Here is a 57,671-nt window from a genome sequence, read left to right as displayed (position 1 = left end):
ACGAGCGTGCCAGCTCTTCTCATATTCAGTATCAAACATTGCGTGAACATTTTCGCCACAGCGACGTGCTGTTCCGTTTTCAGCGGCTGATGTCGATGCAGGGCCAGGCGTGCCAGCAACTGTCACGCTGTATTTTGTTGCGTCAGCCTTATCAACATGATCCGCATTTTGAGCGCGCTTTTACGCATATTGATGCTGCGCTGGAGCGGATGCGCGATAACGGCGCACCCGCCGATTTACTCAAAACACTGGGATTTTTGCTGAACAATTTACGCGCCATTGATGCCCAACTGGCAACAATTGAATCAGAACAGGCCCAGGCACTACCCCATAATAATGACGAAAATGAGCTCGCTGATGACAGCCCGCACGGGTTGAGTGATATCTGGCTGCGTCTTAGCCGTCACTTCACGCCGGAATCCGCCCTCTTCCGTCATGCGGTAAGAATGTCGCTGGTGTTGTGCTTCGGCTACGCCATCATTCAGATAACCGGAATGCATCACGGGTATTGGATCTTGCTGACAAGTTTGTTTGTCTGCCAGCCAAACTATAACGCCACGCGCCACCGCCTGAAGTTAAGGATTATTGGTACGCTGGTAGGTATCGCCATTGGCATTCCTGTGCTGTGGTTTGTGCCATCACTGGAAGGGCAGCTGGTGCTGCTGGTTATTACCGGCGTGCTCTTTTTTGCCTTCCGTAACGTGCAATACGCTCATGCAACGATGTTCATCACACTTTTGGTGCTACTGTGTTTTAACTTACTGGGTGAAGGTTTTGAAGTAGCGTTACCTCGCGTAATCGATACGCTGATTGGTTGTGCCATTGCGTGGGCGGCAGTGAGCTACATCTGGCCTGACTGGCAGTTTCGCAATCTGCCGCGCATGCTCGAACGCGCCACAGAGGCCAACTGTCGGTATCTCGATGCCATACTGGAGCAATACCATCAGGGGCGTGATAACCGTCTGGCGTATCGTATTGCCCGCCGCGATGCACACAACCGTGATGCTGAGCTGGCGTCGGTGGTATCAAATATGTCCAGCGAGCCGAACGTTACCCCGCAAATTCGCGAAGCCGCGTTTCGGTTGCTGTGCCTTAACCATACGTTTACCAGCTATATCTCAGCCCTCGGTGCTCACCGGGAGCAGTTAACTAATCCTGAAATTCTGGCGTTTCTTGATGACGCAGTTTGCTATGTTGATGACGCGTTACATCATCAACCTGCTGATGAAGAACGCGTCAATGAGGCATTAGCTAGCCTGAAACAGCGGATGCAGCAACTTGAACCACGGGCAGACAGCAAAGAACCTCTGGTCGTACAACAAGTTGGATTATTGATTGCATTACTGCCTGAGATTGGTCGTCTGCAACGCCAGATTACTCAAGTTCCGCAGGAAACTCCTGTTTCGGCGTAAGAGAGTCAGCCCATTCTGCAAGCTCCTGGCGGCATGCCACCGGGAGCGCAGCTTCATGAATGCCGATAATGGCACCTTCAAGCATAAACAGAATCTTTTCTGTCACCAGACTGTTTTGCTGCCGCAGTCGCAACCAACACATTTTTGCCCCAAGTATACGTAACGCCCGTACATCCTTAATCCCCACCTCCCCGAGAATCGCTTCCAGATGAAAAGACATATTGGGCAAATCTTTCAGTCTTTCCCGGGTATTGCGCGTGCTTTTCTCTTTCAGCGCTGCATCGAGAGAATATTTCGACAGACGCACCAGCTTCAGTTGATTTCGCCATAGACTTTCATCAACCCGATAGTAATTGAGGGTAACGGATCGGCCACACTTTTTATATGTCAGCCAGACAGGCGGATGTTTTACACAGTACTGTGCACTTTGCTCACAAGCCCGAAGATACAACTCACCATCAGAAACCATCGCAAACACCGTGTCGTCAACGGTCAGGCTGTAACTGCCAAACAATGATCGGTATTCAATTGTGCCCAACGTTGCCAGGTATTCTTGTGATTTATAGATCCGCTTATAGGAGAGGCTTTTCATAAAATTCCTTTTAAAATCATAACATAAAAGAATGATTCACATTAACGGATCCGTTAACTACGAAAATAGGCAACTTATTCTTAAGGGGCAAGATTAATTTATGTTTTCCCGTCACCAACGACAAAATTTGCGAGGCTCTTTCCGAAAATAGGGTTGATCTTTGTTGTCACTGGATGTACTGTACATCCATACAGTAACTCACAGGGGCTGGATTGATTATGTACACTTCAGGCTATGCACATCGTTCTTCGTCGTTCTCATCCGCAGCAAGTAAAATTGCGCGTGTCTCTACGGAAAACACTACAGCCGGGCTTATCAGTGAAGTTGTCTATCGCGAAGATCAGCCCATGATGACGCAACTTCTACTGTTGCCATTGTTACAGCAACTCGGTCAGCAATCGCGCTGGCAACTCTGGTTAACACCGCAACAAAAACTGAGTCGGGAATGGGTTCAGGCATCTGGGCTACCCTTAACGAAAGTAATGCAGATTAGCCAGCTCTCCCCTTGCCACACTGTGGAGTCAATGGTTCGCGCTTTACGCACGGGCAATTACAGTGTGGTGATCGGTTGGTTGGCAGATGATTTGACTGAAGAAGAGCATGCTGAACTTGTTGATGCGGCAAATGAAGGTAACGCTATGGGGTTTATTATGCGTCCGGTAAGCGCATCCTCTCACGCCACGAGACAACTTTCCGGGCTAAAAATTCACTCTAATTTGTATCATTAAGTAAATTTAGGATTAATCCTGGAACTTTTTTTGTCGCCCAGCCAATGCTTTCAGTCGTGACTAATTTTCCTTGCGGAGGCTTGTCTGAAGCGGTTTCCGCGATTCTCTTCTGTAAATTGTCGCTGACAAAAAAGATTAAACATACCTTATACAAGACTTTTTTTTCATATGCCTGACGGAGTTCACACTTGTAAGTTTTCAACTACGTTGTAGACTTTACATCGCCAGGGGTGCTCGGCATAAGCCGAAGATATCGGTAGAGTTAATATTGAGCAGATCCCCCGGTGAAGGATTTAACCGTGTTATCTCGTTGGAGATATTCATGGCGTATTTTGGATGATAACGAGGCGCAAAAAATGAAAAAGACAGCTATCGCGATTGCAGTGGCACTGGCTGGTTTCGCTACCGTAGCGCAGGCCGCTCCGAAAGATAACACCTGGTACACTGGTGCTAAACTGGGCTGGTCCCAGTACCATGACACTGGTTTCATCAACAACAATGGCCCGACCCATGAAAACCAACTGGGCGCTGGTGCTTTTGGTGGTTACCAGGTTAACCCGTATGTTGGCTTTGAAATGGGTTACGACTGGTTAGGTCGTATGCCGTACAAAGGCAGCGTTGAAAACGGTGCATACAAAGCTCAGGGCGTTCAACTGACCGCTAAACTGGGTTACCCAATCACTGACGACCTAGACATCTACACTCGTCTGGGTGGTATGGTATGGCGTGCAGACACTAAATCCAACGTTTATGGTAAAAACCACGACACCGGCGTTTCTCCGGTCTTCGCTGGCGGTGTTGAGTACGCGATCACTCCTGAAATCGCTACCCGTCTGGAATACCAGTGGACCAACAACATCGGTGACGCACACACCATCGGCACTCGTCCGGACAACGGCATGCTGAGCCTGGGTGTTTCCTACCGTTTCGGTCAGGGCGAAGCAGCTCCAGTAGTTGCTCCGGCTCCAGCTCCGGCACCGGAAGTACAGACCAAGCACTTCACTCTGAAGTCTGACGTTCTGTTCAACTTCAACAAAGCAACCCTGAAACCGGAAGGTCAGGCTGCTCTGGATCAGCTGTACAGCCAGCTGAGCAACCTGGATCCGAAAGACGGTTCCGTAGTTGTTCTGGGTTACACCGACCGCATCGGTTCTGACGCTTACAACCAGGGTCTGTCCGAGCGCCGTGCTCAGTCTGTTGTTGATTACCTGATCTCCAAAGGTATCCCGGCAGACAAGATCTCCGCACGTGGTATGGGCGAATCCAACCCGGTTACTGGCAACACCTGTGACAACGTGAAACAGCGTGCTGCACTGATCGACTGCCTGGCTCCGGATCGTCGCGTAGAGATCGAAGTTAAAGGTATCAAAGACGTTGTAACTCAGCCGCAGGCTTAAGTTCTCGTCTGGTAGAAAAACCCCGCTGCTGCGGGGTTTTTTTTGCCTTTAGTAAATTGAACTGACTTTCGTCAGTTATTCCTTACCCAGCAATGCCTGCAGATCCTGCTTCAGAGAAGACATTTTATTCGCGTATTTCTCTTTGTTTTCCGCATCTTCAATCAGCTGAACAATCGTTTCAGAAAGCGTTTTACCGCGACGCTGCGCAAGACCAGCCAGACGTTGCCAGACAATAAATTCCAGATCGATCGATTTTTTGCGCGTATGCTGGTGTTCCGCATTAAAATGGCGCTTTCGTCTTGCCCGAATGGTTTGCTTCATGCGATTGACCAGTTCCGGATTCATATGCTTGTCAATCCAGCCATTTACCAGCACGGGTTCATTTTCCAGCGAGAGCAACACATCGACGGCTTCCTGGGCGGCACTGGCTTCTATGTAACGGGTGATTAACTCCCCTTCGCGATGCTTCTTAACCAGATACTTCCATTTCCAACCGCTTTCAAGATTTTCAAGTTGTTGATATTTCATAGCGATCTCAATGTTACCGTGTAACTCTTTACAGAATATCAGCTTTTTAGGCCAGTGAAGAAAAGAATCTCCATCCTGTGAGCTTTAACGCCCATGCCAGGAGTATTGTCGGTGCTTTCTACGTGTGCTGTAGTGCCGGTTACGGTATAATCGCGGCTTTGACAACAGACTAAAAAACATCAACTTTGACCATTACGAAACTTGCATGGCGTGACCTGGTTCCTGATACCGATAGCTATCAGGAAATATTTGCTCAGCCACATTTGATTGACGAAAACGATCCTTTATTCAGTGATACTCAACCGCGGCTGCAATTTGCGCTGGAGCAGTTGCTGCATACGCGAGCATCCTCCTCTTTTATGCTGGCGAAGGCCCCGGAAGAGTCTGAGTATCTGAATCTTATTGCCAATGCCGCGCGTACGCTACAAAGCGATGCAGGCCAACTGGTGGGCGGTCACTATGAGGTTTCCGGCCACTCCATCCGCTTACGTCACGCAGTGAGTGCAGATGATAATTTTGCGACTTTAACGCAAGTTGTCGCTGCCGACTGGGTAGAAGCGGAGCAACTCTTTGGCTGCCTGCGCCAGTTTAATGGCGACATTACCCTGCAGCCTGGTCTGGTGCATCAGGCAAATGGCGGTATTCTCATCATCTCTTTGCGTACACTGCTGGCGCAACCTCTGCTGTGGATGCGGCTGAAAAATATCGTTAACCGCGAGCGTTTTGACTGGGTTGCGTTTGATGAGTCGCGCCCTCTCCCCGTCTCTGTGCCTTCGATGCCATTGAAGCTGAAAGTCATTCTGGTAGGCGAACGCGAATCATTGGCTGATTTCCAGGAGATGGAGCCAGAGCTTTCAGAGCAGGCTATTTATAGCGAATTTGAAGATACTCTGCAGATTGTCGATGCGGAGTCAGTAACCCAGTGGTGTCGCTGGGTGACATTTACCGCCAGACATAATCACTTACCTGCACCGGGAGCGGATGCCTGGCCGATACTTATCCGCGAAGCAGCACGCTACACCGGTGAACAAGAAACACTTCCGCTTAGCCCGCAGTGGATCCTCCGCCAGTGTAAAGAGGTCGCCTCCCTGTGTGATGGCGACACCTTCTCCGGCGAGCAGCTAAACTTAATGCTGCAGCAGCGTGAATGGCGCGAAGGTTTCCTCGCTGAACGTATGCAGGATGAGATCCTTCAGGAGCAAATCCTGATTGAAACCGAAGGCGAACGCATCGGGCAAATTAACGCCCTTTCGGTCATTGAATTTCCGGGTCATCCACGCGCTTTTGGCGAACCTTCTCGCATTAGCTGCGTTGTGCATATTGGCGATGGTGAATTCACCGACATCGAACGCAAAGCGGAGCTTGGCGGCAATATCCATGCGAAAGGGATGATGATCATGCAAGCGTTCCTGATGTCGGAACTACAGCTTGAGCAACAGATCCCCTTCTCAGCATCGCTGACATTTGAGCAGTCATACAGTGAAGTTGATGGAGATAGTGCCTCGATGGCTGAACTCTGCGCCCTGATAAGCGCCCTCGCCGATGTGCCGGTGAATCAGAGTATCGCTATCACAGGTTCAGTCGATCAGTTCGGTCGCGCCCAGCCGGTCGGTGGTTTAAATGAGAAAATCGAAGGCTTCTTTGCTATTTGCCAGCAACGTGAGTTAACCGGGAAACAAGGTGTCATTATCCCCACAGCTAACGTTCGCCATTTAAGTCTTCACAGTGAACTGGTGAAAGCGGTAGAAGAAGGCAAATTCACCATCTGGGCAGTAGACGATGTGACTGACGCACTGCCGTTATTATTAAATCTGGTGTGGGATGGCGAAGGCCAAACGACGCTGATGCAAACCATCCAGGAACGTATCGCGCAAGCATCGCAACAGGAAGGACGTCACCGTTTTCCATGGCCATTACGTTGGCTGAACTGGTTTATTCCGAACTGATCGGACTTGTTCAGCGTACACGTGTTAGCTATCCTGCGTGCTTCAATAAAATAAGGCTTACAGAGAACATGGTAGATAAACGCGAATCCTATACAAAAGAAGACCTTCTTGCCTCTGGTCGCGGTGAACTGTTTGGCGCTAAAGGCCCGCAATTGCCAGCACCGAACATGCTGATGATGGACCGTGTGGTCAAAATGACCGAAACGGGTGGTAAATTCGACAAAGGGTATGTTGAAGCAGAACTGGATATCAATCCGGATCTGTGGTTCTTCGGATGCCACTTTATTGGCGATCCGGTTATGCCGGGATGCCTGGGCCTGGACGCAATGTGGCAGCTGGTAGGGTTCTACCTCGGCTGGCTGGGCGGCGAAGGTAAAGGCCGCGCGCTGGGCGTTGGCGAAGTGAAATTCACTGGTCAGGTACTGCCGACAGCGAAAAAAGTGACCTACCGTATTCACTTTAAACGCATTGTTAACCGTCGTCTGATTATGGGCCTGGCGGATGGCGAAGTGCTGGTTGATGGTCGTCTGATCTATACCGCCAGCGACCTGAAAGTCGGTCTGTTCCAGGATACGTCTGCCTTCTGATTATAATCAGACAGAGTATCAAAAGGCGAAACCTCCGCAATGCGGAGGTTTCTTTTTAAAGAGACAGAATCAGGCCATTACTACCCTGTCCGCCATGGCTTCTCGCCAGCCTCCCAGCCATTGTGACCTTTGATTCAGCGTCTGATAGGGACACATTTCTTTTGAGTGTCCGGCGATGCCGGCCTGATAACCACGTTGATGTGCCCGTTCCAGGCGATCTCGTTTTTGTCTCTTCATGCCTCGTTTCCCTCATACTGGTTTCTGGTGGAAAAGAAAACAGTGATTACTAAATGTGCAATCACAGTTAAGCAATACCGCGAATCATAACTGCCGTCAATGCGCAAAATTCACGCCACTGTCATATTTGTGAGCTACACGGGCATGTCGGTTGTACAAAAAATGTGAAGAGGAACAAATTTTTCCGCACGTTAGAGACAAAAAAACCGCCTCAGGCAACATACCGGAGACGGTTATATTTACAAATCTTTATAATTAAGGTAGACGCTTTATCTCTTGTGCAATAGAAGCGGCTTCCTGACTCCAGACACCGGCCAGCACTTTAACCATCTCATCGTAACCATCCTGAGTTTGCACTCCTTCCAGACGGAACGGACGTTTGATCAGTTGTCCCTGGTGGTTCAACAGCCACTCACCACTGACAATGACCTTGCCATCATAGCGACCGTTAAACTCCGTTACGGTAACATTGAGCGTGTCCTGGGCGCTTCCCAGAGGCTGGGAGGCAACCACCCAGCCGGGCAGTTGCGTACTCAGGTTGGCAACCAGGGTGTTGCGCAACTGTTGATCCAACGGGCTGGCCCACAAGTTGTTGTTGGCAATCACATACTTCACATCACTGGTTTGATAAACCACACCATTCCCCGCCAGATAGTCAGGAACAGTGACCTGCTCTACCCATAACAGACGATTGCCCTGGCTGGCGGTACTTTGTGTACCGCTCTGCACCACAGGTAACTGGTAATAGTTTTTATTAATTTCGCCGGAGCTGCATCCGGCCAGCCACAGTGCTGCAATCGTCACTAGCCACTTTTTCATTGTTTCGCCCTCTTCGGCTCTGGATCTTTTTTGTCCTTCGCTTCAAATACCAGCGCGTTACTCTTCTCATTGAGCGTTTTCAGCACCGGTTGCAGTTCTCGCAACACCTGATCAAGGCGCTGCATATCCGCCACCATCTTGTTGTAGGCTGCGGAGCCAGGCTGGAAGCCCTGCATGCTGCGATTCAATTCACGCAACGTTGACTGCATATCCGTCGGCAACTGCTGCATCGACTGGCTAGCGAGGATCTTGTTCATGCTATCCAGCGTCGTTTGCAGGTTTTTCATTGTGCGCTGACTTTCAGAAAGCGTACTGGTTGCCTGTTCAATCATCGGATTCAATGGCAGTTTGTTGATCTTATCCAACGCTTCCATCAGTCGTTGCTGGATTTGCGCCAGGCCGCCGCTAACGGTCGGGATAATCTGATAACCATTAAATTCACGAATACCGGTTATTGCAGGCGTATTTGGATAGAAATCGAGATCAACATACAGTGCACCAGTGACCAGGTTTCCGGTTTTCAGCGATCCGCGTAAACCACGTTTCAACAATTCGCCAAGGTGCTCAACAACATCCGCATTTTCGCCAAGCTGCATTTTCAGCCGCTCTGGCTCGATACGAATCAGTACCGGAATACGGTAATCATCGTTAAATGTCTGACGCATATTCGGCGCAAAGAATGGCACTTTGCTTACGGTACCCAGGCGAATACCCCGGAACTCTACCGGAGCTCCCGGTTGCAGACCGCGTACCGAATCTTTAAAGAACATCAGATAATCAATGTGATCGGTGTACAACGAATCCTGAATGCTCTTCTGATCATCATACAAAACGAAAGCTGTTTTCGGTGCCACTGGCTGCCCTAAATCCAGACCTTCCGGCACATCAAAGCTGACACCGCCACTCAGCAGCGTTGTCAATGAGCCCATCTCCACACGCATCCCTGCTGACGTCAGATCAACCGCAATGCCACTATCTTTCCAGAAGCGAACATTGTTGGTCACCAGTCGGTCATAAGGTGCATTGATGAACAGTTGATAGCTGATATTGCGTTTTTGTGTATCGAAGGTGCTGGTTTCAACCGAACCTACCCGATAGCCACGGAACAGCACCGGATCTCCTGGCGAGAGCTGCCCGGCTTTTTTGCTATCGAGAATCACACGGATACCTTTCGCATCAGGCGGGGCCAACGGTGGCGAGTCCAGCAAATCGTATTTATCCATTTTGCTGCCTTTCGCGCCTGGCTGCAGTTCGATATAAACTCCAGACAGCAGCGTTCCCAGGCCGCTAATCCCTTCGCGACCAATCTGCGGTTTCACCACCCAAAAGACGGTGTCTTTATGCAGCAATTTTTCCATACCGGAATTCAGCCGCGCTTTGATTTCAACGTGCGTCAAATCATCAGCCAGTGTGGCGCTTTCAACCACGCCGACGTCAACGCTACGGCTTTTAATGGTGGTTTTGCCACCTTCAATTCCTTCCGCATTCGCGGTGATCAGGGTCACTTCCGGTCCCTGATGGCTGTAATGATAAAAAAGAACCCAGGCCCCAATGAGCGCCGTGACGATAGGAAATATCCACACGGGAGACCAGTTCTTCACTTTCTGGATTTTGGCTTCCCCATTATTAGATTCCATACTGTCAGGACTCCTCATGCTCTGATTCAGGTTGACGATCCCACGACAAACGCGGGTCAAACGTCATAGCAGAAAACATTGTCATTATGACGACTAAAGCAAACATTAATGCACCCATTGCCGGATAAATACTCATTAAACCTCCCATACGCACCAGCGCCGAGAGCACCGCGATAACGAAAACGTCAATCATCGACCAGCGGCCTACAAACTCAACAACTTCATAAATCAAATGCATTCTTTCACTGTCGCGCTTGCCATGCCCTTTAGCATCCCAACACAGCCACGCGATGGCGATCATCTTTAACGTTGGCACCATAATACTGGCCAGAAAGATCACCGCAGCGACGGGATAAGAGCCTTCGCTCCATAACAGAATGACCCCAGCGAGAATCGTCGACGGCATCTTCGAGCCTAATAAATCCGTCACCATGATGGGCAAAATATTAGCCGGAAGATACAGCATGATGGACGTTACAAGCAGCGCGAGTGTCCACTGCAGGCTGTTTCTACGCCGAACGTACCCTTTGGTACTACAACGCGGGCACACGGGTTCATCAGCAGGAAGGATTGCCGTACAACAGGAGCACGAACGCAGCCCCTGACGTATCCCCGTGACGCCTGGTTTTAGCGGCTGGCGCAGTTCTGGCATCGGGGCGATGTCGTCCCATAACCAGCGACGATCAACGCACTGAAAAGCGCGCAGTTGCAGGACACAAAATAAACACCAGGGGAGAAAGCTGCTGCCTACCCCAATGCTGCCGTAAGCCATCAGTTTAACGAAACTGACCAGCACACCAGCGAGGAAAATCTCCGCCATTCCCCAGGTTTTGAGTTGAAAAAGCACCCGTGCCAGTTGCTCTTTTAAACGGACCGGTAATTCCGCGCGATTCACCAGTAACAGAATGGTTATCAGACAAAACGCGGGAACCAGTTGCACAAACAACAGGAAAAAGGTGCCGAGGCTGGCGTAGTCCTCAGAAAAAAGCACGCCGGGAATTTCCAGTAATGTAATTTCACTGGTAACTCCTGCAACGTTCATATTCACAAAAGGAAACAAGTTGGACAGCAACAGCATGAACAGTGCAGCCAACGCATAGGCGGTGGGACGCTGCCGAGGGGCATCCCACGCCACGGTTAACGTTGTGCCACACCGGGGACATGCCGCTTTCTGACCATGCTCAAGGCGCGGTAACGCCACCAGCATGTCACACTGCGAGCACAGGATGTGCTTCGCGGCATGATGATGTTCGCACATTGGTACTCCTTAATGATGCGCTATTTTACAGATGACTAACAAAGTGTTGGTTTTCATGCCTGATAAACCCAGTTCATCAGGCAATTTTACCGTTGTCAGCTGTCTCTGTTTAAATCGACTATTTTGCGATCAGCCACCATTTTTTAACGCTTCAAGATACTCCCAGCGTTCAAAGGCTTGCTCCAGCTCCTGCTCTGCAGCAGCCATATCAGCAAGCACTTTTTGCGTCTGCTCATGCGGCTGACTGAAGAAGGAAGCATCCGCCACTTGCGTCTGTAGGGCTTCCAGCTTCGCCTCCAGATCTTCGAGCAATTGCGGTAGCTGCTCCAGTTCGCGCTGCAATTTATAGCTTAGTTTGCTACTGCTGCGTTTTACAGTTTCTGCTTTTGCCGCGGCGGCTTCTTCGGTTTTTTTCACCGCAGGCTGTTTGAGCGCCACATACTGCTCTTGCTGACCACGGGCATCATGATAACCGCCGACATAACGACCAATTTTACCGCCGCCTTCGAAGATCCAACATTCTGTAACGGTGTTATCGACAAACTGACGATCGTGGCTAACCAGCAATACCGTGCCCTGATAGCTGTCGATCAGTTCTTCCAGCAGTTCCAGCGTTTCGACATCAAGATCGTTGGTCGGTTCGTCAAGAATCAATAAGTTGCTTGGTTTGAGGAACAAACGCGCCAGCAGCAAGCGGTTCCGCTCACCGCCAGAAAGCGCACGTACCGGCGTCATCGCCCGTTTCGGATGGAACAGAAAGTCCTGCAAATAGCCCAATACGTGGCGTGGCTTGCCGTTAACCATCACCTCTTGCTTACCTTCGGCAAGGTTATCCATCACCGTTTTATCGGGATCCAGTTCCGCGCGGTGCTGATCGAAATAAGCCACTTCCAGTTTGGTGCCAACGTGAATACGCCCGCTGTCCGCTTGAAGCTGACCGAGCATCAGTTTTAGCAGCGTGGTTTTGCCGCACCCATTCGGACCAATCAGGGCAATTTTGTCGCCACGTAGAACCTGGGCAGAAAAATCTTTCACCAGTTGCTTACCGTTAACCTGGTAGCAAACGTCTTCCATTTCGAAAACGATTTTACCGGAGCGGCTGGCCTCTTCCACCTGCATCTTTGCGGTACCCATCACTTCGCGACGTTCACCACGTTCGCGACGCATCGCTTTCAGGGCGCGTACGCGGCCTTCATTACGGGTACGGCGTGCTTTGATCCCCTGGCGGATCCACACCTCTTCCTGCGCCAGTTTGCGATCGAACTCGGCATTTTGTAATTCTTCCACGCGCAGGGCTTCTTCTTTTTCCAGCAGGTACTGGTCGTAATTCCCTGGATAGGTCACCAGCTTGCCGCGATCGAGATCAACAATGCGCGTCGCCATATTGCGGATAAACGAACGGTCGTGGGAGATGAAAATAATCGTCCCGTTGAAAGTTTTCAAAAACCCTTCCAGCCAGTCGATGGTTTCAATATCCAGGTGGTTTGTCGGTTCATCAAGCAACAGCACGCGCGGATTACTCACCAGCGCGCGTCCTAATGCCGCTTTACGCAACCAGCCGCCGGAAAGCGACGACAGCGCAACGTTAGGATCTAACCCCAGTTGCGCCAGCACTTCGTTGATGCGGTTTTCCAGCTGCCACAGGTTGTGGTGATCCAGCTGTTCCTGAACCTTCGCCAGTTCGTTGAGATTTTTCTCGCTCGGGTCGTTCATCACCAGGCGCGAAATATCGTGATAGCGTTTCAGATATTCCGCTTGTTCTTCAATGCCTTCGGCAACGAAATCATAAACGCTACCCTCAACGTTACGCGGCGGATCCTGTTGCAGACGCGCTACAATCAAATCTTGCTCGTAAATAATGCGACCGTCATCCAGCCCTTGTTCACGGTTGAGGATTTTCATTAACGTCGATTTGCCTGCGCCGTTGCGGCCCACCAGACAAACACGTTCGTTATCTTCGATATGCAGTTCTGCGTTATCGAGAAGCGGCGCGTCGCTGAACGACAGCCATGCGCCATGCATACTGATTAATGACATTACTATTCCTTTCAGGCTGCGGTAATCAGCCAGCAGTTGTGGATCTGGCGGTTACGGGCGAAATCCTGGGAGAGCGTTTTTTGCGTAATTTCTTGTGCTTTCAGTCCCAGTTTTGCCAGGCCGTCGAGATCCATACGGAAGCCACGTTTGTTGTTCGAGAACATGATCGTCCCACCTGCACGCAGCAGACGTTTCAAATCTTTCATCAGCGCCAGATGATCGCGCTGAACATCAAACGCATCTTCCATTCGTTTTGAGTTAGAGAAGGTTGGCGGATCGATAAAGATCAGATCGAACTGTTCATTTGCCTCACGCAGCCACGCCAGGCAATCGGCCTGAATCAGGCGATGCGCACGCCCGGTCAGGCCATTCAGACGCAGGTTGCGTTCTGCCCATTCCAGATAAGTACGCGACATATCCACGGTGGTGGTGCTGCGTGCACCGCCTAATCCCGCATGCACGGTGGCGCTGCCGGTATAAGAGAACAGGTTGAGGAAATCTTTGCCTTTGCTCATCTGACCGAGCATACGACGGGCGATGCGGTGATCGAGGAACAGACCAGTATCGAGATAATCCGTCAGGTTCACCCACAAGTGAGCGTTATATTCGGTAACTTCAAGAAACTCGCCCTTCTCGCCCAGTTTCTGGTATTGGTTTTTGCCCTTCTGGCGTTCACGGGTTTTCAGCACCAGTTTGTTTGGCGCAATCCCCAGTACCGAAATGGTTGCAGCGATAATATCGAACAGACGCTGACGCGCTTTGTGAGCATCAATAGTTTTTGGCGGCGCATACTCCTGCACCACCACCCAGTCGGCATAACGGTCAACGGCAACGTTATATTCTGGCAGATCGGCGTCATACAGGCGGTAACATTCAATCCCTTCCTGGCGAGCCCACTTCTCGAATTTTTTGAGGTTCTTACGCAGGCGGTTGGTGTAGTCTTCCGCTACCATCGCCGGTTTGCTGTCTGGAGTGCTTTCGGCAACGTGGTAATTTTTCTGTACGCAGTCCAGCGGGCCGTTTTTCGCCTTGTACTGTTTGTCTGCACGCAGCTGCAAGCAGCTTAGCAGATCCGGCGAGGCACTAAACAAAGAGAGATTCCAGCCACCAAACTGGTTTTTCATGATCCGACCCAGCAGGCTATGCAGCGCAATCAGCGCCGGTTCGCTGTCCAGACGTTCCCCGTATGGCGGGTTGCTCAACACTGTGCCGTACGGCCCTTTCGGCAGCGGATTGGTCAGTTGCGCGACATCTTTCACCTCAAAGGTGATCAGTTCACCAATCCCCGCAAGACGGGCGTTAGTGCGTGCACGTTGAATCACCCGTGCGTCGCTGTCCGAACCGTAAAAATGAGAGCTATACTCAGCCAGGCCTTTACGGGCGCGAGTTTGCGCTTCCGCTTTCACTTCCTGCCAGATAGCTTCATCATGCTGCGCCCAGCCGCTAAAGCCCCAACGCCCACGGTGCAAGCCTGGTGCGCGATCGGTCGCCAGCATCGCTGCTTCAATCAGCAACGTACCGGAACCACACATCGGATCGAGCAGCGGTGTTCCTGGCTGCCAGCCGGATCGCATCACAATAGCGGCTGCCAGGGTTTCTTTGATCGGCGCAATACCAGCACGATCGCGATAGCCACGCAGATGTAAACCATCACCACTCAGATCAAGAGCGATACTGGCGGTTTCTTTATGCAGCCAGACGTTAACGCGGATATCCGGCGCATCGCGATCAACATTTGGACGCGGCAGATTTTTCCGCGTGAAAGCATCGACGATCGCGTCTTTCACTTTCATCGCGCCGTACTGACTGTTGCGGATGGTGTCATTCAAACCACTGAAGTGGACAGCGAAGGTCGCGCCAGGATTAAACATCTCTGTCCAGTTGATCGCCTGAACACCGAGATAGAGGTCTAAATCGCTGTAAACCTTACACTCGCCCAGCGGCAACATAATACGCGAGGCCAGGCGGCTCCACATCAGGCTCTGGTAAACAAGCCGTGTGTCGCCCTTGAAATGGACCCCACCCTGAACCACCTGGCATTCAACGGCCCCCAGGTTTTCCAGTTCAGTTTTTAACAGCTCTTCCAGCCCACGGGCCGTACTGGCAAACAGAGAATTCATATCGTCACTTTTACTCTAAGAGCCTACCGCAGTAGGCGTAATTGTTGCAGTCAGTCTGGACATGGACAGCGCGGAGAAACCGGAGCGTACACAAGTACGTGAGGATTTCGAGCATAACCCAGGGCCAAACTGACAAATAAAATAGCCTAATGGGACAGGCGCTAAGAAAATTGTTGCGCATTATAGCTAATAAGCGCGTCATGTCATAAAGTTGAGGGCTTATTTTCATTTGAGGACCGCACCGTGGCGACATTAATCCGGCTTTTTATTCATCCTGTTAAATCGATGCGCGGCATTGGTCTTACACATGCTCTGGCAGATGTCAGTGGTCTGGCCTTCGATCGCATCTTTATGATCACGGAACCTGACGGTACGTTTATTACCGCTCGCCAGTTTCCCCAGATGGTACGGTTTACTCCTTCACCTGTGCATGATGGCTTGCATCTCACCGCACCAGATGGCAGTAGCGCATATGTTCGTTTTGCTGATTTCGCCACACAAGACGCACCAACCGAAGTTTGGGGCACACATTTTACCGCGCGAATTGCGCCAGACGCGATCAACAAATGGCTAAGTGGATTTTTCTCCCGCGAAGTGCAATTACGCTGGGTGGGGCCACAAATGACCCGGCGCGTGAAACGCCACAACACTGTACCTCTGTCATTTGCTGATGGCTATCCTTACCTTCTTGCTAACGAAGCCTCGTTACGTGATCTCCAACAACGTTGTCCGGCCAGTGTAAAAATGGAGCAATTCCGCCCCAATCTGGTGGTTTCCGGCGCGTCAGCCTGGGAAGAAGATCGCTGGAAAGTGATTCGCATTGGTGATGTGGTGTTTGATGTGGTTAAACCTTGTAGCCGCTGTATTTTCACCACCGTCAGCCCAGAAAAAGGGCAAAAACATCCGGCAGGCGAACCATTAAAAACATTGCAATCTTTCCGCACTGCCCAGGATAACGGCGATGTCGATTTTGGTCAGAATTTAATTGCCCGTAATAGCGGCGTGATTCGCGTTGGCGATGAGGTGGAAATTCTGGCAACGGCTCCGGCAAAAATTTACGGCGCAGCTGCCGCTGATGATACCGCCAACATCACGCAACAACCGGACGCAAATGTAGATATTGACTGGCAGGGACAGGCATTTCGTGGAAATAACCAACAGGTGTTGCTGGAGCAATTAGAAAATCAGGGAATTCGTATCCCTTATTCTTGCCGCGCGGGCATTTGTGGAAGTTGCCGTGTTCAGCTTTTAGAAGGCGAAGTCACGCCGCTGAAAAAATCAGCAATGGGCGATGATGGCACCATTCTTTGCTGTAGCTGTGTACCGAAGACTGCACTTAAGTTGGCGCGTTAGACTGCCTGTTCGAAGCTGAAGCTGTCAACATTAACCTGCGGTTTCAGCCTGTCGTTCATGATTTTAATGGCGTCGCCCAACTGCATCGCGCGACCCGCAATAACAACGCAGGGTTGTGCCAGCAGGCATAGTGCGGCATTTTCGCCAGATTCAACGACCAGCAAATTGACCTGCTCGTGAGTATCGCTCAACCAAACGCAGGCCGCATCGCCCGGCATGGGCACCCACATTTCACCATGGGAAACAAAATGCCAGCTTTTCGGCATTTGCGGTTTGAGATAGCGAATTGCTACCAGTGCATTCAGCACCAGTTCGGCTTTTTGTTCTTTAGATAAATTAAAATCGCGGCACTTTTCTTCAAAAGAGAAATAGAGCGCGGCGTCGTCAACGCAAAAGCCTGCGGGAGAAAAGGCATCTGGAGTCAACATCTTGCGCGCAAAACGTGAGCGAAATAGCATACCATTGGCTAAATCGAGCATCATTCGATCGTGCTCTTCATCGTAATACCAACGCCAGTTATCGTCTGGTTTAATTCGCATCTGCCTCTCCCCTACCCTATAAAACCGCAGCAACACAATCCATTGTCGCTTCGCTTAATAACCTCAACAATAAAAGTACAAAATGTCTAAATAAGCAACAGAGATGAATATAAAACAACCAGGGCTGAAAATAAAGCCCTGATTATCTTATAAAGAGGAATTCGAAGAAATAATTAGATATGGGTAACGATTTCTTTAATCAGCGGCGGACCTTTAAAAATAAAACCAGAATAAATTTGCACCAGTGAGGCACCCGCAGCAATCTTTTCACGCGCAGCGATAACCGAGTCGATGCCGCCAACACCGATGATCGGTAAGCGACCGTTTAATTCCAGTGACAAGCGGCGAATAATTTCGGTGCTTTTTAACTGAAGCGGACGACCACTTAAGCCACCGGTTTGATCGCAATTTTTCATTCCCTGAACAAGAGAACGATCGAGTGTGGTATTGGTTGCAATAACGCCATCAATATTATGGCGAACTAAACTATCGGCAACCTGGATCAATTCTTCTTCAGAAAGATCCGGCGCGATCTTCACTGCGATCGGCACATATTTATGGTGCATCGCTTGCAAATCATTTTGCTTATTTTTAATCGCGGTTAAGAGATCATCCAGCGCTTCACCATATTGCAGCGTGCGTAATCCTGGGGTATTCGGCGATGAAATATTGATGGCGATATATCCCGCATAGGCATAGATTTTTTCCATACAAATCAGATAGTCATCTTTGCCCTGCTCCACTGGCGTATCTTTATTTTTGCCGATGTTAATACCCAGGACGCCGTCATAATGGGCCTTTTTTACGTTCTCTACGAGGTTATCAACGCCAAGATTATTAAAGCCCATACGGTTGATCAAACCTTCGGCATCTACCAGACGAAAGAGACGCGGCTTGTCATTACCTGGCTGTGGACGTGGCGTGACGGTACCGATCTCGATCGATCCAAATCCCATCGCGCCTAACGCGTCAATGCACTCCCCGTCTTTATCAAGACCGGCTGCCAGACCAAGCGGATTTTTAAACGTCAGGCCCATGCAGTTAACAGGTTTCGCAGGCACTTTCTGCCGCACCAGTGCTTCAAACGGCGTTCCTGTAATACGGCGTAATTGCTGAAAAGTAAACTCATGAGCGCGCTCTGGATCGAGCTGGAAAAGGGCTTTACGAACGAAGGGGTAGTACATGAACTCTCCTGGATTCCCGGTGTGCAAACCGGGGGCGTATTATGTGCGAGTTCGGACCAAAAGGGAATTGACCTGCGGCAAAAAAAACGCAAACGTTTTCCGAACCTGTTTCAGGGCAGATTTTGCTCCTTCTTTGCACTCAACCCGCCGTAATCATTTATCGCCCGCCAGGCGACATGACACGGTGCGATTGCCTGACACCAGCTTGTCTGACGCTGGCTTTTAGGCGGCACAACTCCCACATTACTTAACGCTTTACCATTTACACTCACCTGAATCAGGTTAATGTAATAAGGCGTTGGGTTAGTGAGTTGTACACCCTGCGAATTCCGTGTCCAGCGTAATTGTTGATAAGCTTCCAGCGGGTCGCCCGGCAAACCTTCGGGTCGCCAGAACAGTTTAAATACCGAGCGCATCGCCACTTTTACGCTCTGATTTTCAACTTTGCCGGATGGCACGCTGGCAATGCTTAACTCAAATAGCGTTTCGCGATCAACAGGCAAGATGTCGCTTTCCGTTCTCAGCAAGCGCAACGTGCCTGTCGTACCGGGCTTCAGGAGAATAAGTGGCGGAGCGGCCAGTAATGGTGCTGGCACTGTCGACGCTTCCCCCCCGGCCCAACGCGTTGGGCGGTTGATTTTACTGTTAATAAGCCAGGATTCCTGACTGGTATTAGTCAGTAAAATAGATATCGATTCTCTGTCTGCCGGAAAGATAAATCGCGTTCCGCCGACCACCACTCCTGCCTGCAATTCACCCGCCACCAGCAGCGATAAAACGGCGAAAATCAAGAGCGCCAATCTGTTCCACGTATTAATCATAATGAAGTACAAATGTCGCGCTGGCATTCACTTTACCCGACTGCACATCGCTATTGACAGGTCGCAATTGCGCATAAAAAGTTAATGGCACCTTACCGCTATGTAGGCTGTAGTCTTTACTCGCCTGGTTAAGCGGAATCAATATCTTCGCATCATCCAGAATCGCAATTGCCAGCCCGCTGGCTGCATCCGTACCACTTTCAATGGACAACATTTCGCTCTGCACTCCGTCGGGGGTTCCTGAAAAGGTGACGTCAACCGTGCTGACATCTGTTCCGCAATCCTGCAAATTAATGATGAAAGATTTCTCCGGGCCATAATTCCCATGAGAAAAACGTGTCAGCGAGACATCGCCTAACTGCACATTGATTTGCTTGCTATCCTGTGCCAGCACGCATGTATTACGGCGAAACGATCCGCTAATGTTGACCGTGCCATCATGGGCAAATAGCTCACAGCCCCACGTTAATCCCAATAAGAACAGAATCCAGATTATCCGTTTCAACATCACTCCTTCACTGGTAAACCAGATCAAAATAGAGAACCGCCGTCGCATTACCGCCCGTTGCTCCCGCCTTTGTGGACTTATAACGAAGTTGATATTTGAGTGTGTTATCCCCGGCTTTTAAGGGCGTAAGAGGCTGGACCTGATTGAGCGGGATTTCTTGCTGACTTTGCGCATCAAGAATTTGCACGGCAATCCCCGTTGCCATACCACCGCTTCCGCCTGTGTCAGTTAGTTTGAGCAGTGTCGGCGCAAGGGTGTCAGCCTCGCCGCTAAAAAGGACGTCCGCGCCAGTAATACCAGCGGCACAACCGGTGATATCGATATTCAAATCAGCAGCAGTGCTTACGGTATTCGCGGCCTGAAAATCACTGATATTAAAATCACCAATATGAATATTTTGTAATGCACTTTTGGTGGCGACATCACAGCCCTGATCGACCACATTCCCATAAATATGCATACTAACTTGTTCAGGCCCAGCCATCCCGACATGGATGTTAAGAATGCTAAAGAACAAGATAACGCACTGAAATATCGTTTTTTTCTTCATACGTTCACGCGTTAATCAAAATTTATTCTCACCGTTGCCGTGGCTTCAAATCGCCCGGTTTCTGGTGGTACACCTGTCGTGCTGACTGGATAGACATTCATTCGCGCGATACTGTCTGCATCATCAGGAATAGAGAGCGGTAATGTTCCACCAGCAGGGGAAATAATGTTGTTCTGGCTATCGGTCACCACCACGCCCACGCCAGGACGTGACGTCTTAATCGCCTGGGGATAGCTGGGGTCTGTGGTTGCCGTCAGACTCAGGTTGACATTAACTAATCCCGCGTTTCCCGTGTTACACCTGACTGGAATTGCAAGTTCTGCTGTTCTGGCCCCAAGAGGTTTATGCCCTACAACACGGAAATTGGCAGCGAAGACATCACCTAAATCAACTTCAATTGTCTCTCCGGCATTGACGGAACATGAGCCAAGTGAATTGATCGTACCAGACAGGTAATACACTAAAACCGGTGTACCTGTAGTCGTGCAGGAATCACCTGCGGGTATGTTGTAGCATTCATATAATCGCGCCAGCGCCATAGGAGGAATGACGACCGAGCCAACGAACGGCTGCAATATTTTCAGGGAAAAGCTACCGCTATTACCGCTTGCCCCCTGCCCACCTAAACGTTGACCGCCAGGGTCGCAAATATGCCATCGGGTATCCCCCCCTGTGCCCACGTTTTCGAAAGGAACCGCAGTAGGAGAACTGCCTTTAACCTGCAATAAAACTTTGGCGGCAAGATAGTCATTAATTTTGTACCAGTTGTCGCCTAAATAGACTAACGGTGAATCCGCGGCGAATGCCCATCGGCCACTTCTGACATTGTCTTTATCGCAATCACAGGAAACATAATAATCATTCGATTCGTTCCACTGATAAAATTTGTCTTTAACTACCCCTGCCGTATTTGCTTCTTCCTCCAGGGTTTTAACGCCAAAATTGACGCCAATATACGGATTCCCCTGAGTAGTATGACACTGCCCGCTATAAGCAGCGGTTTGAGCGCACCATAGCATTAAGACGGCGGCAAAAAATAGTCGTAGTAATGACACGCATTTTTCTCCAAAGATTATCTGCATATGGCATCCATTCGCGTAATCGCAGAGTTAATTTGTTGTTCGGTAAGCTCGTAATTGATATGACAAATTTGATCGGGAGCTTCGCCCCAGCGCACGCTTATTGTTCCCTTCGCCGGTAAACCCGCCATATAGAGCGAGCCATCATCATCAATTATGCCGCTATTAGCCTGTACGCCGTCCAGCGTCGCTATCGCGCCAAAACGCAGCGGTATACCCTGCTTTGATGTTTTCATTAATACCCTTGCACCCGCATGGGCATTGAACTCCGCCAGAACCAACGCCCCTTTGGTGGGAACCACGTTGACTACTGCATTTTCAAGATCCACGTTACGTTTTAACGACGCCGCATCAAGTGCGATTCGATTTTCCCGATAAGAAGTGGCATAAGGAACAACGGTATATCCGCGCCAGTCAGTTTTCAGCCCGGTGCTGTTCGCCACACGAGTATTCTCTGCGCCTGGTGCTGCAATCAGAACGTTAGTTTCCCCCAGCGATTGCCCCAGGGTAATGCCCTGTGAATGGGCAACTAAACTGCCTGAAAGAGCGTAGTTCAGTTGTTGTTGACTGCCGTTATCGCTGTAGTTGTAGCCCACTCGGGCATCTGCAAACGCCCCTTTGTAGTCCATGCTGGCGCTACCATTAGCCGTTTTCCCCTCGCTGTTATATCCCTGTTGCACGCTGTAGCTCAGGTTACCGTCATCGAGTAGTGTCTCCGTTAAACCCAGGTTTTGTGTAATGTGCCCTTCGTTATCGATACTGGTGTTAGAGGTCATCCAGGCGTAATTTTTTTTCCTGGTATAGCTATCATTACTTCTGGGGAGCAACAGATTGAGCGGCAGGGAAAAATTTAGTGCAAACACCTGATCAGCATCAGGTTGACCACGGGACTTACTGTAGTTCCAGGACCCCCCCAGCGAGAGATCTTTAATTTGCGTGTTGTAGCCAAACTGTAATAGCCGATCCTGTTGATCGGTATGCCAGTAAGTTTGCTGGCTACCACTTAAATAAAACGAACCGTACTCGCCTAATTGCTGGGAGATATTGACCTGCAGTTTGCCACGTTTGGTGTAAAACAAATTGTAATAACGCGACCACATCGGCGTATCTTCATCATCACCGTCATTAAATTCGTAGCCATCCATATGTTTATACATGGTGTCGGAAAGGGTGTAGAAACCCGACGTCGAATAGCGATAGCCCATCAATTGAAAATTAGTGCCCAATTGGTTGAGCGTTTTGGCATACAGAAAACGATATGACTGACCTTTATGTTCGCTTTGGTCTGCCAGCGTACTCTTCGCCTGGGTCGCATCGAACGAAATTGCTCCGAAATCGCCAAGGTTAAATCCCAGACCAAACATGGCGGCACGGTAATATTCAGCATATTGTCCACCACCATACCATGTCGTTCCCCACGGTCCGCCCCACTGCAACGTGGCCTGGGCAAATTTGCTCTCCTGCTGTTCATTACTATTGGTTCTGTATTTCGCCAGTGTCACCGCGTATTTGATTCGCCCCTGACGCTGGAGTAATGGCACGCTGGAAAACGGTACGCTGTAGCTATTGACGCTGCCGTCCGCTTCTTTGATTTCAACTAACAAATCACCGCTCGACGACGTGGAATAGAGATCACTAATTTCAAAAGCACCAGGCGATACATAAGTTTGGTAAATGGTGTAACCATTTTGCTTAATCGTTATCTGGGCATTGCTTTTGGCGATACCACGCACCACAGGCGCAAACCCTTTCAGGCTGTCTGGCAGCATGTTGTCATCTGACGCCAGCTGCACACCACGAAAGCTGACACTATCGAAAAAATCGCCTGCAGTATAATCATCACCTACGGTCAGTTCGCCTTTTAGTGGAATAACCGCCCGCTGCAAATAGCTGATGAGATTCTTCCATTCTGCGGTTTGGCCACTACTGCGACTCCATGTTGAATTGTTGCGCAATCTCCATGGGCCTAAATTAACGCCACTGTTTAAATTCAGAAAATAACTGTCGCCAGAATCACTGTCTGCGCTGCTATGAATACTGTTAGCCCCGCTAAATGAATATCCCAGTAATAGCGCGTTGATCCCTTCATCCCAACGTTCAGGGGGGACATAACCACGAGCGTTACTTTTTATAGCAATTTGCGGTACTGAAATTTCCAGACGGAGTTTATTCACATTAAAAGTTACGCTGGCATCCGGAATAATCTCCGCCAATAGCGCACACGCTTGTTTGTCCAGTTGTTTAAAAGCCGGAAACGCATCAGTATTCACACCCATTGCATCCAGGCTTTCAGTCGTCAAACAGGCGGCAATCCCCTTCTCTGGCGTTAACTCAACAAAATTGACGTTGCGCGTATCTACAATTGTCTGATTCAGAACAATATCGACACGATAAACCCCTGGCGTTATTTTTTGTCCTTTTTCGAAACGAGACAAATCGGCCACCATTGAGGGATCATCTTTGAAAAAGGCAGGATCGAACCAGGTTTCAGCTTGTGCATTGAACGCTGCCGACACAAACACCACCAGCCCACCAATAAACGATGGCACTCCACCAGAGCTTAACAGGCTGTGTTGTCGGTGAGTTCTATACATCTCGCTCTCTTAACTGAAGACGAATTACGATTTACAGTTGAGTTGCGGCGTTTCCGCCCCGTAGTCATTGATGGTTCGATACGTTACGCTGCTATTTTTGGCACCCTTTGGCAGAGAGAATTGGTATTTATCAAAGGGGGAAATCATTTGATTTTTAACTACCTTTCCACCTATTTTCAGGTCTGTCAGGGTAATGAAATAAGGTGTTGGGTTACTGACCGTAACCATGTCAGCTGACGAAGTGCAACGCAGTTTCGCCGGAGCCTCGGCTAAGGGATACGCTAAACCTTTTGGTCACCAGAAAAGTTTGATGACGCTTTGTGTGGCAATCTTCAGGGTATTTCCCTCTTCCCGCTTCGTTGTTGAAGGGACTGCCCGTACGCTAGTGAAGAAAAGGGTTTCTCTGTCTTTCGCCAACGGCGCTCCAATGTACATAATGCGTAACAGATTCTCATTTGCCGGATTCAGCACAAATAGCGGTGGTGTAATAATAAAGTCTGCTGATTTTTTATTATCTGGGGTCATCACCCATGACTGAATAAGATAAGGAACATCCGGACTGGTGTTACGTACACCCAGTGAAATTTGCTCTTCACCTTCTGAATAAACAAGACGTGTTGCTGCAAGTCCAATCCCGCCTTTACCTGCCGCCCATGCGGATGAGCAGCTGAGTAATATTGCCGTTAAACTTACGGTCACAATTCCCTTTGTTATGCAAGTTTTCATAAATAGTCACTCTTAAAAAATATGAATATCCCCTCCAGAACACTGGAGGGGTACTAATTAATAAAACAATTAATGAGTTCTATTAATAATAGTTAATATGGAAATTTGTTACCGCATTCACATTACCTGAGTCGCTTTCCCCGTAGCGATATAATCAACTTTAAAAGTCAACGTCTGATCTCCATCCTGCAACAAAATGTTCCCGGTTTCTGTGTCTGGCGTGATGGCCGTTGTACCATCATTCATATACATTTGCAGGGCCACGTTTGTAGCAGCATCAGATGAGGCCTGGTTAGCAAACGCTGTAATCTGAGTAGTATCCGCAGTGCCATTAAAGGTGAACGTTGCATTTTTTGTTACGGTAGTATCACAATCTTTTAATTCAATTGGCACATCAGTTTGCACGCCAGAAACCTGACCATTGGTTTGCAACTTCGTGGCACTAACATCTGGCAAAGTCACCACGGAATCTTTCGTCGCAGCTACCAGGGTACAAGCTGGAGCAATAACTTTACCATTAAATGTTACTGAGCCATCCGTGATAGCATTATCATCAGCAGCCATAACGCTGGACGTTACACATACCACAGTTATAAACGCCGTCAATACACTTTTTTTCATCGTTATCATCCTGATCTCTTCGTAAATATGATAATGCCTTTAAATGACATTAGACTTAATAATAACAATAATTGTCCGCCATTTAAATCAAGCATACTAAATCCAATAAGTGACAAATCTTTAATTTATAGATTTCATGAATATTTAAATATTAACTGAACGAGTAATTCATTGATTCAACATCTAATGACTATCCAACAAATAAATATGCGTGATATATAAAGCCCTTTCTTTAGTTTATTTTCAGAAAAAGATACACAAAATTTATATTTGGCATTTTCTTGTCTCTCCGACAGACTGACCGAATTGTTATCAATGTTAACAAAAAAAGAACAATTGGTTATAAGGAGAGAGTATGCGTGTCATCACCCTGGCGGGTAGTCCTCGCTTTCCTTCTCGCTCCAGCTCCTTGCTGGAATATGCGCGGGAAAAACTAAATGGCCTGGATGTAGAGGTTTATCACTGGAATCTGCAAAACTTCGCCCCGGAAGATCTGCTTTATGCTCGTTTCGATAGTCCGGCACTCAAGACCTTCACCGAACAGCTGCAACAGGCTGATGGACTGATAGTCGCTACACCTGTGTATAAAGCCGCCTATTCCGGCGCGCTGAAAACCCTGCTCGACCTGCTGCCAGAGCGCGCTTTGCAAGGCAAAGTGGTGCTACCGCTGGCGACGGGCGGTACCGTGGCCCATCTGCTGGCGGTCGATTATGCCCTTAAACCAGTTTTAAGCGCACTGAAAGCTCAGGAGATCCTGCACGGCGTGTTTGCCGATGACTCACAAGTAATTGATTACCATCACAGACCCCAGTTCACGCCAAATCTGCAAACCCGTCTTGATACCGCGCTAGAAACTTTCTGGCAGGCATTGCACCGCCGCGATGTTCAGGTTCCTGACCTTCTGTCTCTGCGAGGTAATGCCCATGCGTAACATCATTAAACTGGCGCTGGTGGGATTGCTTAGCGTCTCTACGATTGCGGTTGCTGCAGAATCCTCGCCTGAAGCGTTACGTATAGGCTATCAGAAAGGCAGTATTGGTATGGTACTGGCAAAAAGCCACCAGTTACTGGAAAAACGCTATCCGCAATCAAAAATCTCCTGGGTGGAGTTCCCCGCGGGTCCGCAAATGTTGGAAGCGTTAAACGTTGGCAGTATTGATCTCGGCAGTACCGGGGATATTCCGCCAATCTTTGCCCAGGCTGCCGGGGCTGATTTGGTATATGTGGGCGTCGAGCCACCGAAGCCCAAAGCCGAAGTGATTCTGGTGGCAGAAAACAGCCCGATCAAAACCGTAGCCGATCTTAAAGGTCACAAAGTTGCCTTTCAGAAAGGTTCCAGTTCACACAACCTTTTACTGCGTGCACTGCGTCAGGCCGGACTTAAGTTTACCGATATCCAACCCACTTACCTGACGCCCGCTGATGCCCGCGCCGCGTTCCAGCAAGGTAACGTTGACGCCTGGGCTATCTGGGATCCCTACTACTCTGCTGCATTATTACAGGGCGGCGTGCGGGTGCTGAAAGACGGCACCGATCTCAATCAAACTGGATCGTTTTATCTGGCAGCTCGTCCCTATGCAGAAAAAAACGGCGCTTTTATTCAGGGCGTACTGGCAACCTTTAGTGAGGCCGATGCGTTAACCCGCAGCCAGCGCGAGCAAAGCATCGCTTTACTGGCAAAAACGATGGGCTTACCGGCACCGGTGATTGCCTCTTACTTAGATCATCGCCCTCCTACCACCATCAAACCGGTTAACGCCGAGGTTGCCGCCTTACAGCAGCAAACGGCAGATCTGTTTTATGAAAATCGTCTGGTGCCGAAAAAAGTCGATATTCGCCAGCGCATCTGGCAGCCCACTCAACTGGAAGGAAAACAATTATGAGTCTGAATATGTTCTGGTTTTTACCGACCCACGGTGACGGGCATTATCTGGGAACGGAAGAAGGTTCACGCCCGGTTGATCACGGTTATCTGCAACAAATTGCGCAAGCGGCGGATCGTCTTGGCTATACCGGTGTGCTAATTCCAACGGGGCGCTCCTGCGAAGATGCGTGGCTGGTTGCCGCATCGATGATCCCGGTGACGCAGCGGCTGAAGTTTCTTGTCGCCCTGCGTCCCAGCGTAACCTCACCTACCGTTGCCGCCCGCCAGGCCGCCACGCTTGACCGTCTCTCAAATGGACGTGCGTTGTTTAACCTGGTCACAGGCAGCGATCCACAAGAGCTGGCAGGCGACGGAGTGTTCCTTGATCATAGCGAGCGCTACGAAGCCTCGGCGGAATTTACCCAGGTCTGGCGGCGTTTATTGCAGAGAGAAACCGTCGATTTCAACGGTAAACATATTCATGTGCGCGGAGCAAAACTGCTCTTCCCGGCGATTCAACAGCCGTATCCGCCACTTTACTTTGGCGGATCGTCAGATGTCGCCCAGGAGCTGGCGGCAGAACAGGTTGATCTCTACCTCACCTGGGGCGAACCGCCGGAACTGGTTAAAGAGAAAATCGAACAAGTGCGGGCGAAAGCTGCCGCGCATGGACGCAAAATTCGTTTCGGTATTCGTCTGCATGTGATTGTTCGTGAAACTAACGACGAAACGTGGCAGGCCGCCGAGCGGTTAATCTCGCATCTTGATGATGAAACTATCGCCAAAGCACAGGTCGCATTCGCCCGGACGGATTCCGTAGGGCAACAGCGAATGGCGGCGTTACATAACGGCAAGCGCGACAATCTGGAGATCAGCCCCAATTTATGGGCGGGCGTTGGCTTAGTGCGCGGCGGTGCCGGGACGGCGCTGGTGGGCGATGGTCCTACGGTCGCTGCGCGAATCAACGAATATGCCGCGCTTGGCATCGACAGTTTTGTGCTTTCGGGCTATCCGCATCTGGAAGAAGCGTATCGGGTTGGCGAGTTGCTGTTCCCGCTTCTGGATGTCGCCATCCCGGAAATTCCCCAGCCGCAGCCGCTGAATCCGCAAGGCGAAGCGGTGGCGAATGATTTTATCCCCCGTAAAGTCGCGCAAAGCTAAGGAAGAAATAATGGCAACGCCAGTGAAGAAGTGGTTATTGCGCGTTGCCCCCTGGTTTTTACCGGTGGGCATCGTGGCGGTGTGGCAACTGGCCTCCTCGGTTGGCTGGCTGTCGACGCGTATTTTGCCTTCACCGGAAGGAGTGGTGACGGCGTTCTGGACGCTCTCCGCCAGCGGCGAACTGTGGCAGCATCTGGCGATCAGCTCCTGGCGGGCGCTGATTGGCTTTTCAATTGGCGGATCGCTGGGGTTGATTTTGGGACTGATTAGCGGGCTATCTCGCTGGGGAGAACGGCTGCTGGATACCTCAATTCAGATGTTGCGCAACGTGCCGCATCTGGCGCTGATCCCGCTGGTGATTTTGTGGTTTGGCATTGATGAATCCGCAAAAATCTTTCTGGTGGCGCTCGGTACGCTATTCCCCATTTATATCAACACCTGGCATGGCATCCGTAATATCGATCGCGGGTTGGTGGAGATGGCGCGTAGCTATGGATTATCCGGCATACCGCTGTTTATCCATGTGATCCTGCCTGGTGCCCTGCCCTCAATTATGGTCGGCGTGCGTTTTGCGTTGGGCCTGATGTGGCTGACGCTGATTGTTGCCGAAACCATTTCTGCCAATTCAGGCATTGGTTATCTGGCGATGAATGCGCGGGAGTTTTTGCAAACGGACGTGGTGGTAGTCGCTATTATTCTTTACGCCCTGCTCGGCAAACTGGCTGACGTCAGCGCGCAGCTGTTAGAGCGCCTCTGGTTGCGCTGGAACCCGGCTTATCATTTGAAGGAGGCCACGGTATGAATACTGCTCGTCTGAACCAGGGCACGCCATTGTTGCTCAATGCAGTAAGCAAACATTACGCGGAAAATATCGTCCTGAACCAACTGGATTTACATATTCCGGCAGGTCAGTTTGTGGCGGTGGTGGGCCGCAGCGGTGGTGGCAAAAGTACCCTGCTGCGCCTGCTGGCAGGTCTGGAAACGCCAACCGCAGGCGATGTGTTAGCGGGCACCACACCGCTGGCTGAAATTCAGGAAGACACGCGAATGATGTTTCAGGATGCGCGTCTGCTACCGTGGAAATCGGTGATTGATAACGTTGGGTTAGGCCTTAAAGGCCAGTGGCGCGATGCCGCACGTCGAGCGTTGGCTGCGGTAGGACTGGAGAATCGCGCAGGGGAATGGCCTGCCGCACTTTCTGGCGGGCAGAAACAGCGAGTGGCGCTGGCAAGAGCGTTGATTCATCGACCGGGATTATTGTTGCTTGATGAACCGCTCGGGGCGCTGGACGCCTTAACGCGACTCGAGATGCAGGATTTGATTGTGTCACTTTGGCAGGAGCACGGCTTTACCGTACTGTTGGTGACGCATGATGTGAGCGAAGCGGTAGCGATGGCTGACCGGGTGCTGTTAATTGAAGAGGGAAAAATTGGTCTGGATTTGACAGTGGATATCCCCCGTCCGCGTCGATTAGGGTCGGTGCGATTAGCGGAGCTGGAAGCGGAGGTGTTGCAACGGGTGATGCAACGTGGTGAATCTGAAACTCGCCTGAGAAAACAGGGGTAAATTCCCCGAATGGCGGCGCTATTGCCGCCATTCGGTTATTTATCAAGCCAGTGCTTTAGTTATCTTCTCGTACAGATCGCCAGAGAGATTTTCCAGCCCTTTCAACTGTTCCAGCGCCGCGCGCATTTTCTCCTGACGTTTGGCATCGTAACGTTTCAGGCGAATCAGCGGTTCAATCAGACGTGAAGCCACCTGCGGGTTACGGCTGTTGAGGTCGGTAAGCATTTCCACCAGGAACAGGTAACCGCTGCCATCTTCGGCATGGAACGCTGCCGGATTGCTGCCCGCAAACGCGCCAATCAACGAACGAATACGGTTCGGGTTGCTCATGGTAAATGAGCGATGCTGCAACAGGCCGCGCACCGTCTCCAGCACATTCGCCGCCGGGCTGGTGGCTTGCAGGATAAACCATTTATCCATCACCAGACCGTTCTGATGCCACTTGTCGTCGTACTCCTGCATCAGCGCGTCACGGCAAGGCAGCTGTGCGGCAACCGCCGCAGAAAGCGCCGCCAGCGCATCAGTCATATTGTTTGCTTCGTGGAACTGCTTGCTCACCAGCACATCAGCCAGATGCGTTTCACCAAAAGCGAGGAAACGCAGGCAGGCATTACGCAGAGTGCGTTTTGCAATATCTTCATGCTCAACACGGTACTCGCTCTGGTAATTCGCGTTGTAAATAGCCAGTAGCTCATCCGCCAGTTCAGTCGCCAGAGTACGAGTGAGTGCTTCGCGTACTTCGGCAATAGCAATCGGGTCGATGATATCGAACAATTCAGCCATTTCATTGACAGAAGGCAGCGTCAGGATTTCTGCCGCCAGCGCTGGATCAATCTTCTCATCAAGCAGTACCGCGCGGAAAGCATCAGCCACATGCACCGGCAGAGACAGCGGCTGACCTTGCTGATGACGCGCGACGTTCAGCTTGATGTAGGTTGCCAGCAAACTTTGCGCCGCATCCCAGCGGGAGAAATCATTACGCGCATGACGCATCAGGAAGGTCAGTTGCTGATCGCTCCACTTATATTCCAGTTTCACTGGCGCAGAGAATTCGCACAGCAGCGCAGGCACCGGCTGGAAGTAGACATTATCAAAAACAAAGGTCTGTTCCGCCTGAGTGACGTTCAGCACGGAATTCACCGGATGACCGCCTTTCTGCAACGGGATCACTTTGCCTTCGTTATCATACAGTTCGATGGCAAACGGAATATGCAGCGGCTGTTTTTCTGCCTGATCCGGCGTAGCTGGCGTGCGCTGGCTGATGGTCAGGGTGTACTGCTCAGTTTCTGGATTGTAGTCGTCTTTGACGGTCACAATCGGTGTACCGGACTGGCTGTACCAACGGCGGAAATGGGAGAGATCGACATTCGACGCATCTTCCATCGCCTGCACAAAGTCGTCACAGGTCGCTGCACTACCATCATGACGCTCGAAATAAAGCTGCATCCCTTTCTGGAAGTTTTCTTCGCCAAGCAGGGTGTGGATCATGCGAATCACTTCCGCGCCCTTCTCGTAAACGGTCAGGGTGTAGAAGTTGTTCATCTCAATGACCATATCCGGGCGGATCGGGTGCGCCATCGGGCTGGCGTCTTCTGCAAACTGCAATCCGCGCATGGTGCGTACATTATTGATGCGGTTAACTGCGCGGGAACCAAGGTCAGAGCTGAACTCCTGATCGCGGAAGACGGTTAAACCTTCTTTCAGGCTGAGCTGGAACCAGTCGCGGCAGGTCACTCGGTTACCGGTCCAGTTATGGAAATATTCATGGCCGATAACGCGTTCAATATCGAGGTAATCTTTGTCGGTGGCGGTGTCGGTGCGGGCCAGCACATATTTGGAGTTAAAGATATTCAGACCCTTATTCTCCATTGCGCCCATATTGAAGAAATCCACCGCGACGATCATATAGATGTCGAGGTCATACTCCAGGCCAAAGCGTTCTTCATCCCATTTCATGGAGTTTTTCAGCGAGGTCATCGCCCACGGCGCGCGATCAAGGTTGCCGCGATCGACGTACAGCTCCAGTGCTACTTCGCGACCAGAACGCGTGGTAAAGGTATCGCGCAGTACATCAAAGTCGCCTGCCACCAGCGCAAACAGGTAGCACGGTTTCGGGAACGGGTCCTGCCACTGTACCCAATGGCGTCCGTTTTCCAGTTCGCCTTGCGCAACGCGGTTACCGTTGGAAAGCAGGAAGGGATATTTAATTTTATCGGCAATAATTTTGGTGGTAAAACGCGCCAGCACGTCCGGGCGGTCGAGATAATACGTAATATGGCGGAAACCTTCGGCTTCACACTGGGTGCAAAGCGCATCGCCTGACTGATAAAGCCCTTCCAGCGCCGTATTCGCCGCCGGGCTTATTTCATTAATGATCTTAAGCGTAAAACGCTCCGGCAAATTACTGATGACCAGTGCGCCCTCTTCTTCTTTCCAGGCGGTCCACGGCTCATCATTAATATGAACAGAAACCAGTTTGAGGTCTTCGCCGTTGAGACGAAGGGGAGCATCTGATGCACCATGACGGACAGCCTGGCTGACCGCGGTAACGACCGTCTTTTGCGCGTCGAGGTCAAAGGTCAAGTCAATATCAGTAATCTGGTAATCCGGCGCACGATAATCGTGACGGTATTTGGCTTGTGGCTGTTGAGTCATAAATAACCTTTAGCATCTTTTATAGAGTCTGGTGTTCAGTCTATTCCTGTTGCGTAAATCGCGCTATGCAGAATCTTCATCTTTTCAGGTACAAACGCCTTTATTGCTACATTTTTATAACATACACCGCGTAATGCCATCGACCAGAAAGGTGGCATATGGTGTGATCGGGGTTCAATAAATTGCGAAACAAGGTATACTCCAGCAGTTCCTGAAGATGTTTATTGTACTAAACGCTCCTGTACGAGGACGCTACTGCGCACCTATGACACAATTCGCTTCTCCTGTTCTGCACTCGTTGCTGGATACAGATGCTTATAAGTTGCATATGCAGCAAGCCGTGTTTCATCATTATTACGATGTGCATGTCGCGGCGGAGTTTCGTTGCCGAGGTGACGATCTGCTGGGTATTTATGCCGATGCTATTCGTGAACAGATTCAGGCGATGCAGCACCTGCGCCTGCAGGATGATGAATATCAGTGGCTTTCTGCCCTGCCTTTCTTTAAGGCCGACTATCTTAACTGGTTACGCGAGTTCCGCTTTAACCCGGAACAAGTCACCGTGTCCAACGATAATGGCAAGCTGGATATTCGTTTAAGCGGCCCGTGGCGTGAAGTCATCCTCTGGGAAGTTCCTTTGCTGGCGGTTATCAGTGAAATGGTACATCGCTATCGCTCACCGCAGGCCGACGTTGCGCAAGCCCTCGACACGCTGGAAAGCAAATTAGTCGACTTCTCGGCGTTAACCGCCGGTCTTGATATGTCGCGCTTCCATCTGATGGATTTTGGCACCCGTCGCCGTTTTTCTCGCGAAGTACAAGAAACCATCGTTAAGCGTCTGCAACAGGAATCCTGGTTTGTGGGCACCAGCAACTACGATCTGGCGCGTCGGCTTTCCCTCACGCCGATGGGAACACAGGCACACGAATGGTTCCAGGCACATCAGCAAATCAGCCCGGATCTAGCCAACAGCCAGCGAGCTGCACTTGCTGCCTGGCTGGAAGAGTATCCCGACCAACTTGGCATTGCATTAACCGACTGCATCACTATGGATGCTTTCCTGCGTGATTTCGGTGTCGAGTTCGCTAGTCGGTATCAAGGCCTGCGTCATGACTCTGGCGACCCGGTTGAATGGGGTGAAAAAGCCATTGCACATTATGAAAAGCTGGGAATTGATCCACAGAGTAAAACGCTGGTTTTCTCTGACAATCTGGATTTACGCAAAGCGGTTGAGCTATACCGCCACTTCTCTTCCCGCGTGCAATTAAGTTTTGGTATTGGGACTCGCCTGACCTGCGATATCCCCCAGGTAAAACCCCTGAATATTGTGATTAAGTTGGTAGAGTGTAACGGTAAACCGGTGGCGAAACTTTCTGACAGCCCTGGCAAAACTATCTGCCACGATAAAGCGTTTGTTCGGGCGCTGCGCAAAGCGTTCGACCTTCCGCATATTAAAAAAGCCAGTTAATATCATCAGGGAGCTAATCGGCTCCCTTTTTTTACCTTTAATTCCGAAATCTTTCGCTGCATTTGCGAATTCTGCTTGTCTGATTGCAGATGCCAGGTAACATAGGTATCCCCCCATTTACGGGTGGACAAGTGTTTATTTTTTCCGACTATTAACAGAGAGAATATTATGAGCGTTGTGCCTGTAGCCGACGTACTCCAGGGCCGCGTAGCCGTTGACAGCGAAGTCACCGTACGCGGATGGGTACGTACCCGCCGAGATTCAAAAGCTGGCATCTCCTTCCTCGCCGTTTATGACGGTTCCTGCTTTGATCCTGTACAGGCTGTCATCAATAATTCTCTGCCCAATTACAATGAAGACGTCCTGCGTCTGACCACCGGTTGCTCGGTCATTGTGACGGGTAAAGTCGTGGCGTCGCCGGGCCAGGGGCAACAATTTGAAATTCAGGCCAGCAAGGTTGAAGTTGCTGGTTGGGTTGAAGATCCAGACACTTACCCGATGGCGGCAAAACGCCACAGCATTGAGTATCTGCGTGAAGTCGCTCACCTGCGTCCGCGCACAAACCTGATTGGTGCCGTCGCGCGCGTTCGCCATACGCTGGCGCAGGCGCTGCATCGCTTCTTTAACGAGCAGGGATTCTTCTGGGTTTCAACGCCACTGATTACTGCGTCTGATACCGAAGGGGCTGGCGAAATGTTCCGCGTTTCTACGCTGGATCTGGAAAATCTGCCGCGTAACGATCAGGGCAAAGTGGATTTCGACAAAGACTTCTTTGGTAAAGAGTCTTTCCTGACCGTATCTGGCCAGTTGAACGGCGAAACCTACGCTTGCGCATTATCCAAAATTTATACCTTCGGCCCGACTTTCCGTGCTGAAAACTCCAACACCAGCCGTCACCTGGCGGAGTTCTGGATGCTGGAGCCGGAAGTGGCGTTTGCTAACCTGAACGATATCGCGGGTCTGGCTGAAGCCATGCTGAAATATGTCTTCAAAGCGGTTCTCGAAGAACGCGCAGACGACATGAAATTCTTCGCTGAACGCGTAGATAAAGATGCCGTTTCACGTCTGGAACGCTTCATTGAAGCCGATTTTGCGCAGGTGGATTACACCGACGCAGTGACCATTCTCGAAAACTGCGGCAGGAAGTTTGAAAACCCAGTTTACTGGGGCGTTGATCTCTCTTCTGAGCATGAGCGTTATCTGGCGGAAGAACACTTTAAAGCACCGGTAGTGGTTAAAAACTATCCGAAAGATATTAAAGCGTTCTATATGCGCCTTAACGAAGACGGTAAAACCGTTGCGGCTATGGACGTTCTGGCTCCGGGCATCGGTGAGATCATTGGTGGCTCCCAGCGTGAAGAGCGTCTGGACGTGCTGGACGAGCGTATGCTGGAAATGGGCCTGAACAAAGAAGATTACTGGTGGTATCGCGATCTGCGTCGCTACGGTACTGTTCCGCATTCCGGTTTCGGTCTTGGTTTTGAACGCCTGATTGCTTACGTAACTGGCGTGCAAAACGTGCGTGATGTGATTCCGTTCCCACGTACTCCGCGCAACGCCAGCTTCTGATTTTCTTCCTCAAAGAGCCAGCGCCTGCTGGCTCTTTTTTATCCTTTCTGTCAAGTTATCTGTTTGTTAAGTCAAGCAATCTATTTGCAACCCCGCCATAACGATCATCCTGTTACGGAATATTACATTGCAACATTTACGCACAAAAAATAACCTGGATTCTTATTGCGGATTAGTTTTTTCTTAGCTGATAGCACAATTTTCATACTATTTTTTGGCATTCTGGATGTCTGAACGAGGATTTAGTGCCAGGTCGATAAAGTTTCCATCAGAAACAAAATTTCCGTTTAGTTAATTTAAATATAAGGAAATCATATAAATAGATAAAAATTGCTGTAAATATCATCACGCTTCTATGGAAATATGACGGTGTTCACAAAGTTCCTTAAATTTTACTTTTGGTTACATATTTTTTCTTTTTGAAACCAAATCTTTATCTTTGTAGCACTTTCACGGTAGCGAAACGTTAGTTTGAATGGAAAGATGCCTGCAGACACATAAAGACACCAAACTCTCATCAATAGTTCCGTAAATTTTTATTGACAGAACTTATTGACGGCAGTGGCAGGTGTCATAAAAAAAACCATGAGGGTAATAAATAATGATGAAGCGCAATATTCTGGCAGTGATCGTCCCTGCTCTGTTAGTAGCAGGTACTGCAAACGCTGCAGAAATCTATAACAAAGATGGCAACAAAGTAGATCTGTACGGTAAAGCTGTCGGTCTGCATTATTTTTCTAAAGACAATGGTGTAAACAGTTACGGCGGAAACGGCGACAAAACTTATGCCCGTCTTGGTTTTAAAGGGGAAACACAAATCAATTCCGATCTGACCGGTTATGGTCAGTGGGAATATAACTTCCAGGGTAACAACTCTGAAGGCGCTGACGCTCAAACTGGTAACAAAACGCGTCTGGCATTCGCGGGTCTTAAATACGCTGACATTGGTTCTTTCGATTACGGCCGTAACTACGGTGTGGTTTATGATGCACTGGGTTACACCGATATGCTGCCAGAATTTGGTGGTGATACTGCATACAGCGATGACTTCTTCGTTGGTCGTGTTGGCGGCGTTGCTACCTATCGTAACTCCAACTTCTTTGGTCTGGTTGATGGCCTGAACTTCGCTGTTCAGTACCTGGGTAAAAACGAGCGTGACACTGCACGCCGCTCTAACGGCGACGGTGTTGGCGGTTCTATCAGCTACGAATACGAAGGCTTTGGTATCGTTGGTGCTTATGGTGCAGCTGACCGTACCAACCTGCAAGAAGCTCAACCTCTTGGCAACGGTAAAAAAGCTGAACAGTGGGCTACTGGTCTGAAGTACGACGCGAACAACATCTACCTGGCAGCGAACTACGGTGAAACCCGTAACGCTACGCCGATCACTAATAAATTTACAAACACCAGCGGCTTCGCCAACAAAACGCAAGACGTTCTGTTAGTTGCGCAATACCAGTTCGATTTCGGTCTGCGTCCGTCCATCGCTTACACCAAATCTAAAGCGAAAGACGTAGAAGGTATCGGTGATGTTGATCTGGTGAACTACTTTGAAGTGGGCGCAACCTACTACTTCAACAAAAACATGTCCACCTATGTTGACTACATCATCAACCAGATCGATTCTGACAACAAACTGGGCGTAGGTTCAGACGACACCGTTGCTGTGGGTATCGTTTACCAGTTCTAATAGCACACCTCTTTGTTAAATGCCGAAAAAACAGGACGTTGGTCCTGTTTTTTTTATACCTTCCAGAGCAATCTCACGTCTTGCAAAAACAGCCTGAGTTTTCATCAGTAATAGTTGGAATTTTGTAAATCTCCCGTTACCCTGATAGCGGACTTCCCTTCTGTAACCATAATGGAACCTCGTCATGTTTGAGAACATTACCGCCGCTCCTGCCGACCCGATTCTGGGCCTGGCCGATCTGTTTCGTGCCGATGAACGTCCCGGCAAAATTAACCTCGGGATTGGTGTCTATAAAGATGAGACGGGCAAAACCCCGGTACTGACCAGCGTGAAAAAGGCTGAACAGTATCTGCTCGAAAATGAAACCACCAAAAATTACCTCGGCATTGACGGCATCCCTGAATTTGGTCGCTGCACTCAGGAACTGCTGTTTGGTAAAGGTAGCGCCCTGATCAATGACAAACGTGCTCGCACGGCACAGACTCCGGGGGGCACTGGCGCACTACGCGTAGCTGCCGATTTCCTGGCAAAAAATACCAGCGTTAAGCGAGTGTGGGTGAGCAACCCAAGCTGGCCGAACCATAAGAGCGTCTTTAACTCTGCAGGTCTGGAAGTTCGTGAATACGCTTATTATGATGCGGAAAATCACACTCTTGACTTCGATGCACTGATTAACAGCCTGAATGAAGCTCAGGCTGGCGACGTAGTGCTGTTCCATGGCTGCTGCCATAACCCAACCGGTATCGACCCTACGCTGGAACAATGGCAGACACTGGCACAACTCTCCGTTGAGAAAGGCTGGTTACCGCTGTTTGACTTCGCTTACCAGGGTTTTGCCCGTGGTCTGGAAGAAGATGCTGAAGGACTGCGCGCTTTCGCGGCTATGCATAAAGAGCTGATTGTTGCCAGTTCCTACTCTAAAAACTTTGGCCTGTACAACGAGCGTGTTGGCGCTTGTACTCTGGTTGCTGCCGACAGTGAAACCGTTGATCGCGCATTCAGCCAAATGAAAGCGGCGATTCGCGCTAACTACTCTAACCCACCAGCACACGGCGCTTCTGTTGTTGCCACCATCCTGAGCAACGATGCGTTACGTGCGATTTGGGAACAAGAGCTGACTGATATGCGCCAGCGTATTCAGCGTATGCGTCAGTTGTTCGTCAATACGCTGCAGGAAAAAGGCGCAAACCGCGACTTCAGCTTTATCATCAAACAGAACGGCATGTTCTCCTTCAGTGGCCTGACAAAAGAACAAGTGCTGCGTCTGCGCGAAGAGTTTGGCGTATATGCGGTTGCTTCTGGTCGCGTAAATGTGGCCGGGATGACACCAGATAACATGGCTCCGCTGTGCGAAGCGATTGTGGCAGTGCTGTAAGCATTAAAAACAATGAAGCCCGCTGAAAAGCGGGCTGAGACTGATGACAAACGCAACATTGCCTGATGCGCTACGCTTATCAGGCCTACGCGTCCCCTGCAATATTTTGAATTTGCACGATTTTGTAGGCCGGATAAGGCGCTCGTGCCGCATCCGGCATAAACAAAGCGCACTTTGCCAGAAATCCAGGCCCGCATTAAAAGCGGGCTTTTTTATGTGCCTTACCAGACGGGCATTTCGTCTTGCAGGAAGGGATTATGCAGGCGTTCATAACCAAGTGTGGATAATGGTCCGTGACCCGGAATAAATGTCACGTCATCCCCCAGTGGCAGCAATTTATCTTTGATTGAAGAAATCAGTTGATTATGATCGCCACGCGGGAAGTCACTGCGCCCTACTCCGCCTTTGAAAATAACATCGCCAGAAATCAGCAGCTTTGCCCGATCATCAAAAAACACTACATGACCCGGCGTATGCCCAGGGCAATGTAACACCTGTAAAGTCACATTCCCTATGCTGATGGTATCGCCTTCGTTCAGCCAACGATCTGGCGTCAGCGGCTGGCACTCTTCCAGACCAAACATACGACTTTGCGCAGGCAAGCCTTGCAGCCAGAACTCATCTTCTTTTTCCGGGCCAAAAACTGGCACGCCGTAATGTTGCGCCAGTTCCGCCGCTGCGCCAACGTGGTCCAGATGACCATGCGTCAGCAGGATCTGCATCAGTGTCAGGCCGCTGTCATCAACTTCCTGTTTGATTTTTTCCGCATCGCCGCCAGGATCGACCAGTGCGGCCAGACGGGTTTGTTCACACCAGATTAATGAACAGTTCTGGGAGAATGCGGTGACCGGAATAATACGATAGTTCATACTGCCCCTGTTTCGTTAAGCGATTGCTACCAGTGCCGTGCTGGCCCGGTATCAATATGCACAAAGTTACTACGTGGGTAATATCCTACACCACCTGCGCGCATAGATAACGCGGCTTTGCGAATATTGCTTAACGCGATACCTTCAATATGGAAATCCATCGCCTGGCCTTTAGTGTGATAGCTTTTCTTCGCTACTCCACGGCTGCGGGCGCGTAGTTCATTGTTGGTATCAATAGAACGATAACCGGAAATGAGTTGCACCGGTTTGCGCGTGCCTAACAACCCTTGCAGGCGATACAACTGGTCGAATAATCCTGGGTCGATGGACTTTATTTTGTTCGCGCGGTAATCGCGGAAAAAATGGTTAAGTTTTGCCAATTCTTCCTGAATATAGCCTCTGCCATCGAAAAACTCCGCTTTGATTGACTCTCCGGTATGAAGATTATTGAGTGTCAAAATGCGCGGGCGTGGGGTAGAGAGTGTTGCAAACGCAGGGGTCGGCAGGATGGCGGCACCGAGTGCAACGCCACCAAGCGCCAGCAATTTGCGGCGATTAGCGTCGAATTTGTCCATGATAATCAAGTCTACAGGTCAATGTTATCGTTTATATGCACTTCTGGCGCACAAGAGGCACCTTAACCGCCCGTAAAGCAGACGTCAAGATGACTCAACCCCAGCAGTGACGGGGGCTGCAGAGAATCGCCCCCAATCATGCTAATTATTACGACAACTGATTTCCCCGAACTACTTCATTTACCTGATTAATTGTTCCGCTTTCGATACGATTTGCGAGCTGGATCGCGCAGGCAGATCATAATTGTAAATATCTGTACGATACTGGGTACGACCATCTGCACCAACAAAGGCCGTCAGGTAGTAGAGATTCACCGGAATCGACTGCCGAATATTGACGTAACGTGTATCACCCTGCTTCAGCGCATCAGAAATACGTTTGTCATTCCAGCCTGCATCCTGCAACAGCATATTCGCCAGATCGGAAGCTTTATTCACTCGTACACAGCCTGAGCTCAATGCGCGTGTATCACGCTTGAACAGATTGTGGTTCGGCGTGTCATGCAAATAAATGGCCTCTGAACTCGGCATATTGAATTTATAGCGCCCCAGCGAGTTCCGTGGGCCTGGAGCCTGCTGGAAGCGGAACGGTAAATTCGAGGCCGTGATTGTAGACCAGTCAACCTGCCATGGGTCAATCGCTTCTCTGCTGTTCCAGCCGCGCATCACCGTATAGCCATGGCTTTCGAGATATCCCGGATCGTTGCGCACTTTTGGCAGAATATCTTTGCGTGCCAGAGTTGGAGGTACGTTCCACGGCGGGTTTACCACTACGTTGTTAAGGGCACTGCTCATCATCGGCGTTTTGCGATCGGGGCGACCGACAATGACTCGCGAATCCAGCACCTGATTGCCGTTCTGATAGTAGACCAGCGAATAGGCCGGAATGTTAACCATGATCCCGGTAGAAAGCTCTGTTGGCAGCAAGCGCAATCGCTGGATGTTGAGAGCCAACACGCCAGCACGCTGGGCGGGCGTTACGTTTAACCAGTCACGTGTTGCCGGGCCAATAGCACCATCTGCCCCCAATCCTTGCCATGCCTGAAAACGTTTAACGGCTTCCACCAGTTCATTATCGTAGGCGGCGCGAACGGCAGGCGCAGGTTTACTACGAGACGTCGTTTGCTTATCCATCGGCTTAGTTTCTGCTGTTTCAACAGTAACAGCGGATGGGCTGACTACCGCGTCAGTTGGCGTGTCATCGCCAGGTAGAGTAATTTTCGGCCCCCCGTCCAACATGCCTGTGCGTTGCAATATTTCGCGCAACGCCGGTACGTCGTTACTCCACTGCCCTGGGCGCAACGTTGCTTTGCCGGTCAGTTGGGGCCACGGTTTGGTGTCACAGAGTAAGGCCAGTAACGATTCATGCATCGCCGCATATTGCGGATGCTGCGGTGCCAGTCCTGCAACAAACGTAGGCAATTGACCTTTATCCAGCGCCAGCTGCCATTGGTTAATCACCGAGAGCGGCGGCGTTGCAAGTGCATAAGGTTTACTGCTATATAGCCAGCGAGTGCCTTTGACCGGAATATTTGCAATGAAATGGAGATAGCCCATCATCGCATCAGAGAGCACCACGTCGCGTGCCATCCCGTTAACACCAGGATCGGTCAGTAACTCTACCCATTTATTAAACTGCGGCTGGAAACCGGCAATCGCCACCTCTGCCAGCTGTTGCTGGAAGGCTTTAACAGCATCACGGTTTTCCCACATGGGTTGCATATCGCGTGCGGCATACAACAGTTGAAGCTGGTTAAGATAAACCGGCTTGTAACCTGCGGGTAATTGAGATTCGATTTGCGTGCGGGCTTTTTCTGCCGCACCTTCAGGCAATGGCTGGATCCCCGCCATTATTGCCGTGGCTTGCGCCTGCGGCAGTGCCTCGCCCTGTTCACTGACAGCCACCGGGCTGTCGCCAGGGATTACTTCAGGCTCATCGGCCTGCGCATTGAACAGTGGAGCGAATGTTACGGCCAGGCACAAACTGATTGCCGACAGCCGACGACCACACATCATATTAAGCAACATCCCTTGCCCCCTGTTTTTATCATACTCTGAATAGCCAGGCTGTTATTTTACGACTTGCCTGTACAACGCCAATACTCACGAAAGTATGACGAGCAAGCCTGTTACTCATCAGGCTTATCTTCAGTATATAAACGCCGATACGTTTTTACATAACCTAATGTAAAGAAGTTTAAAGAAAAGCGCGCCGTAATGTGCCACTTTTTTAGTGCAGAAACGGAGTTTTCGGAAAAAGAAAAGGCGGCATTGCTGCCGCCTTAATTTTAACTCGCCTGAGAAGGCGCTTCGTCAGTTCCTGGAAGCGTTTCAGGGAGTTGCGGCGCAAATCCTCGCAGGCCGACGACATGAACGTGTTCGGTATTCTGGAAGACTTTACGCACCAGTTTATAGGTGGTGCCTTTCTCCGGGCTGATATTTTCCGGCGCTGCGATGATGAGTTGCATTTGCAAACGCTCACACAATTCAAACAGCGTGGCGATAGAACGAGCATCCAGTCGCGCTGCTTCATCGAGGAACAGCAGGCGGCAAGGAGAGATATCTTTACCGCGCAGGCGGCGAGATTCATCTTCCCAGCTTTGTACCACCATCACCAGAATCGACATACCGGTACCAATCGCCTCACCGGTCGACAATGCACCAGACTCTGCGCGCAGCCAGCCATCGGAACCACGGTTAACCTCAACTTCCATTTCCAGATAGTTGCGGTAATCCAGCAGTTCTTCACCGATGGTCTGCGGCGTGCGCTGCCCCATATCAATCTGCGGGTTAAGACGTTGATACAGTTTCGCCAGCGCTTCCGAGAAGGTCAAACGGTTGCTGTTAAACAGATCCTGATGCTGCTCGTGCTGTTCAGAGAGCACATCCAGTAGCATGGCGTGCGTTTCACGCACGTTCACGTTGAGACGCACGCTGTTCACCTGACCAAACGATACGTTCTGCAACCCCTGGTTGAGCATACGGATACGGTTCTGCTCGCGCTGAATGGTTTTGCGAATGATGTTCGCCACGCTGCGGGAACTGATCGCCAGTTTCTGTTCACGGGAGGTTAATTCTTCGGTCAGACGGCTAAGTTCAATCTCCATCTGTTCGATAGCTTCCACCGGATCATCGGTACGAATAATATCCTGACGAATACGTTCACGCAGATGCTGATAAACCGCCACGAAGAACTGAATTTTACGCTCCGGACGTTTCGGATCTTCCGACATGCGCAGCACGTCGCGCAGATGTTCGTTATCCGCCACCGCCAGACGCAGCGCACCTAACGCCTTATCCGACATGGAACGCAAATCATCAGCGGAGAGATAAGCCAGCTCACGACGGTGTAAGCGGCGCTCAACGCCGTTATCTTTCACCATGCGCATCACCGCACACCAGCCCGCTTTGGCGGTCACTACCTGCTCGCGCATCTCAAAGTAATCCCGCTCCAGCTTGCGCAGTTTGCGGGTCAGGTTGTCCATCTCCGCTTCGCAGAAGGTAAGCGCTTTTTCCAGTTGATTGCGGCGTGAACGGTTATTGCTCAGTTGCGCATGCAGCTCGTCACGGCGAATACGCGCCCGCTCTTCTGCCCCGCTATCAGCACGCACGCCGATATCCTGCAATTCACGTTGCAGATCGTTGAGTAGCTCTTTTTTGGTGTCGTAAGAACTTTTCAGCGAAGCCAGCACCTGGTTGTACTGACTCAACTGCGCTGCGTGACCGCGCAACGCTTCGCGAGCGCGGGTACGCTCCGCTTCCGCCTGTTCCAGACGTTCACGCAGTTTTTCGTTGAGATCGCTGTTACCGCTAAGCATTTCTGCCGAGTCAGAATAGCTAAAGTGCGCACGACGCTGCACCACTTCCGTCAGGGCAAACGCCTGCTGACGGGCATCGCGCTGCATCTGCTGAGAGTACGCGTAATCTTCTTTTAACTGTTCGAACTGTTCCGGGTCGCTCTGCAATACCGAAACAATCGGTTCCAGTTTCGCCAGTTGATTGCCAAACTGCTGAACAAAACGCGCGGCTTCCTGGGCTTCATCCAGACGTTCGCGGATTTCATCGACGCGATCCGCCAGGCTGTCATCAGCCAACAGGTTGAGACGCGGCAGAATGCGGTTCAGCGCCGTAACGCCCTCTTTCGCCTGCTCAAACTGAATACGCTGCTGCTGGTTATCATTTTCATGATTACTTAACGCCCGCTCCAGTTCGACGCGACGGCTGTTCAGTTGACGGATTTCTGCTTCCGGGTCAGACTCAAACGCAACCGCCAGATGACTGCCGATAAAGCGGCTGAACGCCTGATGCAGACGCTGAGTTTTCTGTACATCAAAGGAGAGCGTGGCGAAGCGTTCGGAAAGCACTTCACGCTCGGCATGGAGGCTTTCAATACGGCTTTCACGCGCAGCACGACCAAACAGCGGCACTTCCGGGAAACGTGAATAACGCCACTGACGATCGGCGATTTTCACCACTACCGCTTTTTCCAGCTCATCAACGCTGAACACGCTGTCATCGAATGACTGCGGATCTCCTTCGATCAGATAGAGATCTTCCGGGCAATCGGTCAAGCCTTCCAGGTGTTCAGTTACCTGTGACAGATCTGGCACCACGATGGCGTGGCGTGACGGGCCATACAGCGCTGAGAAGTACGGCGCATCTTCCAGGCTAACGTCGTCATAAATTTCTGACAGCAGCACACCACCAAAACGCTCCGCCAGCGCGTTCAGACGCTGATCTTCAGAGCCGCCAGGCTGGCTTAAACGTTCGATCTCTTCATCGACGGCGTTTTTGCGCGCGCCCACTTCATCGCGTTCAACAATCGCCTCTCGCTCACGCTCCAGCAACTGTTGCAGATATTCGGTGACGTCCTGGCTGGAGGTAAACTCTTCGCCGCACTGTTCGCTCAACTGGTTGAGACTGTTTTGCGCTGCCAGCCAAACCGGCGCACGCTGCATCAAACTCTGAATGCGAGACTGCAGCTGTTCCTGCTCCTGGCGCAGTGCCATGCGCTCTTCACGGGCGTTAGACACGCTATCGGAAAGAGAGGCAATGCGTGCTTCCAGTTCCTGATGCAGGGCTTCCAGTTCGTCGATATCAAAATTCTTGCCCTGACGTTTGCAGAAATCTGCCAGCAGACGCTCAGCTTCTTGCTGCTCGCGTAGACGCTGTTCCAGTTCGCTTAATCGCATCCGCAGCGGCTGAACCTGCTCTGCCAGGTGACGCTGATCGACCCCTTCGCGCAATAGTTCGCGAGCGACATCCCACGCCTCGTTACGCGCCAGTGGGCCGTTGATTGCCACCACCAGCTGATAAGCCTGCTCAAACTGGCTGTGCGCGGTTTGCGCCATGCTCATTTTCTGCTCAAGAGAGAGCATTTTTTCAGTCGCTTCCAGCTCTTTCGCCTGGAAGGTTTCCAGCCATTCGGCGGCGCTGTCGGCGGTTAAGTCCGGCAGATGGCACAGTTCTTTGGCACGATTAAGTGCAGCAATCGCCTGGTTATACTGGATCGCGCGCGTTTGCTGGACGTCCAGCGCCTGCTGGTAGTCAGCAAGCTGGCTTTTCAGCTCGTCCACTTCCAGTTCGGCAGCTTCCGCGCGAGCCTCGTTCTCTTCCTGGCGTTCGATGGCTTCTGCCACCACTTCGTTTTGCTCTTCCAGACGGATCTGCAGCTCATCGAGATCCGCTTCGTAGCGTTCGATCTTCTCCTGCTGACGCAGTGCGGTTTGCACCAGGTTCAGGTGATCGCTGGCCGCCTGATAATCCGCTTCCAGATCGCCTTCGGCACCGTTGTGCTCTGCCAGCTCACGCGCCATATCGACGTGTTTGTACTGCTCAGCCGCCAGTTGCTGACGCGAAGTATGTAACTCGCGACGAAACTCCAGGGCTTTGTCGAGATGGACACGGCGCTCGTTGGCGTGACGCATGTAGTCCGCCGCCACGTAGTTGGTAGCTTCGCTGATCAGATGCTTAAACAGGTCACGGTCCGACTGGGTGACACGAATCGCTTCCAGCGTCATGCGGTTTTCACGCAGCGCCGCTTCCATGTCCTGGAACGCTTTACGCACGCCGCTGTTTTCCGGCAACAGGTAGTCGCGCAGAGAACGGGTAATGGCACTGGAGATCCCGCCATACAGCGAAGCTTCGATCAGACGATAGAATTTGCTACGGTCAGATGCGGAGCGCAGACGACGCGCGATGATGCCCAGATCGAACATCAGCGAGTGGTAATCGGTAATGGAGTTGAACTGTTTAAACTGCACGCCTTCCATCGCCTCGAGCTTGTCTTTCAGCTCGTTAAGCGGCAGCACGCGCGCCTGGCGTTCGTTCAGGGTTTCGGTCACCAGCTGTGTCGGCTGCACCGACATCGGCAGTCCCTGAATGGCAAATGGTTTGATATCCACTTTACGATCGCGTCCGGCAACCTGTTGCAGACGCACACCGACCACCACGCGCTGGTGGCGCGAGTTAATGGTGTCGAGCATCGAATAACAGACACCCGCTTTCAGCTTACCGTGCAGACCTTTATCGCGCGAACCGCTGGTGGCCCCGGCTTCCGTAGTGTTACGGAAATGCAGCAGGGTCAGGTCGGGGATCAGCGCCGTAACGAACGCCGCCATGGTGGTGGATTTACCCGCCCCGTTACCGCCAGAAAGCGTCGTGACCAGCTCGTCAAGGTCAAAAGTTCGGGCAAAAAAGCCGTTCCAGTTAATCAGCGTCAGTGAGCGAAATTTACCGCGTTCAATCATTATTCTTCCTCTCCGCTATCTGGCTGATTCTCTTCGGTTTCATCGTTGAGTTGCAGATGATTTTCAATCGGCATTGCTTCGCCATCACGAATCAGGCGACGCTGTGCTTCACGGGGATCGTCGCCAGCACGCACATCGGCTCCGAAGCGGAACACCGATTCGGTAATGCGAAACTTGCTGCTGTCGTGGCCCATAAACCACACCATGCCTAAACGACGCAGACGGTTGAGCGAAGAACGTACTTTCTCCTGCAACTTCTGACGGTCAACGTCTGAACCGGTTGAACGGTTGTTCACCAGTTTCAGCAGTTTTGCTTCATCGGCCAGGGTGAGCAGTTCGTCGTACAGTTCCTGCTGGGTGAAAATCCCCTCATTCGCCAGCCGTTCCGGGCTGAGATAGAGATAACAGAGGATTTTCCCGACCATCATATCCAGTTCCGACAAGACGGAACGCGGGATAAGAGTGGTGGAACGTGGGCGTAAATAGAAGAACCCTTCCGGTGCGCGAATAAGCTCAACGTTATAACGCGCGTAAAACTCTTCCAGATATTCCTGAAAATCCATCAGGAATGCATGATTATCCAGTTCGTCGAGGCCAATATGGCGGCCTGAACGTAAGGCGCTGTCCAGCGCCGGAAATAACGGATTCGCCAGCGCCTGCGCCAGCTTAACCGGCATCACTTGTTCAATATTTGTCGATGACATGCGCCTGTACCTTGGCTCCGTAATCATTAATCGGCTGCCATTTCGCTGGCAGTCCGGTGAAATCTGCTTGCGCTACGCCAAGACGTACCGCCTGATCAATAACAATACGCGCAACGTCAAAGTGACGTGCACGCGGATACTGTGACAGATATTCGCGTACCACCAGACCAAGATCCAGCGGCACTTGTCTGGTTTTGTACACGGCAAGTTGTTCTTCGATGATCGCCGCCAGCTGTTCGCGGATCTCGTTAAACTCTTCGTATTCCAGATCCTCAGGAAGTTCCCCAGTCACTTCTTCATCGCGCAGTGCCATCTCTTCGTCACGCATATCCAGCAGACGATCGGCATTGGCATAAGTTAGCGCCCACGGCTCATCAAAATAGGTTTGTACCGACTGACGTAACCGCTGAGCAAAGACGCGGTTTTTATCCATATCGATCGCGGTACGAATAAATTTGTGTACGTGGCGGTCGTAGCCAATCCACAAGTCGATGGATTGCTGGCCCCAACTGATAATACGATCGAGTTTGCTCTGCAGATCGAACACCAGACGATCGACGAAATGCAGATCGTCATGGGTCATCGTCGCATCCTGAATGCGCAACAGATTAGCCTGCAATTTGTCGCCTGCCGCTTCCAGCGTATCCTGCAATTCACGCAGCGTTCCGGAAGTTTCCGAAAGCAACAATTCACAGCTGGAAATCGCCGCCCGCCAGTCTTTGTTCAGCAACTGGGCGATATCGTCCTTCACCTGCTGCTGCTGTTCGTCCATCAGACGTTGCGTCAGGTCGATACTGTCGAAAATTTCTGCTACCGAATATTTCAGTGGCGCATAGACATTACGGTGCCAGTGAAATTCATCACCGCCCTCTTCGGCGGCATCTGCTGCGCGTTTGAGCTCACCCGCCACAATCGACAACTGCATAGAAAGACGCAGCGTAGAAAACTCGCGCTGACGGATGTAGTAGTCAGTAATGCCGATGCCGAGCGGCGTCAGACGGTAAATTGCGTTCCCTTCCGCCTGCTCGCTGGTAAAGCGGTTCAGCAGACGTTGACGCACCATGTCGTTGATCGCGTTATTGGCGCGCACGCCGATGGTTTCGCTGGTTTGCTCAAACGCATCACTCACATGGCGGAATGCATCCACCAGCTCGCCTTCACTCATCTCACCATCCAGACGCTCGCCGTTCAGCGTGGCAACCGCCAGCAGAAAAGAGAGTCGGTCTACCGGCAGCGAGATGGAGAAGTCATTTTTTCTGGCCCAGGCAACCAGTTCGGGGACTGTCTGGGAAAATTCACTCATACTTTATCCTTGCTCTGCGGTTTGCGCGCGGTGACATGAATATAACGCCCCAGGGTAATATACGGTTCCTGACGGCAATAACGCGTTTCTAATTCAAGTAATGCTTCATAGCAGTCGCGCTGCTGGTGTTTCTCGCGCAGATAATCATGAAACACGCGAACGCCTGTCTTACCCATAATTTGCCAACCAGCTTCTTCCAGCCACAGATAAACCTGCGCCGGGTCGCGTGGATAATCTGGCGAAAGCGTCCGTTTTTTCTTTTTCGGCATTCCCGCCTGCACGTAATCAAAATTCCCGGCGACCATGTTATGCATCAACAAACCATGCGCATTGTAGAACATTAACGACAACACGCCGCCTGGACGCAACACTGACCACAGGGTCTGCAATACGCTGCGGGGATCAGCCACCCACTCGAGCACCGCATGGAACAATATCAGATCAACGGGCGTTTCCAAATGCGAAGCAACATCCTGAGCGGCGCAATGTATAAATTGCATGTTGTCGCTCACACCTTTTGCTTCTGCCGCCTGTTTTGCGCGGTCGATCATCTGCGCAGAAAGATCGCATAAAATGACCTGATGCCCACGCTCGGCCATTTTGATTGCGGTCTGCCCTTCTCCACCGCCAGCATCCAGCACACGCAGTTTTTGCGGGCCCATTTCCGCCAGCACGCGATCGAGATCCTGCCACAGAATAGCCTGTCGAAGCTGCCCTTTGGTGGTGCCGTAAATGTTACGGGAAAACTTTTCCGCAATATCATCAAAATTGCGATCCTGCATTGCTTTCTCCACCGGTTGGCTAAGACGTTTTCTGATAAAGACGCTATTTTGTCACAGCCACGGCGAGAATGAACCCGTCTGGTGTAATATCGCTGGCGATCCCTTGCTATATGGTTAAAAAAGGAACCAGAAAGGATGCTTTTTACACTGAAAAAAGTGATTGGCAATATGTTGCTGCCACTTCCGCTGATGTTGTTGATTATTGGCGCTGGCCTGGCGCTGCTGTGGTTTAGCCGTTTTCAAAAAACCGGGAAGATTTTTATTAGCATTGGGTGGCTGGCGCTCTTGTTATTGAGTTTGCAACCGGTAGCCGACCGCCTGCTGCGTCCCATCGAAAGCACCTATCCGACATGGAATAATTCGCAAAAAGTGGACTATATCGTGGTGCTCGGAGGTGGTTATACCTGGAACCCGCAGTGGGCACCGAGCTCTAATTTAATCAATAACAGTCTGCCACGCCTGAATGAAGGTATTCGCTTATGGCGCGAAAATCCGGGATCAAAACTGATCTTCACGGGAGGCGTAGCAAAAACCAATACGGTGAGTACAGCGGAAGTAGGTGCCAGAGTTGCGCAATCGCTGGGCGTGCCGCGCGAGCAAATTATCACCCTGGATTTGCCAAAAGATACCGAAGAAGAAGCTGCAGCAGTGAAACAGGCGATTGGTGACGCCCCTTTCCTGCTGGTGACCTCCGCATCACATCTGCCGCGGGCGATGATCTTTTTTCAGCAGGAAGGGTTAAATCCGCTACCAGCCCCGGCGAATCAGTTGGCCATCGACTCGCCGCTTAACCCGTGGGAACGGGCAATCCCTTCTCCGGTCTGGTTGATGCATAGCGATCGTGTTGGCTATGAAACGCTTGGCCGTATCTGGCAGTGGCTAAAAGGTTCGTCAGGCGAGCCACGGCAAGAGTGATTTTGATGCCAGATCGAAGTTGCGCCGACTAAATCGTCCGGTATTAACCAGTTGCGCAACTTCATCCCATAACACATACAACCAACGCCGCCAGATGAACGACTCCGCCACTGGCGCGCGTTGCAGGTAACTCCAGAGCAAATCTTCCGCCAGAGAATTATCCATTAGTCGGAACAGTTCGTATTCTCGCGGTGCCCAAAGCATTAGTCCCGGCCCGACCATCGCCAGTAACTGATCGCTGCGCGAATCTTTCAACATGCTGCGTAAACAGAAGTTACCGTGAATCAGCACACAATTGTCGTTAAAGCCTTCAAATAATGCCGGGAGACATTCGCGAGTGCGAAACAGGATCCGCTTATCCTGCATCGTCAGACCGGTGTTATTGAACTGATTGAGCGTGGTCCATAGCACTTCAACATGTTGCCGGTACCATGAGGGCCAGAAATTTTCCTGAGTATTGTCGACCGCGCCGACGCAACCGCGACTGTCCTGACGGTGCCAGGCCAGTAAGGCTTCAACGATTTGGTCTTTGAGTTGTTCCCAGCGTTCTGGTGTTCGGGCTGGTGCCTCCACCGAAACACCACGCATCCGCTCCAGTAGCAGGACATCGGGGCCGGGGTGTTCTTCATGCGTCATCACACCATAAATAGTCGGCATACGGACAGTCCCACTTCTTGCCAGCATGGTGGTTTTCCATGCCAGTTGTCGGGCTTTTCCGGGCGTACTAAAGCTTCTTGCCATTAACGGCATTGGGTTTCCCTGGTTGTCATACAAAGCCCACAACGCCGTATCCGCTTTTTCATTGACGCACTCAATACGACTGAGTTTTTCGCCCAGTAAATGGCTTAATTCGGCACGCAGCTGTTCCATTCAGATTACCCTCATAAAAGCTACTGCTTTCATAATGAGCGCCAATATAAAAGATGTCACCTGAATGAGATCAATTGTTGAAAAGAAAAATTGAGGAAAATCGTAACGGTACGACACTCCTCCCAAAATTGGCTGAAGTGTCGTGAAGTGAAATTAGCGCATTTCAGCGCGAACGCGCTCAAGATCTTCAGGGGTATCCACACCTGTGCCAGGAACTTCCTGAGCAACAGCAACATGGATTTTTTCGCCGTACCACAGAACACGAAGCTGCTCTAACATTTCGATGTGTTCTAACGGACTTGGCTGCCAGTTGACGTAACGACGGATAAAGCCTGCACGGTAGCCATAAATACCAAGATGACGCAGGAAGTTATCGCCAACGGTTTCAAGGCCTTCTGCAAAACGATCACGATCCCAAGGAATGGTGGCGCGAGAGAAGTACAGTGCATACCCTTCAGCGTCGAGAACCACTTTCACCGCATTCGGGTTAAACGCTTCTTCCGCATTGTGGATTGGCACCGCCAGAGTCGCCATACCCACCTGACGCTGAGCGAGGTTATCAGCAACCTGACGAATGATTGTCGCAGGGATCATCGGTTCATCACCCTGCACATTAACGATCACCGTGTCGTCGCTGAATGCGCATTTTTCGACAACTTCCGCCAGACGTTCTGTTCCTGACTGATGATCGGCGCGCGTCATACATACTTCACCGCCAGCGGCTTCAACGGCGCGGGCAACATCCTCATGATCGGTTGCCACGATGATGCGCTCGGCACCTGATTCACGCGCGCGTTCAAGAACATGAACAATCATGGGTTTGCCGTTAATATCAACCAATGGTTTACCGGGCAGACGCGTGGACGCGTAGCGCGCGGGAATAATGACCACAAAACTCATGATTTACTCTCATCAGCAGTCAGCACGCGGGCTTCCGTTTCCAGCAACACTGGAATGCCATCACGCAGCGGGAAAGCGAGGTTGTCCAGTTTGCAAATAAGCTCTTGTTTTTCCTGGTTATACCAAAGTTTTCCGTTGCAAACCGGGCAGGCAATGATTTCAAGCAGACGATGATCCATAGTTCCTCCAGATGGATCGGGTTATGAATGCATAAATCTTATCATAATCATTTATGCGACGGGGTCTATTTCCCAGCCGGTGCGGCAATCAGTAAAGAGGCCTTGCGGGCAGCATCCTAATGTCACCCGCGTTGCCTGCTGCCAGTTAGCGAAATCAGTAATCGCCTGACGTAGCCCTTTTTGCAGCGTTGTCGTTGGTTTAATACCTTCCTGTAACCACAGAGAGATAACTTCAAGGATGCCTGTCTGGCGATGCATTTTGGCATCCATTCGCCCAACTAATTGCCCACGATGTAATAACGGCAGAACAAAATAGCCATACTGGCGTTTCGGCGCTGGGGTATAGCACTCCAGCCGGTAGCTAAAATCAAAAAGCTGCTCTGCGCGTTTGCGATCCCAGACAACAGGATCAAAAGGCGAAAGTACCGCGCTGTGCGTTGCAGTGAGCTTTCCGGCCAGCGCTCGCTCGAGTAGCGGCAGCAAATCATCATGCAGCCAAAGATTGCCCAATTTTTCAACATGCACAGCAATGATTTGCTGCTGTTCAGCCCTCGCTTCGCGCCACGCCGCCAGTGCCGGACGTTTCAGCCGATAGTAATCTGCCAGCCACTGTTCGCGGAATATTCCCAGGCTACGCGCACTGTTATCCAGCATGATGATTTCTGCTTCTGTTTGCGAAACGAGATCGCGCTCATCATCCCAGTCAGGCATGACACGGTGGGTTAAATCATAAACGCGCTGGAAGTTGCGCCGTTCAATCACCATCACCTTTCCGGCAGTAAATAAACCTTCCAGATGCCGTTTATGCGGCTTCCATTCCCACCAGCCGCTTGCACCTTTACGAGGATGCTCAAAATCGGCTGAACGTACCGGCCCCTTATCATGAATATGCTGAATTAACTGTGCAATTTCCGCCTCATGTTCCTGCATCCAGGCGTCTTTGTATTTCCAGCCCATTTTTTCAGGTGCCAGCATGCGGTGGCGAATAAGACGAAAGTCGCTACGCGGCATAAAGCAGGCTTCATGCGCCCAGTATTCCATTAATTCGCCACGCGCCAGAGACTCATCCAGCCACTGGGCAGGATAATTTCCCAGGCGACTGAAAAGCACCAGATATGGACTACGGGCAACAATATTGATGGTATCGATTTGCAGCAAGGACATGCGGGAGATCGTTGCCGGAATATCCTCCAACGACGCTCGACGGCGGGGTTTGTTTAACAGGCCTTGTGCGGCAAGGTGAAGATTACGCGCATCAGCAAGGGAGAGGTGCGGCAGCGACATTCATGACTCCATCAATCGAACGCTGCCGCGGCGTAACTAGTTGCCAGAAGCCAGCGAGGTTAGTTGCGTAAGCAGTTTCGCTGGTTCATCACCTGAAAGCTGTGCGTCTACAGGCAAATACCACCAATTTTCTTCTGCAAAGGCCCGGCATTTCACCGCATCTTTTTCAGTCATTACCAGCGTTTGCCCGGCGCTTACCAACGCACTGACATCCGCATGGTTCAAAGACTGATGATCGGCCAGCGGTACACATTTTTCCGGTTGTACGCCACACATCTTCAGCGTGGCAAAAAAGCGCGGCGGATGCCCAATCCCCGCCATCGCCACTACATGTTCAAGCTGAGCAACGTCACAACGCGTACCGGTACGTAAATTCACCGCCTGACCCGGCAGCAGATGCATGGGGATTTCACCGCTGCGAGGGACACCGCCGTTGACGATTACCGCATCAACCGACTTTAAGCGCCCCGCTCGCTCACGCATTGGCCCCGCCGGCAACCACCAGCCATTGCCAAAGCGACGCACACCATCAATAACGACAATTTCCACATCACGCGCCAGACGGTAATGCTGTAAACCGTCGTCGGTTACGATGATCTGCACATCAGGGTGTTGCGCCAGAATGGCTTTTACCGCATCAGAACGAACGGGAGAAACCGCAACAGGCGCATCAGTGCGGTGATAAATCAACACAGGTTCATCACCCGCCTGTGCTGTTGTGGTATCTGCCGACAATAACAGCGGATAAGATTCAGCCTTACCACCATATCCCCGCGATACGACCCCCACGCGAATACCGCGCTGTTGCAACTGTTCCACCAGCCAGACAACGACCGGGGTTTTTCCGTTGCCGCCTGCGGTGAGATTACCAACCACGACAACCGGTACGGGGGCACGCCAGGCGCGCTTCAGTTTTAGTTTATAGCAAAGACGGATCGCGCCACTCACCAGGCCATACAACCAGGAGAGTGGCAGCAATAGCCGCCACAAAGGGGATTCACCAGACCAGATTTTTTCGATCATTGGCCAAACTGCATTTTGTGAAGTTGCGCGTAAACGCCGCGGTGCTCAAGCAAATCGTTATGCGTACCGCGTTCCACAATGACACCATCCTCGACGACCACGATTTCGTCTGCCTTTTCAATGGTAGACAAGCGGTGGGCAATCACCAGAGAGGTACGGTTTTTCTGCAACTCATCCAGTGCCGCCTGAATCGCACGTTCGGATTCGGTATCCAGAGCCGAGGTAGCTTCGTCCAGAATCAGAATCGGGCTATCACGCAACAAGGCTCGAGCGATAGCAATACGCTGACGCTGACCGCCAGAGAGCAGCACGCCGTTTTCACCAATCACTGTATCGAGACCGTTATCCATCTTATTGATGAAGTCCATGGCGTAGGCCATACGCGCCGCTTCTTCAATTTGCTCACGGCTGTACTGTTCAGTCCGTGCGTAAGCAATGTTGTTAGCAACCGTATCGTTAAACAGATGGACATTCTGCGACACCAGAGCAACCTGGTTACGTAACGACGCCAGGGTATACTCGCGCAGATCGTGACCATCCATCAGGATTTCGCCTTCATCAATATCGTAAAAACGCGTGATCAGGCTGGCGATGGTTGATTTACCCGAACCAGAGCGTCCAACCAGAGCAACCGTCTTCCCTGCCGGAATTTTCAGGTTGATGTTACGCAATGCAGGTACGTCACGTCCCGGATAAGTAAAGGTGACATTGCGGAATTCCACGTCGCCAGTCGCACGCTCGATCACGCGCTTACCTTCATCTTTCTCCTGCTCACTGTCCAGAATGGTAAACAGCGTCTGACAAGCCGCCATACCGCGCTGGAACTGGGCGTTAACGTTGGTCAGCGATTTCAGCGGACGCATCAGTGCAATCATTGAAGAGAAAACAACGGTAATCGTACCGGCAGTCAGGCTATCCATGACACTTGGGAAGCTCGCCGCATACAGAACAAACGCCAGCGCCAAAGAGGCGATCAGCTGAATGATCGGATCAGAGATGGAAGAGGCTGAAACCATTTTCATCCCCTGAAGACGCATTCGGTTGCTGACTTTATCAAAGCGTTTCGTTTCCACTTCCTGACCACCGAAAATCAATACTTCTTTGTGGCCCTTCAGCATTTGTTCTGCGCTGGTGGTCACCTGCCCCATGGTGTTCTGCATGTTTTTACTGATGTTGCGAAAACGCTTCGATACAACGCGAATCGCAATCGAAACAATCGGTGCCAGCACAATCAAAATGATCGACAGTTGCCAACTGTAATAGAACATCATGATGAACAGGCCGATGATCGACGCACCTTCACGCACAACAGTAATCAGTGCGCCGGAAGAAGAAGAAGCAACCTGTTCGGAATCGTAGGTAATACGTGACAACAGCGTACCCGTTGACTGTTTGTCAAAGAATGAAACTGGCATTCCCATCATGTGACCAAACAGGCGGCGACGCATGGTCATTACCACCTTTCCTGATACCCAGGAGATACAGTAGCTGGAGACATAGCTGGTGATACCACGTAAAATCATCAGCCCGATCACCACCAGCGGCATCCACACCAGCACGGAGCGATCTGTTTTACCAAAGCCATCATCAAGAAGTGGCTTAAGGAGCGATAACATGAAGGTATCGCTGGCTGCGTTGAGGATTAACGCTACGCCCGCCACGATCAGACCCGCTTTGAAAGGCGCAATGGTTGGCCACAGTCGGCGGAATGTCTGCCACGTAGAGAGATCTTTGTCGTTATGCATTCAAAAAACCAGCATTTGTTGAAATAGCCGCATATTCTACCCGTTATCCACTGGCACGCCAAACCACTGATGATACCAACGAGGTAAAATTTGCTCCCTGAGGCTGCTAATCCGCCAGCCTTGCGCTGAAAAATTGACCGTTGTTTGACCTTGATGTGGAGTATCAATCCATTGATATCCTTGCAGTTGATAGCGATGCTTAACTTTGTTAGAGGGCAGTCGCCATGCGTTATAGCGCGATGCCGATGCGAGTGCCACTTTTCCATTCACTCGCTGAATTAATGGCAACGATGATGAGGTATTACTGCCATGGTGAGGTACCTGAAGCAATGTTGCCTGCACTTGCTGCCAGTAACGGCTTAGCATCTTTTGTTCAGCTGGGGCTTCAATATCACCGGTTAGAAGAATGCTATTCGTCCCGTCATCAACCTTAACCACACAGGAATGGTTATTTCCTTTATCGTTGCTACCTTGTAAAGGCCAGTGCGCGCTGAAACGCAATCCTTGCCATTGCCACGCTTCGCCACGCACACAGGGCTGATGATGTTCCCAGTTTAACGGACTTCTGATCCATAACATCGGCCATATATGCAATATTGAATCCAGCCCTCCCCGGTGATCCAGATGTTCATGGCTCAGAATAACGCCTTCCGGTTCAAGATTATGCCAGTGGAGCCAGGGGATAATCAGTTGTTGCCCACTATCCCCTTCAGGCCAGGCCAGTCCTGTGTCATAGAGAATCGCTTTGCCGTTTCTGGCTATCACCATTGCCAGCCCTTGCCCGACATCAAGCATGTACAGCTGCCACTCGTCAGGTCGAGGTTTTTGCCACAGCGGCCAGCACATCAGCAAGCCTCCAGCCACACACATTGCTGGCAACGTTCGCCAGGCGTTTAATCGCCATACCACCAGTAAGAACCATGGGGAAAATGATAGCCATTGCCAACATTCAGCAATGTTGATCCACCCTTCCGGCAAACTCTTTAACCCCCAGAAAAGTAAAGCCAAAGACCGGTCGGCAAGAAACCATAACCCTTGCTCCAGGATTAACGGCCCGCTTAAATGCACAACCATCGGGTAATGACTCCAACTTATTGATAGTGTTTTATGTTCAGATAATGCCCGATGACTTTGTCATGCAGCTCCACCGAT

Annotated in this window: 46 protein-coding genes and 3 pseudogenes (1 of these 49 running past the window's edge); 16 read left to right on the top strand and 33 right to left on the bottom strand. The window is 50.8% G+C overall.

What is annotated here, in order from left to right; translation table 11 throughout:
• Positions 1-1,412: the 3' portion of a YccS family putative transporter gene (yccS, locus tag RTW80_RS07680; protein WP_000875061.1), read on the top strand. Its footprint begins 751 nt before the window's first position; only the last 1,412 of its 2,163 coding nucleotides appear in the window; its start codon lies off the left edge, out of view; its stop codon occupies positions 1,410-1,412.
• Here the strand turns inward: yccS and sxy are convergent.
• Entirely contained in the window at positions 1,375-2,004 is a 630-nt protein-coding gene (gene sxy / locus RTW80_RS07675; protein WP_000839152.1) for a CRP-S regulon transcriptional coactivator Sxy, read from the bottom strand. The two genes, yccS and sxy, sit on opposite strands and share 38 nt — an antisense overlap.
• Before the next feature lie 218 nt (positions 2,005-2,222).
• Between sxy and sulA the strand changes: the two genes are divergently transcribed.
• Together sulA and ompA are read left to right on the top strand one after the other, a co-directional pair.
• Positions 2,223-2,732, top strand: coding sequence for an SOS-induced cell division inhibitor SulA (sulA, locus tag RTW80_RS07670; protein ID WP_000288710.1), 510 nt, complete (start codon positions 2,223-2,225; stop codon positions 2,730-2,732).
• A gap of 356 nt (positions 2,733-3,088) precedes the next feature.
• A complete protein-coding gene (ompA, locus tag RTW80_RS07665) occupies positions 3,089-4,129 on the top strand; it encodes a porin OmpA (protein ID WP_000750416.1) in 1,041 nt (346 codons plus the stop codon).
• A gap of 75 nt (positions 4,130-4,204) precedes the next feature.
• On the opposite strand, the gene matP is transcribed toward ompA, so the two are convergent.
• A complete protein-coding gene (gene matP / locus RTW80_RS07660) occupies positions 4,205-4,657 on the bottom strand; it encodes a macrodomain Ter protein MatP (protein ID WP_000877161.1) in 453 nt (150 codons plus the stop codon).
• Positions 4,658-4,842: 185 nt separating this feature from the next.
• Between matP and RTW80_RS07655 the strand changes: the two genes are divergently transcribed.
• Positions 4,843-6,603: a Lon protease family protein gene (locus RTW80_RS07655; RefSeq protein ID WP_000156518.1), complete on the top strand. Its 1,761-nt coding sequence runs from the start codon at positions 4,843-4,845 to the stop codon at positions 6,601-6,603.
• A 68-nt stretch (positions 6,604-6,671) separates the two neighbouring features.
• Positions 6,672-7,190, top strand: coding sequence for a 3-hydroxyacyl-[acyl-carrier-protein] dehydratase FabA (fabA, locus tag RTW80_RS07650; protein ID WP_063119280.1), 519 nt, complete (start codon positions 6,672-6,674; stop codon positions 7,188-7,190).
• Positions 7,191-7,259: 69 nt separating this feature from the next.
• Here the strand turns inward: fabA and rmf are convergent, their stop codons facing one another.
• The 6 genes from rmf to rlmKL form a co-directional block, all read right to left on the bottom strand.
• Positions 7,260-7,427 carry a ribosome modulation factor gene (gene rmf, locus RTW80_RS07645; protein ID WP_000828646.1) on the bottom strand — a complete coding sequence of 56 codons (168 nt, stop codon included), beginning with the start codon at positions 7,425-7,427 and terminating at the stop codon, positions 7,260-7,262.
• A gap of 255 nt (positions 7,428-7,682) precedes the next feature.
• Positions 7,683-8,246 carry a membrane integrity-associated transporter subunit PqiC gene (gene pqiC / locus RTW80_RS07640; RefSeq protein WP_000759120.1) on the bottom strand — a complete coding sequence of 188 codons (564 nt, stop codon included), beginning with the start codon at positions 8,244-8,246 and terminating at the stop codon, positions 7,683-7,685.
• Entirely contained in the window at positions 8,243-9,883 is a 1,641-nt protein-coding gene (gene pqiB, locus RTW80_RS07635; protein ID WP_000445533.1) for an intermembrane transport protein PqiB, read from the bottom strand. The genes pqiC and pqiB overlap by 4 nt, the downstream gene beginning before the upstream one ends.
• A 4-nt stretch (positions 9,884-9,887) precedes the next feature.
• A complete protein-coding gene (gene pqiA, locus RTW80_RS07630; RefSeq protein ID WP_000333176.1) occupies positions 9,888-11,141 on the bottom strand; it encodes a membrane integrity-associated transporter subunit PqiA in 1,254 nt (417 codons plus the stop codon).
• 129 nt (positions 11,142-11,270) lie between these two features.
• On the bottom strand, positions 11,271-13,178 hold the full coding sequence (locus tag RTW80_RS07625) for an ABC transporter ATP-binding protein (RefSeq protein ID WP_000053099.1): 1,908 nt from the start codon (positions 13,176-13,178) through the stop codon (positions 11,271-11,273).
• 11 nt (positions 13,179-13,189) lie between these two features.
• Positions 13,190-15,298, bottom strand: a complete 2,109-nt coding sequence (gene rlmKL, locus RTW80_RS07620) for a bifunctional 23S rRNA (guanine(2069)-N(7))-methyltransferase RlmK/23S rRNA (guanine(2445)-N(2))-methyltransferase RlmL (RefSeq protein ID WP_001086539.1) — start codon at positions 15,296-15,298, stop codon at positions 13,190-13,192.
• A gap of 243 nt (positions 15,299-15,541) precedes the next feature.
• On the opposite strand from rlmKL, the gene ycbX reads away from it, so the two are divergent.
• The gene (gene ycbX / locus RTW80_RS07615; protein ID WP_000212426.1) at positions 15,542-16,651 is read left to right on the top strand and encodes a 6-N-hydroxylaminopurine resistance protein YcbX; all 1,110 of its coding nucleotides are present in this window, start codon (positions 15,542-15,544) and stop codon (positions 16,649-16,651) included.
• Here the strand turns inward: ycbX and zapC are convergent.
• From zapC to RTW80_RS07570, 9 genes and pseudogenes are all read right to left on the bottom strand, one after another.
• On the bottom strand, positions 16,648-17,190 hold the full coding sequence (zapC, locus tag RTW80_RS07610; RefSeq protein ID WP_001338438.1) for a cell division protein ZapC: 543 nt from the start codon (positions 17,188-17,190) through the stop codon (positions 16,648-16,650). The genes ycbX and zapC overlap by 4 nt on opposite strands.
• A gap of 173 nt (positions 17,191-17,363) precedes the next feature.
• Positions 17,364-18,374 (bottom strand): quinone-dependent dihydroorotate dehydrogenase, encoded by a 1,011-nt coding sequence (gene pyrD / locus RTW80_RS07605; RefSeq protein WP_001295352.1) that lies wholly within the window; start codon positions 18,372-18,374, stop codon positions 17,364-17,366.
• 110 nt (positions 18,375-18,484) lie between these two features.
• Positions 18,485-19,222, bottom strand: a complete 738-nt coding sequence (locus RTW80_RS07600; protein ID WP_162521310.1) for a fimbrial chaperone — start codon at positions 19,220-19,222, stop codon at positions 18,485-18,487.
• A complete protein-coding gene (locus RTW80_RS07595; protein WP_000919497.1) occupies positions 19,188-19,703 on the bottom strand; it encodes a fimbrial protein in 516 nt (171 codons plus the stop codon). The genes RTW80_RS07600 and RTW80_RS07595 overlap by 35 nt, the downstream gene beginning before the upstream one ends.
• Before the next feature lie 7 nt (positions 19,704-19,710).
• On the bottom strand, positions 19,711-20,253 hold the full coding sequence (locus RTW80_RS07590; RefSeq protein ID WP_000730614.1) for a fimbrial protein: 543 nt from the start codon (positions 20,251-20,253) through the stop codon (positions 19,711-19,713).
• 11 nt (positions 20,254-20,264) lie between these two features.
• Positions 20,265-21,335 (bottom strand): fimbrial protein, encoded by a 1,071-nt coding sequence (locus RTW80_RS07585; protein WP_001165668.1) that lies wholly within the window; start codon positions 21,333-21,335, stop codon positions 20,265-20,267.
• Positions 21,326-23,926: a fimbrial biogenesis usher protein gene (locus RTW80_RS07580; protein ID WP_044072802.1), complete on the bottom strand. Its 2,601-nt coding sequence runs from the start codon at positions 23,924-23,926 to the stop codon at positions 21,326-21,328. The genes RTW80_RS07585 and RTW80_RS07580 overlap by 10 nt, the downstream gene beginning before the upstream one ends.
• 24 nt (positions 23,927-23,950) lie before the next feature.
• A pseudogene (locus tag RTW80_RS07575) lies at positions 23,951-24,652 on the bottom strand (molecular chaperone).
• Positions 24,653-24,734: 82 nt separating this feature from the next.
• Positions 24,735-25,273, bottom strand: a pseudogene (locus tag RTW80_RS07570) (fimbrial protein).
• Between the two features lie 355 nt (positions 25,274-25,628).
• Here RTW80_RS07570 and ssuE point away from each other — a divergent pair.
• Genes ssuE through ssuB form a run of 5 tightly spaced genes read left to right on the top strand, consistent with a single transcriptional unit; the run spans position 25,629 to position 29,864 of the window.
• Complete coding sequence (ssuE, locus tag RTW80_RS07565; RefSeq protein ID WP_001263933.1) at positions 25,629-26,204, top strand: NADPH-dependent FMN reductase; 576 nt, start codon at positions 25,629-25,631, stop codon at positions 26,202-26,204.
• Entirely contained in the window at positions 26,197-27,156 is a 960-nt protein-coding gene (gene ssuA, locus RTW80_RS07560) for an aliphatic sulfonate ABC transporter substrate-binding protein SsuA (RefSeq protein WP_001244342.1), read from the top strand. The genes ssuE and ssuA overlap by 8 nt, the downstream gene beginning before the upstream one ends.
• Positions 27,153-28,298, top strand: coding sequence for an FMNH2-dependent alkanesulfonate monooxygenase (gene ssuD / locus RTW80_RS07555; protein WP_063119279.1), 1,146 nt, complete (start codon positions 27,153-27,155; stop codon positions 28,296-28,298). Before ssuA ends, ssuD begins: the two co-directional genes overlap by 4 nt.
• 10 nt (positions 28,299-28,308) lie before the next feature.
• Positions 28,309-29,100, top strand: coding sequence for an aliphatic sulfonate ABC transporter permease SsuC (ssuC, locus tag RTW80_RS07550; protein WP_000235203.1), 792 nt, complete (start codon positions 28,309-28,311; stop codon positions 29,098-29,100).
• On the top strand, positions 29,097-29,864 hold the full coding sequence (ssuB, locus tag RTW80_RS07545) for an aliphatic sulfonates ABC transporter ATP-binding protein (protein WP_001090506.1): 768 nt from the start codon (positions 29,097-29,099) through the stop codon (positions 29,862-29,864). Before ssuC ends, ssuB begins: the two co-directional genes overlap by 4 nt.
• Before the next feature lie 42 nt (positions 29,865-29,906).
• On the opposite strand, the gene pepN is transcribed toward ssuB, so the two are convergent.
• Positions 29,907-32,519 carry an aminopeptidase N gene (pepN, locus tag RTW80_RS07540; RefSeq protein ID WP_000193841.1) on the bottom strand — a complete coding sequence of 871 codons (2,613 nt, stop codon included), beginning with the start codon at positions 32,517-32,519 and terminating at the stop codon, positions 29,907-29,909.
• Positions 32,520-32,784: 265 nt separating this feature from the next.
• Here pepN and pncB point away from each other — a divergent pair, with 265 nt between their 5' ends.
• The 4 genes from pncB (at position 32,785) to aspC (ending at position 38,621) form a co-directional block, all read left to right on the top strand.
• Positions 32,785-33,987, top strand: a complete 1,203-nt coding sequence (pncB, locus tag RTW80_RS07535) for a nicotinate phosphoribosyltransferase (protein WP_001297200.1) — start codon at positions 32,785-32,787, stop codon at positions 33,985-33,987.
• A gap of 168 nt (positions 33,988-34,155) precedes the next feature.
• Positions 34,156-35,556 (top strand): asparagine--tRNA ligase, encoded by a 1,401-nt coding sequence (gene asnS, locus RTW80_RS07530; RefSeq protein ID WP_000117881.1) that lies wholly within the window; start codon positions 34,156-34,158, stop codon positions 35,554-35,556.
• Between the two features lie 601 nt (positions 35,557-36,157).
• Positions 36,158-37,246 carry a porin OmpF gene (ompF, locus tag RTW80_RS07525; RefSeq protein ID WP_000977907.1) on the top strand — a complete coding sequence of 363 codons (1,089 nt, stop codon included), beginning with the start codon at positions 36,158-36,160 and terminating at the stop codon, positions 37,244-37,246.
• A gap of 184 nt (positions 37,247-37,430) precedes the next feature.
• Positions 37,431-38,621 carry an aspartate transaminase gene (aspC, locus tag RTW80_RS07520; RefSeq protein WP_000462687.1) on the top strand — a complete coding sequence of 397 codons (1,191 nt, stop codon included), beginning with the start codon at positions 37,431-37,433 and terminating at the stop codon, positions 38,619-38,621.
• Positions 38,622-38,842: 221 nt separating this feature from the next.
• On the opposite strand, the gene gloC is transcribed toward aspC, so the two are convergent.
• From gloC to cmoM, 7 genes are all read right to left on the bottom strand, one after another.
• Positions 38,843-39,490: a hydroxyacylglutathione hydrolase GloC gene (gloC, locus tag RTW80_RS07515; protein WP_001109487.1), complete on the bottom strand. Its 648-nt coding sequence runs from the start codon at positions 39,488-39,490 to the stop codon at positions 38,843-38,845.
• A gap of 26 nt (positions 39,491-39,516) precedes the next feature.
• Positions 39,517-40,065 carry a YcbK family protein gene (locus RTW80_RS07510; RefSeq protein ID WP_001295932.1) on the bottom strand — a complete coding sequence of 183 codons (549 nt, stop codon included), beginning with the start codon at positions 40,063-40,065 and terminating at the stop codon, positions 39,517-39,519.
• A 180-nt stretch (positions 40,066-40,245) separates the two neighbouring features.
• Positions 40,246-42,093 carry a L,D-transpeptidase gene (ldtD, locus tag RTW80_RS07505; protein ID WP_000925985.1) on the bottom strand — a complete coding sequence of 616 codons (1,848 nt, stop codon included), beginning with the start codon at positions 42,091-42,093 and terminating at the stop codon, positions 40,246-40,248.
• A 260-nt stretch (positions 42,094-42,353) separates the two neighbouring features.
• Positions 42,354-46,814, bottom strand: a complete 4,461-nt coding sequence (mukB, locus tag RTW80_RS07500) for a chromosome partition protein MukB (RefSeq protein WP_000572670.1) — start codon at positions 46,812-46,814, stop codon at positions 42,354-42,356.
• A complete protein-coding gene (gene mukE, locus RTW80_RS07495; RefSeq protein WP_001295347.1) occupies positions 46,814-47,518 on the bottom strand; it encodes a chromosome partition protein MukE in 705 nt (234 codons plus the stop codon). The genes mukB and mukE overlap by 1 nt, the downstream gene beginning before the upstream one ends.
• Positions 47,499-48,821: a chromosome partition protein MukF gene (gene mukF / locus RTW80_RS07490; RefSeq protein ID WP_001288850.1), complete on the bottom strand. Its 1,323-nt coding sequence runs from the start codon at positions 48,819-48,821 to the stop codon at positions 47,499-47,501. The genes mukE and mukF overlap by 20 nt, the downstream gene beginning before the upstream one ends.
• Positions 48,818-49,603: a tRNA uridine 5-oxyacetic acid(34) methyltransferase CmoM gene (gene cmoM, locus RTW80_RS07485; protein WP_001298300.1), complete on the bottom strand. Its 786-nt coding sequence runs from the start codon at positions 49,601-49,603 to the stop codon at positions 48,818-48,820. The genes mukF and cmoM overlap by 4 nt, the downstream gene beginning before the upstream one ends.
• A 135-nt stretch (positions 49,604-49,738) precedes the next feature.
• On the opposite strand from cmoM, the gene elyC reads away from it, so the two are divergent.
• Positions 49,739-50,518 carry an envelope biogenesis factor ElyC gene (gene elyC / locus RTW80_RS07480; protein ID WP_000899600.1) on the top strand — a complete coding sequence of 260 codons (780 nt, stop codon included), beginning with the start codon at positions 49,739-49,741 and terminating at the stop codon, positions 50,516-50,518.
• Here elyC and RTW80_RS07475 read toward each other — a convergent pair.
• The 8 genes and pseudogenes from RTW80_RS07475 to RTW80_RS31280 all read right to left on the bottom strand — a co-directional run.
• Entirely contained in the window at positions 50,495-51,388 is an 894-nt protein-coding gene (locus RTW80_RS07475; protein ID WP_032247524.1) for a YcbJ family phosphotransferase, read from the bottom strand. The genes elyC and RTW80_RS07475 overlap by 24 nt on opposite strands.
• Positions 51,389-51,541: 153 nt before the next feature.
• Positions 51,542-52,288 (bottom strand): 3-deoxy-manno-octulosonate cytidylyltransferase, encoded by a 747-nt coding sequence (gene kdsB, locus RTW80_RS07470; protein WP_000011603.1) that lies wholly within the window; start codon positions 52,286-52,288, stop codon positions 51,542-51,544.
• The gene (gene ycaR, locus RTW80_RS07465; RefSeq protein ID WP_000350058.1) at positions 52,285-52,467 is read right to left on the bottom strand and encodes a protein YcaR; all 183 of its coding nucleotides are present in this window, start codon (positions 52,465-52,467) and stop codon (positions 52,285-52,287) included. The genes kdsB and ycaR overlap by 4 nt, the downstream gene beginning before the upstream one ends.
• Positions 52,468-52,518: 51 nt before the next feature.
• Complete coding sequence (ycaQ, locus tag RTW80_RS07460; protein ID WP_000056538.1) at positions 52,519-53,751, bottom strand: crosslink repair DNA glycosylase YcaQ; 1,233 nt, start codon at positions 53,749-53,751, stop codon at positions 52,519-52,521.
• A gap of 36 nt (positions 53,752-53,787) precedes the next feature.
• Positions 53,788-54,774 carry a tetraacyldisaccharide 4'-kinase gene (gene lpxK, locus RTW80_RS07455; protein WP_312718778.1) on the bottom strand — a complete coding sequence of 329 codons (987 nt, stop codon included), beginning with the start codon at positions 54,772-54,774 and terminating at the stop codon, positions 53,788-53,790.
• Positions 54,771-56,519 (bottom strand): lipid A ABC transporter ATP-binding protein/permease MsbA, encoded by a 1,749-nt coding sequence (gene msbA, locus RTW80_RS07450; protein ID WP_000551270.1) that lies wholly within the window; start codon positions 56,517-56,519, stop codon positions 54,771-54,773. Before msbA ends, lpxK begins: the two co-directional genes overlap by 4 nt.
• Positions 56,520-56,555: 36 nt before the next feature.
• Positions 56,556-57,593, bottom strand: a pseudogene (locus tag RTW80_RS07445) (DNA internalization-related competence protein ComEC/Rec2); the annotation flags it as partial.
• Between the two features lie 17 nt (positions 57,594-57,610).
• On the bottom strand, positions 57,611-57,671 hold a 61-nt coding region (locus RTW80_RS31280; RefSeq protein ID WP_071528444.1), incomplete at its 5' end, for an IS1 family transposase.

Source organism: Escherichia sp. AM3, assembly GCF_032029835.1.
Taxonomy (GTDB): Bacteria; Pseudomonadota; Gammaproteobacteria; order Enterobacterales; family Enterobacteriaceae; genus Escherichia; species Escherichia coli.
This window is presented reverse-complemented; position numbering and strand designations above follow the sequence as displayed.

Excerpts from the sequence above, each read along its gene's own strand:
- sxy (WP_000839152.1), bottom strand. The coding sequence starts at position 2,004 with ATGAAAAGCCTCTCCTATAAGCGGATCTATAAATCACAAGAATACCTG.
- sulA (WP_000288710.1), top strand. The coding sequence starts at position 2,223 with ATGTACACTTCAGGCTATGCACATCGTTCTTCGTCGTTCTCATCCGCA.
- ompA (WP_000750416.1), top strand. The coding sequence starts at position 3,089 with ATGAAAAAGACAGCTATCGCGATTGCAGTGGCACTGGCTGGTTTCGCT.
- matP (WP_000877161.1), bottom strand. The coding sequence starts at position 4,657 with ATGAAATATCAACAACTTGAAAATCTTGAAAGCGGTTGGAAATGGAAG.
- fabA (WP_063119280.1), top strand. The coding sequence starts at position 6,672 with ATGGTAGATAAACGCGAATCCTATACAAAAGAAGACCTTCTTGCCTCT.
- rmf (WP_000828646.1), bottom strand. The coding sequence starts at position 7,427 with ATGAAGAGACAAAAACGAGATCGCCTGGAACGGGCACATCAACGTGGT.
- pqiC (WP_000759120.1), bottom strand. The coding sequence starts at position 8,246 with ATGAAAAAGTGGCTAGTGACGATTGCAGCACTGTGGCTGGCCGGATGC.
- pqiB (WP_000445533.1), bottom strand. The coding sequence starts at position 9,883 with ATGGAATCTAATAATGGGGAAGCCAAAATCCAGAAAGTGAAGAACTGG.
- pqiA (WP_000333176.1), bottom strand. The coding sequence starts at position 11,141 with ATGTGCGAACATCATCATGCCGCGAAGCACATCCTGTGCTCGCAGTGT.
- RTW80_RS07625 (WP_000053099.1), bottom strand. The coding sequence starts at position 13,178 with ATGTCATTAATCAGTATGCATGGCGCATGGCTGTCGTTCAGCGACGCG.
- rlmKL (WP_001086539.1), bottom strand. The coding sequence starts at position 15,298 with ATGAATTCTCTGTTTGCCAGTACGGCCCGTGGGCTGGAAGAGCTGTTA.
- zapC (WP_001338438.1), bottom strand. The coding sequence starts at position 17,190 with ATGCGAATTAAACCAGACGATAACTGGCGTTGGTATTACGATGAAGAG.
- pyrD (WP_001295352.1), bottom strand. The coding sequence starts at position 18,374 with ATGTACTACCCCTTCGTTCGTAAAGCCCTTTTCCAGCTCGATCCAGAG.
- RTW80_RS07600 (WP_162521310.1), bottom strand. The coding sequence starts at position 19,222 with ATGCCAGCGCGACATTTGTACTTCATTATGATTAATACGTGGAACAGA.
- RTW80_RS07595 (WP_000919497.1), bottom strand. The coding sequence starts at position 19,703 with ATGTTGAAACGGATAATCTGGATTCTGTTCTTATTGGGATTAACGTGG.
- RTW80_RS07590 (WP_000730614.1), bottom strand. The coding sequence starts at position 20,253 with ATGAAGAAAAAAACGATATTTCAGTGCGTTATCTTGTTCTTTAGCATT.
- RTW80_RS07585 (WP_001165668.1), bottom strand. The coding sequence starts at position 21,335 with ATGCAGATAATCTTTGGAGAAAAATGCGTGTCATTACTACGACTATTT.
- RTW80_RS07580 (WP_044072802.1), bottom strand. The coding sequence starts at position 23,926 with ATGTATAGAACTCACCGACAACACAGCCTGTTAAGCTCTGGTGGAGTG.
- ssuE (WP_001263933.1), top strand. The coding sequence starts at position 25,629 with ATGCGTGTCATCACCCTGGCGGGTAGTCCTCGCTTTCCTTCTCGCTCC.
- ssuA (WP_001244342.1), top strand. The coding sequence starts at position 26,197 with ATGCGTAACATCATTAAACTGGCGCTGGTGGGATTGCTTAGCGTCTCT.
- ssuD (WP_063119279.1), top strand. The coding sequence starts at position 27,153 with ATGAGTCTGAATATGTTCTGGTTTTTACCGACCCACGGTGACGGGCAT.
- ssuC (WP_000235203.1), top strand. The coding sequence starts at position 28,309 with ATGGCAACGCCAGTGAAGAAGTGGTTATTGCGCGTTGCCCCCTGGTTT.
- ssuB (WP_001090506.1), top strand. The coding sequence starts at position 29,097 with ATGAATACTGCTCGTCTGAACCAGGGCACGCCATTGTTGCTCAATGCA.
- pepN (WP_000193841.1), bottom strand. The coding sequence starts at position 32,519 with ATGACTCAACAGCCACAAGCCAAATACCGTCACGATTATCGTGCGCCG.
- pncB (WP_001297200.1), top strand. The coding sequence starts at position 32,785 with ATGACACAATTCGCTTCTCCTGTTCTGCACTCGTTGCTGGATACAGAT.
- asnS (WP_000117881.1), top strand. The coding sequence starts at position 34,156 with ATGAGCGTTGTGCCTGTAGCCGACGTACTCCAGGGCCGCGTAGCCGTT.
- ompF (WP_000977907.1), top strand. The coding sequence starts at position 36,158 with ATGATGAAGCGCAATATTCTGGCAGTGATCGTCCCTGCTCTGTTAGTA.
- aspC (WP_000462687.1), top strand. The coding sequence starts at position 37,431 with ATGTTTGAGAACATTACCGCCGCTCCTGCCGACCCGATTCTGGGCCTG.
- gloC (WP_001109487.1), bottom strand. The coding sequence starts at position 39,490 with ATGAACTATCGTATTATTCCGGTCACCGCATTCTCCCAGAACTGTTCA.
- RTW80_RS07510 (WP_001295932.1), bottom strand. The coding sequence starts at position 40,065 with ATGGACAAATTCGACGCTAATCGCCGCAAATTGCTGGCGCTTGGTGGC.
- ldtD (WP_000925985.1), bottom strand. The coding sequence starts at position 42,093 with ATGTTGCTTAATATGATGTGTGGTCGTCGGCTGTCGGCAATCAGTTTG.
- mukB (WP_000572670.1), bottom strand. The coding sequence starts at position 46,814 with ATGATTGAACGCGGTAAATTTCGCTCACTGACGCTGATTAACTGGAAC.
- mukE (WP_001295347.1), bottom strand. The coding sequence starts at position 47,518 with ATGTCATCGACAAATATTGAACAAGTGATGCCGGTTAAGCTGGCGCAG.
- mukF (WP_001288850.1), bottom strand. The coding sequence starts at position 48,821 with ATGAGTGAATTTTCCCAGACAGTCCCCGAACTGGTTGCCTGGGCCAGA.
- cmoM (WP_001298300.1), bottom strand. The coding sequence starts at position 49,603 with ATGCAGGATCGCAATTTTGATGATATTGCGGAAAAGTTTTCCCGTAAC.
- elyC (WP_000899600.1), top strand. The coding sequence starts at position 49,739 with ATGCTTTTTACACTGAAAAAAGTGATTGGCAATATGTTGCTGCCACTT.
- RTW80_RS07475 (WP_032247524.1), bottom strand. The coding sequence starts at position 51,388 with ATGGAACAGCTGCGTGCCGAATTAAGCCATTTACTGGGCGAAAAACTC.
- kdsB (WP_000011603.1), bottom strand. The coding sequence starts at position 52,288 with ATGAGTTTTGTGGTCATTATTCCCGCGCGCTACGCGTCCACGCGTCTG.
- ycaR (WP_000350058.1), bottom strand. The coding sequence starts at position 52,467 with ATGGATCATCGTCTGCTTGAAATCATTGCCTGCCCGGTTTGCAACGGA.
- ycaQ (WP_000056538.1), bottom strand. The coding sequence starts at position 53,751 with ATGTCGCTGCCGCACCTCTCCCTTGCTGATGCGCGTAATCTTCACCTT.
- lpxK (WP_312718778.1), bottom strand. The coding sequence starts at position 54,774 with ATGATCGAAAAAATCTGGTCTGGTGAATCCCCTTTGTGGCGGCTATTG.
- msbA (WP_000551270.1), bottom strand. The coding sequence starts at position 56,519 with ATGCATAACGACAAAGATCTCTCTACGTGGCAGACATTCCGCCGACTG.